This is a genomic window from Phragmitibacter flavus, from assembly GCF_005780165.1.
GTDB lineage: Bacteria > Verrucomicrobiota > Verrucomicrobiia > Verrucomicrobiales > Verrucomicrobiaceae > Phragmitibacter > Phragmitibacter flavus.
Window position 1 is genome coordinate 1 of sequence record NZ_VAUV01000028.1, and the last position, 48,679, is coordinate 48,679.

General features: G+C 56.0%; 37 protein-coding genes and 2 tRNA genes. 18 read left to right on the forward strand and 21 right to left on the reverse strand.

The window, feature by feature from the left end:
* Positions 1-244: 244 nt before the first annotated feature.
* On the reverse strand, positions 245-883 hold the full coding sequence (locus FEM03_RS23375; protein ID WP_138088751.1) for a 3-keto-disaccharide hydrolase: 639 nt from the start codon (positions 881-883) through the stop codon (positions 245-247).
* Between the two features lie 45 nt (positions 884-928).
* Positions 929-1,639, reverse strand: coding sequence for a class I SAM-dependent methyltransferase (locus FEM03_RS23380; RefSeq protein ID WP_138088753.1), 711 nt, complete (start codon positions 1,637-1,639; stop codon positions 929-931).
* Between FEM03_RS23380 and FEM03_RS23385 the strand changes: the two genes are divergently transcribed.
* From FEM03_RS23385 to FEM03_RS23415, 7 genes are all read left to right on the forward strand, one after another.
* Positions 1,620-2,186: a hypothetical protein gene (locus FEM03_RS23385; RefSeq protein ID WP_138088754.1), complete on the forward strand. Its 567-nt coding sequence runs from the start codon at positions 1,620-1,622 to the stop codon at positions 2,184-2,186. The genes FEM03_RS23380 and FEM03_RS23385 overlap by 20 nt on opposite strands.
* 82 nt (positions 2,187-2,268) lie before the next feature.
* Positions 2,269-3,501, forward strand: coding sequence for a TolC family protein (locus tag FEM03_RS23390; RefSeq protein WP_138088756.1), 1,233 nt, complete (start codon positions 2,269-2,271; stop codon positions 3,499-3,501).
* 11 nt (positions 3,502-3,512) lie between these two features.
* The gene (locus FEM03_RS23395) at positions 3,513-3,863 is read left to right on the forward strand and encodes a DUF3147 family protein (RefSeq protein ID WP_138088758.1); all 351 of its coding nucleotides are present in this window, start codon (positions 3,513-3,515) and stop codon (positions 3,861-3,863) included.
* Positions 3,864-3,873: 10 nt separating this feature from the next.
* Positions 3,874-5,007 carry an efflux RND transporter periplasmic adaptor subunit gene (locus tag FEM03_RS23400; RefSeq protein WP_138088760.1) on the forward strand — a complete coding sequence of 378 codons (1,134 nt, stop codon included), beginning with the start codon at positions 3,874-3,876 and terminating at the stop codon, positions 5,005-5,007.
* 229 nt (positions 5,008-5,236) lie between these two features.
* Positions 5,237-8,365: an efflux RND transporter permease subunit gene (locus tag FEM03_RS23405; RefSeq protein ID WP_138088762.1), complete on the forward strand. Its 3,129-nt coding sequence runs from the start codon at positions 5,237-5,239 to the stop codon at positions 8,363-8,365.
* A 59-nt stretch (positions 8,366-8,424) separates the two neighbouring features.
* Positions 8,425-8,919, forward strand: a complete 495-nt coding sequence (locus FEM03_RS23410; RefSeq protein WP_138088764.1) for a hypothetical protein — start codon at positions 8,425-8,427, stop codon at positions 8,917-8,919.
* 113 nt (positions 8,920-9,032) lie between these two features.
* On the forward strand, positions 9,033-10,850 hold the full coding sequence (locus FEM03_RS23415; RefSeq protein ID WP_138088765.1) for a tetratricopeptide repeat protein: 1,818 nt from the start codon (positions 9,033-9,035) through the stop codon (positions 10,848-10,850).
* A gap of 40 nt (positions 10,851-10,890) precedes the next feature.
* Here the strand turns inward: FEM03_RS23415 and hisH are convergent, their stop codons facing one another.
* The 7 genes from hisH to FEM03_RS23450 all read right to left on the reverse strand — a co-directional run bounded on the left by hisH (position 10,891) and on the right by FEM03_RS23450 (position 21,926).
* Complete coding sequence (gene hisH, locus FEM03_RS23420) at positions 10,891-11,556, reverse strand: imidazole glycerol phosphate synthase subunit HisH (RefSeq protein ID WP_240772887.1); 666 nt, start codon at positions 11,554-11,556, stop codon at positions 10,891-10,893.
* A 21-nt stretch (positions 11,557-11,577) separates the two neighbouring features.
* The gene (hisB, locus tag FEM03_RS23425) at positions 11,578-12,174 is read right to left on the reverse strand and encodes an imidazoleglycerol-phosphate dehydratase HisB (protein ID WP_138088766.1); all 597 of its coding nucleotides are present in this window, start codon (positions 12,172-12,174) and stop codon (positions 11,578-11,580) included.
* Positions 12,175-12,314: 140 nt separating this feature from the next.
* Positions 12,315-13,751: a PTPDL family protein gene (locus FEM03_RS23430; RefSeq protein WP_138088768.1), complete on the reverse strand. Its 1,437-nt coding sequence runs from the start codon at positions 13,749-13,751 to the stop codon at positions 12,315-12,317.
* Between the two features lie 87 nt (positions 13,752-13,838).
* Positions 13,839-15,968, reverse strand: coding sequence for a glycogen debranching protein GlgX (glgX, locus tag FEM03_RS23435; protein ID WP_138088770.1), 2,130 nt, complete (start codon positions 15,966-15,968; stop codon positions 13,839-13,841).
* A gap of 543 nt (positions 15,969-16,511) precedes the next feature.
* A complete protein-coding gene (gltB, locus tag FEM03_RS23440) occupies positions 16,512-21,107 on the reverse strand; it encodes a glutamate synthase large subunit (protein ID WP_138088772.1) in 4,596 nt (1,531 codons plus the stop codon).
* A 211-nt stretch (positions 21,108-21,318) separates the two neighbouring features.
* Positions 21,319-21,690 (reverse strand): PIN domain-containing protein, encoded by a 372-nt coding sequence (locus tag FEM03_RS23445; protein ID WP_166443100.1) that lies wholly within the window; start codon positions 21,688-21,690, stop codon positions 21,319-21,321.
* On the reverse strand, positions 21,687-21,926 hold the full coding sequence (locus FEM03_RS23450; protein WP_138088775.1) for a type II toxin-antitoxin system VapB family antitoxin: 240 nt from the start codon (positions 21,924-21,926) through the stop codon (positions 21,687-21,689). Before FEM03_RS23450 ends, FEM03_RS23445 begins: the two co-directional genes overlap by 4 nt.
* A gap of 331 nt (positions 21,927-22,257) precedes the next feature.
* On the opposite strand from FEM03_RS23450, the gene FEM03_RS23455 reads away from it, so the two are divergent.
* The 3 genes from FEM03_RS23455 (at position 22,258) to FEM03_RS23465 (ending at position 24,569) form a co-directional block, all read left to right on the forward strand.
* On the forward strand, positions 22,258-23,022 hold the full coding sequence (locus FEM03_RS23455) for a hypothetical protein (protein ID WP_138088777.1): 765 nt from the start codon (positions 22,258-22,260) through the stop codon (positions 23,020-23,022).
* A 226-nt stretch (positions 23,023-23,248) separates the two neighbouring features.
* Entirely contained in the window at positions 23,249-24,172 is a 924-nt protein-coding gene (locus tag FEM03_RS23460; protein WP_138088779.1) for a hypothetical protein, read from the forward strand.
* A 205-nt stretch (positions 24,173-24,377) separates the two neighbouring features.
* Positions 24,378-24,569, forward strand: coding sequence for a hypothetical protein (locus tag FEM03_RS23465; RefSeq protein WP_138088781.1), 192 nt, complete (start codon positions 24,378-24,380; stop codon positions 24,567-24,569).
* Positions 24,570-24,576: 7 nt separating this feature from the next.
* Here the strand turns inward: FEM03_RS23465 and FEM03_RS23470 are convergent, their stop codons facing one another.
* The 7 genes from FEM03_RS23470 to FEM03_RS23500 all read right to left on the reverse strand — a co-directional run bounded on the left by FEM03_RS23470 (position 24,577) and on the right by FEM03_RS23500 (position 32,718).
* Positions 24,577-25,239, reverse strand: a complete 663-nt coding sequence (locus FEM03_RS23470; RefSeq protein ID WP_138088783.1) for a hypothetical protein — start codon at positions 25,237-25,239, stop codon at positions 24,577-24,579.
* 115 nt (positions 25,240-25,354) lie between these two features.
* Positions 25,355-25,431, reverse strand: a tRNA-Asp gene (locus FEM03_RS23475).
* Positions 25,432-25,543: 112 nt separating this feature from the next.
* On the reverse strand, positions 25,544-26,392 hold the full coding sequence (locus FEM03_RS23480; RefSeq protein ID WP_240772888.1) for a 50S ribosomal protein L11 methyltransferase: 849 nt from the start codon (positions 26,390-26,392) through the stop codon (positions 25,544-25,546).
* 42 nt (positions 26,393-26,434) lie between these two features.
* Complete coding sequence (locus FEM03_RS23485) at positions 26,435-27,829, reverse strand: efflux transporter outer membrane subunit (protein WP_138088785.1); 1,395 nt, start codon at positions 27,827-27,829, stop codon at positions 26,435-26,437.
* Positions 27,829-30,963 carry an efflux RND transporter permease subunit gene (locus FEM03_RS23490; RefSeq protein ID WP_138088786.1) on the reverse strand — a complete coding sequence of 1,045 codons (3,135 nt, stop codon included), beginning with the start codon at positions 30,961-30,963 and terminating at the stop codon, positions 27,829-27,831. Before FEM03_RS23490 ends, FEM03_RS23485 begins: the two co-directional genes overlap by 1 nt.
* 30 nt (positions 30,964-30,993) lie before the next feature.
* Positions 30,994-32,070: an efflux RND transporter periplasmic adaptor subunit gene (locus FEM03_RS23495; RefSeq protein ID WP_166443101.1), complete on the reverse strand. Its 1,077-nt coding sequence runs from the start codon at positions 32,068-32,070 to the stop codon at positions 30,994-30,996.
* 21 nt (positions 32,071-32,091) lie between these two features.
* On the reverse strand, positions 32,092-32,718 hold the full coding sequence (locus FEM03_RS23500; protein WP_138088790.1) for a TetR/AcrR family transcriptional regulator: 627 nt from the start codon (positions 32,716-32,718) through the stop codon (positions 32,092-32,094).
* 99 nt (positions 32,719-32,817) lie between these two features.
* Here FEM03_RS23500 and FEM03_RS23505 point away from each other — a divergent pair, with 99 nt between their 5' ends.
* The 4 genes from FEM03_RS23505 to FEM03_RS23520 all read left to right on the forward strand — a co-directional run bounded on the left by FEM03_RS23505 (position 32,818) and on the right by FEM03_RS23520 (position 40,945).
* A complete protein-coding gene (locus tag FEM03_RS23505; RefSeq protein ID WP_138088792.1) occupies positions 32,818-33,867 on the forward strand; it encodes an ROK family protein in 1,050 nt (349 codons plus the stop codon).
* A 112-nt stretch (positions 33,868-33,979) separates the two neighbouring features.
* Complete coding sequence (locus FEM03_RS23510) at positions 33,980-35,515, forward strand: Ppx/GppA phosphatase family protein (RefSeq protein ID WP_138088794.1); 1,536 nt, start codon at positions 33,980-33,982, stop codon at positions 35,513-35,515.
* Between the two features lie 46 nt (positions 35,516-35,561).
* Positions 35,562-37,673: a polyphosphate kinase 1 gene (gene ppk1, locus FEM03_RS23515; protein ID WP_138088796.1), complete on the forward strand. Its 2,112-nt coding sequence runs from the start codon at positions 35,562-35,564 to the stop codon at positions 37,671-37,673.
* Positions 37,674-37,774: 101 nt separating this feature from the next.
* Positions 37,775-40,945 carry a beta strand repeat-containing protein gene (locus FEM03_RS23520; RefSeq protein ID WP_138088797.1) on the forward strand — a complete coding sequence of 1,057 codons (3,171 nt, stop codon included), beginning with the start codon at positions 37,775-37,777 and terminating at the stop codon, positions 40,943-40,945.
* 4 nt (positions 40,946-40,949) lie between these two features.
* Here the strand turns inward: FEM03_RS23520 and FEM03_RS23525 are convergent, their stop codons facing one another.
* Positions 40,950-41,372 (reverse strand): NINE protein, encoded by a 423-nt coding sequence (locus tag FEM03_RS23525; RefSeq protein ID WP_138088798.1) that lies wholly within the window; start codon positions 41,370-41,372, stop codon positions 40,950-40,952.
* 266 nt (positions 41,373-41,638) lie between these two features.
* On the opposite strand from FEM03_RS23525, the gene infC reads away from it, so the two are divergent.
* The 4 genes from infC to FEM03_RS23545 all read left to right on the forward strand — a co-directional run bounded on the left by infC (position 41,639) and on the right by FEM03_RS23545 (position 43,913).
* The gene (gene infC / locus FEM03_RS23530) at positions 41,639-42,433 is read left to right on the forward strand and encodes a translation initiation factor IF-3 (protein WP_138088800.1); all 795 of its coding nucleotides are present in this window, start codon (positions 41,639-41,641) and stop codon (positions 42,431-42,433) included.
* A gap of 43 nt (positions 42,434-42,476) precedes the next feature.
* Positions 42,477-43,166, forward strand: coding sequence for an HAD family hydrolase (locus FEM03_RS23535; protein ID WP_138088802.1), 690 nt, complete (start codon positions 42,477-42,479; stop codon positions 43,164-43,166).
* A 64-nt stretch (positions 43,167-43,230) separates the two neighbouring features.
* Positions 43,231-43,307: transfer RNA gene (locus FEM03_RS23540), tRNA-Met, on the forward strand.
* Positions 43,308-43,535: 228 nt separating this feature from the next.
* Positions 43,536-43,913: a hypothetical protein gene (locus FEM03_RS23545; RefSeq protein WP_138088804.1), complete on the forward strand. Its 378-nt coding sequence runs from the start codon at positions 43,536-43,538 to the stop codon at positions 43,911-43,913.
* Positions 43,914-44,289: 376 nt separating this feature from the next.
* Here the strand turns inward: FEM03_RS23545 and FEM03_RS23550 are convergent, their stop codons facing one another.
* From FEM03_RS23550 to FEM03_RS23565, 4 genes are all read right to left on the reverse strand, one after another.
* A complete protein-coding gene (locus tag FEM03_RS23550) occupies positions 44,290-45,324 on the reverse strand; it encodes an AAA family ATPase (protein WP_138088805.1) in 1,035 nt (344 codons plus the stop codon).
* The gene (locus tag FEM03_RS23555; RefSeq protein ID WP_206171125.1) at positions 45,321-46,292 is read right to left on the reverse strand and encodes a toprim domain-containing protein; all 972 of its coding nucleotides are present in this window, start codon (positions 46,290-46,292) and stop codon (positions 45,321-45,323) included. The genes FEM03_RS23550 and FEM03_RS23555 overlap by 4 nt, the downstream gene beginning before the upstream one ends.
* A gap of 105 nt (positions 46,293-46,397) precedes the next feature.
* Positions 46,398-46,739: a hypothetical protein gene (locus FEM03_RS23560; RefSeq protein ID WP_138088808.1), complete on the reverse strand. Its 342-nt coding sequence runs from the start codon at positions 46,737-46,739 to the stop codon at positions 46,398-46,400.
* A gap of 61 nt (positions 46,740-46,800) precedes the next feature.
* Positions 46,801-48,105 carry a tyrosine-type recombinase/integrase gene (locus FEM03_RS23565; RefSeq protein ID WP_138088810.1) on the reverse strand — a complete coding sequence of 435 codons (1,305 nt, stop codon included), beginning with the start codon at positions 48,103-48,105 and terminating at the stop codon, positions 46,801-46,803.
* Positions 48,106-48,679: the final 574 nt, after the last annotated feature.

The following is a 48,679-nucleotide window of genomic DNA, read 5'->3' on the forward strand; positions in this document are numbered from 1 at the left end:
TCAGGAAGAAAGTGCCGCAGCACCTCCCACTCATCCTCGACCAAAGTTCGCGGTTGCATCAGCCAACATAGCCAGCTCAATGCATACTTCAACCTTTAGGTATATGCTTATGGGCTGCAAGCCTGTGGGTGCGGCAGACATCCTGTCTGCCGGGATCGGGAACTTCAGCGCGGAGCGGTCACATAAACTTCCAGACTGTGCCGTCGAGCAGGCATCCTGCCTGCCCATCCAATCCAAACACAATTTACAGCTTCGTGATCCGAATATTGCGGAACCACACCTTGTCATTGTGATCCTGCAAAAGGATGTGCCCTTTGCCTGCGGCAAATCCCTCAATCCCCTTGAACTTGCTCGCTGCAATGTGCGCCTTCCAGTCTTCGCTCTGAGTGTCCGCCTCCGCCACCAGAACCCCATTCAAGAAATGCTGCACCTTGCCGCCCTTGGCCACCACCTTGCTCGTGTTCCATTCGCCCACAGCATTGATCGGCTTGTCTTTTGCAGCAGGCTTGATGTCATAAAAACCGCCCGTCTTGCGATTGCCTTCAATCCCCTTCGCGCCGTCGGGATGTTTGTCGTCATCAAGAATTTGATACTCCACCCCCAGCCAGCCTTTGCCCTTGATCTCCTCAAGCCAGTATTTCACGCCGCTGTTGCCTGCCTCTGAAATCTTCCAGTCCCACTCCAGCTCAAAATCGCTGTAGGTCTCTTTCGACTTCAAGTCCCCACCTTTGTCTTCCCGACTCAAAATCCCATCCTTCTCCACCCAACCAGCCCCCGGTGCTTCACCTTTCAAACTGGTGAAGTCTTTCAGCGTCAACGTAACTGGTTCGGCAGCATAAACGGCGGCACCAACAAAAAGGAAAGCAAGGGAGCGTAGCAACATGGTCTTGATTAGAAGACCAAAACAACGCCCGCGACCAGCAAAAACTTACGGCGCTTTTGCTTCAGCCCGGCTAAACCACATCATGTGTTGCCACGGCAATTCGTTAAACTCCTTCGTTAATTGATAGCCATTGGCCGTCAGTTCCTTCAAAATCTGCTCTTTGCTCATCTTGTGCTCCGGCTTGATCGGCACCGACTCATCCTCGGCACGATACTCCACCAACACCAAACTTCCCCCTGGTTTGAGCGCCCTGTGCAGCGCCTTCAACATGTGCTCCGGATGCGAAAATTCGTGATACACATCCACCATTAAAATCATATCAAAGGTGTCTGCAGGCAGCTTTGGATCATGGACCGCCCCGAGCACCGGCACAAAATTTTTCACCTCCAGCTTTTTCGCCCTTTCCTCCAGCATGTCCAGATAAGGCTCCTGAATTTCTACTCCATAAACCTTGCCTTCAGGTGCCACGGACATCGCCATCGGAAAAGTATGATACCCGTTCCCACAGCCCAAATCGCAAACCATCATCCCCGGTTTCAGCTCCAGTTTCTCACGCATCAACGTCGCCGCCTCTTCGCGATCGCGCTTGTGCCTGACCAACCAGCTCGCGCCGGTAAAATGCATCGTCTGCGCAACCGTCCTGCCCATGTAAACGTCCACCGGCGGCGGAATTTCCTCGGCAATGGCCACCATCGATCCCGCCAGGGCGAACCATCCCAACATCCAACTTGATCTCTTGAAAGTGAACCGGTGCATGGTTGACCATTACGCCACAGCCTCTGCAAAACCTCCACAAAAAACCTTTGAACAAAAACAACACCTGCCACGTCACACGAAACAGCCATTGACTTTGTCGCATCCTGCGCTGTCTTCAACTGCGGCCATGTCCACCTTCACCAAATCACTGTTTGCCAGCCTGACGATCGTTCTGATCATCGGCGCGCAGTTGTTTGGAATGAGTGCTGGTTTCATCTGTGAATGCCACGATGAACCATTGATCACTGCCGCCGCCCACTGCCATGGCGAGTCCCACTCTCACGCCGATTCCTGCGACAGTGAAGAAGATGCCCACAATCATCCAGTTACCGAGCACGAACCCAATGAGGCTGATCTTCAAGTCTCAACGATCGCCCATGCTCCCGCAGCACCGGTTCCCTTCGTTGCCATCTTGAGCGTCGATGCAATGAAGTTTATCTCGGCGCATCCGCCGATCCCTTCTTCCCCTCCCCTTCGATTTGACCGACCTCCGATTCCGCCCTCCAATGCGCAGTTGGTGACCCATTGCATGGTCATTTTGGTGTGATCCGCTTGGCGGCACGTTCCGCCTTTTCCATTCGATCACCCGCTCGCGACTCCGACCTGTCGCAGTCCATCCATGCTATCTCATGTCAATATTCCGCCTCACCCTCCTCTGCTCCCTTCTCGTCGGCTCCGCTTCCGCCGCCAACCTCAACCTGTCTCTGGGCGACATCCCCAGGCGCATCACTGACCACAACCCGGCACTCGCCGCGGCCCGACTCACCATCGACGAAGCCAAAGCCCGGGTGCTTGGTTCCGGCCGACTTTCCAATCCCGAACTAGGCCTCGGTTTCAATCACGACTCCCGCTTCCGAGAAGGCACCATCAGCACCTCCCTCTCGCAACGATTCCCACTCACTTCTCGACTTCGGTTAGAGAAAAACCTTTCTCAGAAACTCGTCGCCGCCGCCGAACTTGAAGTTCTAGACACCACCCGCAAAATGATCGCCGAAGCCCAGTCGCTGGCGGTGCAGCTTCTCTCGCTTGATCAACAACAAACCCTTCGCCAGCAACAACTCGAACTGGCCAAAGAACTCTCCCAGTTCGCCAGCGATCGAGCCAGCAAAGGCGAAATTTCTCCTCTCGATGCCGCACAGGCTCAAGTCGACAGCCAGCGCCTCATCCTCGAATCCCGCAAACTGTCAGCCAACCGCGTCAACCTCCTCGGACAGCTCAAGCCCACTCTCGGACTCGCCCCCACCGACACGCTCACCATCAGCGGCGATCTTCCTGCCGTCGTCTTGCCTGCGAAACGCGGCGGCCAGCAGCGCCCCGATTATCAGCTGCATCTGCTCCGCGAAGACGCTGCCCTCAAGGAAATCGACCTGGCCAGGTCAAAAAAATGGGAGGACATCGAAGCCGGACTTCTCTGGGAAGGTGAACGCGCTGAAGATGCCCCCGATGGACTCAGCCGCACTGGATTCATCGGATTCCAACTCAGCATTCCACTTCCCTTCTGGAATCGCAATCAAGGTGAAATTGCCGAAAAAAATGCCAGTGCCATCCGCTCCAAACTGGAAACCAAAGCTCTCAACTCCACCATCAATCACGAGCTAAGCGCCCTCCGTGACGAGATGCAGGCCTACGCTCATCTCGCCAAGGAGACCAAAGAACAACTCCTCCCACTCGTCATTGAACAAGCCGACCGCATCGACCAAGCCTATCAAACGGGTCAGACCGACCTCATCACGGTCCTTCAAGTTCGCGATCAGCGTCTCCAACTCGAAGTTGCCGTCCTCGAAGCCCAACGCGACTTCCACCTGGCCCGCATCCGTTACGAAGCCGCCTCCGCCCAACACGTTCCTGCTTCATCCAAGTAACCCGACTTCCCATGCTCTACCTCATCACCAAAGCCTTGCTCAGCGGTGCCATCATCGTGGCCATCTCCGAGATCGCCAAACGCAACAACTCCTTGGCGACCGTCATCCACTCCCTCCCCCTCACCTCCCTGCTCGCCTTCATCTGGATCTACAGCGAAACCAAAGACGCCGCCCTCATCGGCCGCCACGCCTACGGCACCTTCTGGTTCGTCCTTCCCACCCTGCCCATGTTCCTCGTCATGCCATGGCTAATCAGCAAACTCGGCGGCTTCTGGCCAGCGCTCGGCGTGGGCATCGTCATTACCGTCAGCCTCTACATCCTCACCATGCGACTGCTTGAAGTGGCCGGTGTAAAACTTTGATTTACTACTCATGAAACACTCTTTCATCCCATTGATTCTCATCTCCCTCCTGGCCTCCGCCAGCGGCCAGGAAACCGAGGACGGCCATGACCATGACGAGGACCATGATCACGCCTCTGCCAACATCGTTGTCCTCGACGAGATCGGCGTCAAAAACCTGCGCATCGAGACCGTCGAAGCCACCGAGACCGCCTTCGAACAAACCGTGTTCGCCCTCGGCCACATCGAAATCCTGCCCGGCAAAAAAGCCATCGTCAGCAGTCGCATTCCCGGTCGCGCCTACTCCGTGCTTGCCCTGCCCGATCAACAGGTTTCCCAAGGAGAGGAACTCATGTGGGTCGAAAGCCGCCAGCCTGGAGATCCCCCCCCCACCATCATGCTCGAGGCCCCCATGGACGGACTCATTGCCAAAGTGAACATCGCCATCGGTCAACCCATCGAACCCACCCAGGAACTCATCGAAATCGTCAACCTCGAAACCGTCGAAGCCGCCGCCCAGGTCCCCCAGCACCTCGCCGCTCAGCTCAAAGTTGGACAACCCGCCAAAATCCGCATTCAGGGCTTTCCCGAAAAAACCTTCGAAGCCACCCTCGCCCATCTCGGTGCCTACGCCGATGAAGAAACCGGCACCATCGAAGCCGCCTTCCACGTGCCCAATCCCGACCTCCTGCTCCGCCCCGGCATGCGTGCCGAGTTCAGCATCATCGTCAACAAGCGCGAAAACGTCATGACGGTCCCCCGCTCCGCCCTGCAAGGCGACGCCATCAGCCGGCACGTTTACGTCAAAGACTTCGACCTCCCCAACGCCTTCATCAAAACCCCTGTTGAAATCGGCGAAATGAATCAGGACGTCGTCGAAATTTTCAGCGGACTCTTCCCCGCCGATGAAGTCGTCTCGAGAGGTGCCTATCCCCTCGCATTTGCCGGAGGCGGCACCATGAGCCTGAAAGAAGCACTCGACGCTGCCCACGGTCATGAACACAACGAAGACGGCTCCGAAAAGACCGCCGATCAAACCGCCGCCGAAAGTGGCCATGACCACGGAGAATCCAACACCTTCACCCCCCTCACCCTCTTCTTTGCGGCCACCACCGCCATCTTGTTGGTCCTTCTGCTCATCTCCGCTGCCAGAACCACCAAATGAACCGCTCTTCACTCATCGCTCCGAAATTGGGGAGCACACGCATCTTGCGTGTCGTTCTCCGCATCTTGCGGAGAACCCAAACGTCTGCACGCTTTAAAACTTTGACGCCATCCACATATCTTCGGCGCACCACCCCCCCGTGTTTTAGGCAGGATGCCCAAAACGACACGCAAGATGCGTGTGCTCCCCTGATCACTACCGCCTCCCTTACCGCCTAAACCCACTTCTCATGCTCGACAAGCTCATCCATTGGTCCCTGCACCACCGCGCCCTCGTCATCGTCATCGCGCTGATCCTCCTGATCAGCGGCGCTCAAACGCTGCGTAATCTCCCCGTTGAAGTCCTTCCCGACCTCACCAAACCCACCGTCACCATCCTTACCGAAGCCCCCGGTCTCGCTCCTGAAGAAGTCGAAACCCTCGTCACCCAACCTATCGAAACCGCCCTCATGGGCATCGGCGGACTCAACCGTCTTCGCTCCACTTCCGACATCTCCCTCTCCCTCGTCTTCGCTGAATTCGACTGGGGTTCCGACATCTACCAAGCCCGTCAATTTGTCCAAGAACGTCTCCAGGGTGTGCGCGGTTCCCTGCCTCCCGGCGTTGAACCCTACCTTACCCCGGTCACCTCCCTCATGGGCGAAATCTTGCTCATCGGTTTGCGCAGCACCGACGCGAAACTCGACCCCATGGAAGTCCGCTCCTTGGCCGACTGGACCGTTCGCCGCCGACTCCAAACCATCCCGGGCATTGCCGAAGTCCTCAATCAGGGCGGAGGCGTCCGCCAAGCCCAAATTCAGCCCGATCCCCGCCGCATGCAGGCCCTCGGCATCACCCTTGACGAACTCAAAACTGCCGCCCAACAAGCCGCCAGCAACACCACCGGCGGCTTCCTCGGCAGCGGCTCCCAGGAAATCATGGTCCGCAATCTGGCCATGACCACCACTCTCACCGACCTGTCCGGCACCGTCATCAAATCCGTCAAACAACAACCCATCACCATCGCCGACGTCGCCACCGTTGTCTGGGCCGCCGAACCCATGCGCGGCGACGCCAGCGTCAACAGCACCCCCGGCGTCATCATGAGCGTCATCAAAGCCCCCGGCTTCGACACCCTCAAACTCACCGAACAAATCGAGGCCGCCATCGACCAACTCCGCCCAACGCTCCCCAAAGGCGTCGAAGCCACCGTCCTTTTCCGTCAGGGCGACTTCATCAACCGCTCCATCAGCAACCTCAGCGAAGCCATCCGCGATGGGGCCATCATGGTCACCATCGTCCTCTTCCTTTTTCTGCTCAATCTCCGCACCACCTTCATCACCCTGATGGCCATGCCCCTCAGCTTCGCCATCACCCTCATCACCTTCAAATGGTTCGGACTCAGCGTCAACAGCATGACCCTCGGCGGCCTTGCCGTCGCCATCGGCATGGTCGTCGATGACGCCATCGTCGACGTCGAAAACGTCTTCCGCCGGCTTAAAGAAAACGCCCTGCTTCCCACCCCGCGACCCAAGCTCGACGTCATCGCCTCTGCCTCCAGTGAAGTCCGTCACTCCATCCTCTACGCCACCATCCTCATCATCCTCGTCTTCCTCCCCCTGCTTGGACTCAGTGGCGTCGAAGGCCGACTCTTCAGCCCCATCGCCATCGCCACCATCGTCAGCATGGTCGCCTCGTTTGTCGTTTCCCTCACCGCCATCCCCGTTCTCTGCTCGCTGCTCATGCGCATCAAATCCGCGAAAACCGTCGAGCACAAAGACGGCTTCATCGTGCGGAGCTTAAAATCCCTCCTCAAAAACACCCTCCTGCGCATCAGCCTCACCCAACCCACCCTTGTCCTCGTCATCGCCGGTTTCATGCTCAGCGCCGCCCTCATGCTCTATCCATTGATGGGCAAGGACTTCCTCCCCGCCTTTCACGAAGAGACCGTCATCGTCACCACCGCCGCAGCACCAGGAACTTCTCTCCCCGAAATGCAGAGACTTTCTGACGCCATCGAATCACAACTAAAACTCGTCCCCGAAATCCATAACGTCGGTCGCCGCATCGGTCGCGCCGAACGCAGCGACCACGTTGTCCCGCTCTCCAATGTCGAGTTCGACATCGACTTCAAAAAAGACGTGAGCACCCGCAGCAACGCCGAAATTCTCGAAGACATCCGCATTCGCATTCGCACCGTCCCCGGCTCCTTCAGCATCCTTTCCGGACCCCTCGCCCACCGCATCAGCCACCTCCTCAGCGGCGTCACCGCCCCCGTCGCCATCAAAATCTTTGGTCCCGATCTCGACAAGCTCAGCCAACTCGGCACCCGAGTTCAATCCATCGCGAAAACCATCCCCGGACTTCAGGACGCCAAGCTCGACCAGCAAGCCTCCATCCCCCAGCTCCGCATCGAAATCGATCGCGAACGTGCCAGCGCCTACGGCATCACGCCCGGAGCCCTCAACGAATCCCTTTCCACCCTCCTCGGCGGTGACTCCATCGCCCAACTTCGCGAAGAACAACGCAGCATCGACCTCAGCATCCGCCTCCCCATCGAGTGGCGCGAAGACCCCACCAAACTCCGCGAACTCCCCATCCCCACCGCCGGCGGACGCCAAATCCCCCTCCACCTCATCGCCAACCTCCACGAAGCCAAAGGCCCCAACAACATCTCCCGCGAAAATACCCAGCGTCGCTTCATCGTCTCCATCTCCCCCACCGAGCGAGACGCCGGCGGTCTGGTCCGCGAGCTTCAACAAAAAGTCGCCGAACAACTCAACCTCCCCGCCGGGTATTTCATCAGCTACGAAGGCGAATTTCAGGCCGAACAAGCCGCCACCCTACGCATCCTCCTCCTCTTCAGCCTCGTCCTCGTCGTCATCGTCATGCTGCTCTGGAGCTACTTCCGCAGCCTCGTCCTCGCCCTGCAAGTTCTCGTCAACCTGCCCCTAGCGCTCATGGGCAGCCTCACCCTCACCTGGCTGCTCATCGACAACATCAACATCGCCACCCTCGTCGGTTTCATCGCCGTTGGCGGTGTCGCCGCCCGCAACGGCATCATGATGATCTCCCATTATCTCCACCTCATGAAGCACGAAGGCGAGACGTTCAGCCGAGAAATGATCGAACGCGGCACCCTCGAACGCGTCGTCCCCGTCACCATGACCGCCCTCTCCGCCGGTATTGCCCTCATTCCTTTCGTCCTCGCCGCCGGTGAACCGGGCAAGGAAATCCTCAACCCGGTAGCCGTCTGCATCGTCGGCGGCCTCGTCACCAGCACCCTCCTCGATTTCGCGGTCACCCCAGCCATCTTCAACCTCATCGGACGCAAAGCCGCGTTGCGCTCCATTGAACTAAATGCCCCCGCCGCTCATTAATCATGAATAACTCAGTGCCAACCTTGTCCAAACTAAATCAAACCAAACACACCCACCCTATGAAATCCACCATCCTCACCCTTGGCCTGCTTGTTGCCAGCCTCAGCTTCAGCAACGCGGCAGACAAAAAGCATGACCACGATCACGACCACGATCACAAACATGAGGCCGAAGTGGGTCCCACCGGTGGACGAATCCTGCACGAAGTTGATCCTCATGCCGAATTCTTCGTCAACAAGGACAAGAAAATTGAAATCCGCTTCCTCAACGACAAAGACAAAGTCGTCGCCCCCACCACCCAAGTTGTGACCGTCACCACCGGAACCCGCAAGAAGCCGGTCAAGTTGACTTTTGTCAAAGACGGCGAAAAACTCGTCTCTGAACAAACCATCCCCGACGGCAACAATAATCCGACGGTCGTGCAAATCCGCTCCAATGCCGAAGCCAAGGCCGTCACCGAAAAATTTAACCTCAATCTCGACAAGTGCCCCACCTCCGGCCATCCCGAATACGCCCTCGGCGACCACAGTCACGATCACGACCATAAGCACTAGTCTTACCTTCCAACACACCGCGACGAGTGGTCATCGTCGCGGTGCCAAGCCTATTGCAAGAAGCCACCGAGTCCGATACACTGAAGCTTCGATTACGCCCCCATTTTCCGCGAATGCTCAGCACCCAAGATCCACACCTCCAGCAAAAAAAACCGTTTCTGCTTTGGCGTCCCTTTGTCGCCTTCTGGCACTGGATGTTTCCGCCCACGCTGGCCGATCTTGACCGCCAGAGCAACACCGCCCGGGTCGTTGCCGGGTCCCTCATCATCGCCTTCAGCATCGGCCTCGTCGTCTTTGTCGTCATGAACGCCGGCAACTGGCACGGCCTTTACCAAAATCATCGCTCCGAATCTCTCGTCGAACGCTCCAAGGCCATGGAGGCTGAGAAAAAGTATGTCGACGCCCTCAACCTCGCCAACCAAGCCTTTCAGCTTTCGCCTGAGAATCCCAACGCCATCCGTTCCCTCGCCCGATTCGCCACCATGATGAAACGCAATGAAGCCCGTTTCCTCTGGGACAAGCTGCGTGACTCCGGCGAAATGACGCTTGACGACCAGATTCTTGAAATCCGCGCCATGTCCAACTTGCGTGAAGACAAGTCTGCCGCCGAAAGCATCCAACAGCTTCTCGCCAACAATGCCCCCACCCGGGAACTTGTGGAAGTGGCCGACCAGGTCATGTCCAACACCGGACAAAAAATGCAGCTCATTGAAGTGCTCAAGACCTATGTCGAGGCCCATCCCGACGACCTCCGCACCCAACTCGTGCTGTCCGTCCGCCAGATTCAATTTGGTGATGCATCAGACAAAACCATGGCCATTGAGCGTCTCTGGAAACTGGCGGAGAGCCAGGAGGAAACCGGGCTCAAAGCCATCGAGTTCCTCGACAACCTCAAACTGACCTCGAACTCCGACATCGAACGCCTCATCACCCTTCTCGAAAAACATCCCCTGGCCGAAGAAGAGCACCGCGTTGCCGCGCTCCGCCGACTCGCCAACCTCTACCCAGAGCGCAAATCACAAATCATCGACGACGCGATGAAGTCACGCGCCAACACCAAACGCGAAGATCTGGTGCCTCTGGCCCGTTGGATCACCATCGAATCTCAAAAGGAACACTCCTACGCCGAGAAACTACTCGACTTCCTACGTGAAGATCAGGTCATTGACTACATCCCGCTTCTGGAAAACTACCTGAACGCGCTGACCGTGCTCAACCGACACGACGCCCTCGAACGCCTCATCAAGGACCCGCGCACCCGCTTGACCCAAGCACAAAAATCTTTTTACCTCATGCATCTCGCCTATATCAAGGGCGTGCGAGAAGAAGCACTGAATGAAAAAATGGTCGACGCCCTGCTCGCCGCGCAAAATGAACGCCGCGCCGATCTGGTCATGAAAATTGCAGGCTATGCAGAAGTCCGTGGCCACCCGCTTGCCGCTGAACAGGCCTTTCGCGCCGCCACCACCTACAATCACCTTGAGCGCGACGCCTATGACGGCTTGCTGCGCCTCACCTACCAAAACGGCAACTCGAAAGGCTTCATGGATGCTTCAGGCGAAACCGCACGGCGCTGGCCCGACAACCAGTTCTTTCTGGAGCGGGTCACCTATGCTTCACTGCTCTCCGGCATTGAAATGGAAGGCGCCATCAAACAGGCACAAAAACTCATTGATGCTCGCCCCGATGATTCCCAGCGCAAACTCATCATGGCCCTGGCCCTCGCCCGCCAGATGGACCCCAAGAGCGCCACCCGCTATCTCGAACGCATCAACCTCAGCGATCTCTCACTCGGCCAGGGTGCCGTTCTGTGCGGCATCATGAAGGCCGCAGGCATCGACACCCAGGCCCGGAGTATTGCCAATCAGATCCCCGAAAAGTCCACCATGCTCCCTGAAGAACAACGCTTCTTGCAGCTCGCTCGAAACTGACGGTTCTAACCCGACTTGCCGAATGGCCGGTCGGCGTGGCTCAACTCTCGACCGCCATGGCGGGCAAACGCAACTCCAACGGCACCAGGCAATCCACTGCATTGCGCAGCAACCGCAGCCCCGCTTGCTGGCTCTTCTCCGGGTGAAACTGCACCGCCAACAAGTTTTCCGCTGCGATGCCACTGGCAAAAGGTGACATGTAATCCGTCTCACACGCCACCAGATTTCGATCCTCCGGCTGCGGATAAAACGAGTGCACAAAATAAAACGTCTCTCCCACCTCCATTCCCGCCCACGCCGGGTTCTCTGGGTTGGTAAACTTTACCCCGTTCCATCCCATGTGCGGAATCTTAAACCCCGCCTGCTTCGAAAACCGGCGCACCTGACCCCGAAAAACCCCCAATCCCTCAACTCCCGGACTTTCTTCGCTCCCCTCAAACAGCAACTGGTAACCCAGGCAAATCCCAAAATAAGGGCGCTTCTGCTCCAGCCAAACCTTCAATGGCACCCACAGATTGGCCGCCTGAAGCTGCTTCACCGAATCTCCAAAAGATCCCTGCCCAGGAAAAACCAGCAAATCAAGATTGGCAAATTGACCAGGACTGCGCACCAACTCAGCCTCATGTCCAATCGCAACAAAAGCATTGACCACACTGCGCAAGTTGCCCGCGCCATAGTCGAGGATCCCTATCTTGATGTCTGCCATGATCACTAATTCCAGAAAAAATTACAGCACGTTCTTGGTGCTTGGAACGCCCGTCACCCTTGGATCAATACGAGTCGCCTGATCCAATGCGCGCGCGATTCCCTTAAAAATTGCCTCCGCCATGTGGTGAGCATCTTTGCCATAACGAATCTCCACATGAACGTTCGCCATCAAGGCGTTGGCAAATCCGCGCACGAACTCTTCAACCAGTTGGAAATGAAAGGCCTGACCAATCGTGTCCACCCGCTCCGGCGCGATGAACACCACAAACGGTCTCCCGCTCAGATCGATCGCCACCTGCGCCAGGGTCTCATCCATCGGCAGCAACGAGGAGCCATAACGTGTGATGCCCTTCTTCGAACCCAGCGCCTCACGAAATGCCTGCCCCAGCACAATGCCGGTGTCTTCCACCGTGTGGTGATAGTCCACTTCGATGTCTCCAATCACCTTCACTTGAAGATCAAACAGTCCATGTTTGGAAAACAAGATCAGCATGTGGTCAAAGAATGCCACTCCGGTATCGATCTCTGATTTGCCTGACCCGTCGACATTCACTGAGATCGAGATGTCGGTCTCGGCGGTTTTACGATCAATCTTCGAGGTGCGGGAATCACTCATGGCAGCGTCATCCAATAACCCCCATCCCAGCGTTGCGTCAACCGCCGCCGGGACAAAGTGCAAAAAAATGCGGCACGCCCTAGTTGGCATGCCGCATTCAAAACGATCTGGAGAATTTGCAATGCTCCTACCGCATGAGATTACTCACCCTCTTTGGGCTTTTTCTTCCCAAGGACAAACGAAACGAGAAGGATGACAATCAAAACCGCACCGATGTAGGGGATGTAATCGGTCAGCGAACTGCCCCCATCCTCTTGCACCTGCATCTTTGGACCGGATTTTTCTCCATCCGCTTTGTCCGTCTTGCCCTCATCGCCAGTCTCTTCGTCAGTTTTTTTCTTGTCCTTCTTGTTCTGAGCCTCAAGCAGGGCCTTGGCCAGCGCATTTTGTTGGTCCGCCGCCTCGGGTTCACCTTCTTCACCCATCGATTGGGTGGTCTGCGCCACCACCTTCGCTTCGGCATCGCGCTTGCTGCGTTCCTTCAATTCTGTCTCGATTTCCCTCGCCTTTTTTTCGAGGCTCGATACCGCCGTTTTGTTGATGGGGTTGCTCTTCTTCAACTCATCCAGTTGCTGCTTGGCAAGCACCACTTTTTCGTCCGCCAGATTGCGAAGAACACTGGTCAAAGTCTCGTTCTCTTCCTTCAATGCAACCACGTCAAGAATGCCCAGAGTCGTGCGTTCCTTGAGCACTAAAGCCAGCAACGACTTCATCGAAGCCGCATCATATTTGTAAAAACTCGGCCATTTCACCTTGTTCTTCTTATCAGCCGCCGCCTGCGCTTTGAATGCCGCAATCTCGGAATCCACCGCAAACTTGGTGGCCTGCGCATCAGGTCCGGCAAGGGACTTCAGCCCGTTTGCCCGACGCTCGGAAAGAATCGGCTCCTCGGCGAGCATCGCATTCAGTTGCTTCGTAAAGCCATCAAGAATCTCAATCGCCTCTGAAACCGCATCCACATAAGACAGGGAAGCCGGATACTGGGTCTGCAAGTCATGGAACAAACGCATCGCCTCCAGATAACGGGTCTCCGTGTTCTCAGCAGCCTTTTGATTCATCGTGTAACGGATCCGGTAAGCCTCAATGTTGTAACCATCACGAAGCACGTCTTCCTTCGACAACCATTTGCCGTTCATTTTCAACTCACCCTCGCTCACACGCTCCTTCTCCTCGCTCAGCGATTCAATGATCTTTTCCGCCTCCTCCGCTTCCGGAGTGCCGGGATATTTGTTCACAAAACTCCGCACCTGATCCTGAATGATGCGCTCGTAGTCTGCGGCACTCAAAAGGTCTTTGGTCGGCAAAATTTCACTCAACTTGCGCTCTGCAAACTCGGCCTGTGAAGGCGTCAGACGAATCAACTCCTGGATGTCAGACTTGCTGACAACACGGGTGTCGCGTGTGTTGGGCGTCGGCCGGTATTCCATCGTGACGCTGGTGGCGTCTTCACTGATGACTTTCCCCTCGTAACGCTGACCAGATTTCAGCACCACCACATCGCCACGCACGGTGCTGCCACACAGCAAGGCGGTGAAAATGAACACGGTCGGGAAAAAGCAACGTCGCAATGGTTTCATGGGTGATGATATGGCTCTAATTAATTTTTGGATAGGAGCCGTTAGGATAAGGCGATTTTGCTTCGAGAGTAAAGCATTTTGCAATCGTTAGGGTGTCGAACCTGCGCTCTTCATCCGTAAACAGGCCACTCCACGCGCCGCAGAGACGATCGTATCCGTAACTGGGGACGGCTCTCCCGCGACAAACGACGGCTCCAGTGTCGTGTCAAAAACCAGCTCCCACACGTCTCCCTCGGGCAGTGGGAAAATGACATCTTCGGCACTTCCATTGAACAGCAGCATCATCGGAACCTCCCCGGCGGTCGTCGGACCATACAATCCTGCAAAAAATTGGGTCTGGGGATCATGCCATGATTCCTGGGTCATCGGCAACCCATGCAGATTGAACCAGGCAATGTCCCGCGACCCGGTCGCCGCATCCACCGCCCCAGAAAAATACTTGGCACGACGCAAAGCCGGGTGGCTGCGACGAAACGCCGCCATGTCCTTCATGAACGCCACCAACGACTCCGCATCCTTCGAAGGGCCCCAATCCATCCAACTGATCTCGTTGTCCTGGCAATACGCGTTGTTGTTGCCTTTCTGGGTCCGCCAGCGCTCGTCCCCAGCATTGATGAACGGCACACCAACCGAACACAACGTCGTCGCCAGCATGGCACGCGTCAGTTTCCTTCGCAGCGCATTGATCGCAACATCCTCCGTCTCACCTTCGATACCTGCATTCCAGGAATGATTGTTGTTGTCTCCGTCATTGTTGTTTTCCCCGTTCGCCGCGTTGTGCTTGCCGTTGTAGGTCCACAAATCCCGCAAGGTAAACCCATCGTGTGATGTGATAAAATTCACACTCGCCAACGGACCACGACCGCCCGGTCCAAAAATATCCTGACTTCCACACAGACGTTTGGCAAACGCCGCCGTGCTGTTCGCATCGCCACACCAGTATTTTCTCACGCTGTCCCGATACCGACCATTTAGCTCATGCCAGGGTTTGGGAAACCCTCCCACCTGATACCCGTCTGGACCAATATCCCAGGGCTCAGCAATCATCTTCACCTTGTTCAACACCGGGTCCTGACTGATCGCCAGGAAAAAGGCCGCATCCCGGTTAAACCGGTCCCCATTCCGCCCGAGAGTTGCCCCGAGATCAAACCGAAATCCATCCACATGCATCTCCTGCACCCAGTAACGCAGACTGTCCATGATCAGCCGCAAAGCAGGCGAAGACGCTGCATTCACCGTGTTCCCCGTGCCGGTGTAATTTACGGTGCGCCGATCCCCGTTCAACAGGTAGTAGCTCGGGTTGTCGATCCCGCGCAGGAAAATCAGCGGACCATTCTCATCCCCCTCCGCCGTGTGATTGTAAACCACATCAAGAATCACCTCAATCCCCTCCCGGTGCATATCGCGCACCATTGTTTTGAACTCATTCACCAATTCCTGCGGATCTTTTGCCATCGCATATTCCGGGTGCGGTGCGAAAAAGCCCATGCTGTTGTAACCCCAATAATTCGTCAAATCCTTCGCCAGCAAAAACCCGTCATCCAAATGCTGGTGGACCGGTAGCAATTGCACCGCCGTCACTCCAATTTCCTTCAGGTATTGCACCGAGGCCGGATGTGCCAATCCCGCATAGGTTCCGCGCAGCTCACTCGGAACATCAGGATGCGACTTGGTGAACCCACGCACGTGAAGCTCATAGATCATTGTCTCCTCCCACGGCCGGCCCGGAGGTTTCACCCCCTGCCAGTCGAAAGCATCATCCACCACCACCGACTTCATCGCGTTCCGACCGTGATTCTGCCAGTCCGGACCCTGCTTGGGACTCAAATTTTGCATCAACGGATCCCACTCGTGACTCCCCTGAATGGCTTTGGCATACGGGTCCACCAGCAGCTTGCGCGGATTAAACCACCAACCCCACTGCGGTTTCCACTCTCCGTGCACCCGAAAACCATACAGTGCCCCGACCCCAATTCCTGGCACCACCACCCGCCAGACATCGTTCATGTCCCTCACCATTTGAACCCGACCAATCTCTCTTGACGGCTTCGCTACATCATAGAGACACAGTTCCACCTGCTCAGCGTGTTTCGAGTAAACTCCAAAATGAATCCCTCCCTCCGACAGCAAAGTTGCTCCCAGCGGAAAGTGCGCCAGCGAAGAAACAGGTCCATGAACCACTGGCAAAACTGCAGGAGGGGTCTCGATGTTATTCATTTAATAGTAGATCGTAAAACTTTAGGAAAACACACTAATTCAAATAATCATGAATCGTTAACACTCAGGATATTAAAATTATTTTGCACTTCAGACTCATATTTAATTATATTAAGTAAAATATCCATTTTACATTTTCGCATTAAAAACACTATGAAACAGTTAACATTGCTTATTTGATTGATGCTTAAATAATTAACATATATTGATATTTAATTTTTTGAAGTGCATGTGATGCGTCGAAAATGGATATTGCCCATTGTAAAGCACGGTCCGTGCCCCATGGGAAGCATTCCAGATAATCGAGACAAATCGGCACACGAGGTGACCGGTAACGACCATTTACTCGGGAGGCAATTTGCCGACGACACGTCGGCGCTCCATGGAGTGCCGACGTGTCGTCGGCAAAACCTGCTGCTACTCCTCCCCACCCGTCCCCTCCCCAAAAACAAACGCACCGCCAATTTCACGGCGGCGCGCTCATCAAAGTTCGAAGTCGGGCTCAGAACAAATCCTGTCACGACTTCAATCAGAGTCAGAGGTTCAAACCACCACGGCCGTTGCCTCAGCATTGACTGGCGGGAGAGATTCAGGCTCGGGCTCAGGCGGAACCGCGACCGGCTCAACCTTGGGCGAGACTTTTACAAACAACGGCAGGAAGTGATCCCAGCGATCCAGGATGTCCTTCGCCCGCGCGCTCTCGGTGCGCTCGAGATGTTGATAGATCAGTTGTTGCACCGTCTTGATGTCTTCGGCCTCCGTCACCGGACTGCCCTTGATCATCTCAGGATTGTGCAACTGCGGGAACATCCCCTGCTCATCAAGCAGGTAGGCAACCCCACCGCTCATCCCGGCACCGAAGTTTCTGCCGAAACTGCCAAGAACGAGCACCAGGCCATTGGTCATGTATTCGCAACCGTGATCGCCAATCCCTTCCACCACCGCCGTAACCCCGGAGTTCCGAACGCAGAAGCGCTCACCAGCCCGACCTGCCGCAAATAAACGACCACTGGTCGCCCCATACAGACAGGTGTTCCCCATGATGGAGTTCTCCCAAGTCTTGTAAGCCGCAGGCAGGCTCGGAGACGGTTTGATGATGATCTCACCACCGCACAGACCTTTGCCCACATAGTCATTCGCTTCTCCAGTCAGCTCCATTTTCACGCCGCCGCACACAAAAGTGCCAAAGCTCTGTCCGGCGCTACCTTCCAGATTGATCTCAATCGCGTCATCAGGAAGGCCATGGTTGCCGTGATGGAAAGCGATCTCACCCGACAGTTTGGTGCCGATGTTGCGGTCGGTGTTTTTCACTTTCAGATGGATCGGCTTGACCTTGCGTTTGTCAGTGATCGCAAACTGCGCATGCTGCAAAATCTTGTCATCCAGCGGATGCTGGTCGACACGGTCGTTGCTGTTCACCATCGCAATACGCGGCGCATCAGCTCCCAGTTCCTGACCCACATCACGCAACACACGGCTCAAATCGAGCATGTTTGCCTTTTTGTGATCAGGCACCTCCCGCTGACGCAGGAACTCGGGACGCCCAATCAAATCGTTCATCTTCGAAACCCCGAGGGACGCCATGATCTGACGCACCTCTTCAGCCACCGAGTTGAAGAAATTCACCACATGCTCCGGCTTGCCCTTGAACTTGCTGCGGAATTTGGGATCGGTCGTCGCCACCCCCACTGGGCAGTTGTTCAAGTGGCACTGGCGAACATACACGCACCCCAGCGCGATCAGGGCAATGGTGCCGAAGTTGTATTCTTCAGCACCAAGAATCGCCGCCATGGCAATATCGCGACCATTGCGCAAACCACCATCGGTCCGCAAGGTGACTTTTTCACGCAATCCATTGAGCATCAACACCTGCTGAGTCTCCGCAAGTCCCAATTCCCAAGGAAGGCCCGCATGTTTGATGCTGCTCAGCGGACTCGCCCCCGTGCCGCCATCGTGACCGGAAACAAGAATGATGTCCGCATTCGCCTTGGCCACACCGGCCGCCACGGTGCCAACTCCGCTCTCCGCCACCAGCTTCACGCAAACTCGAGCGCGAGGATTGACCTCCTTCAAGTCGTTGATGAGCTGCGCCAAATCTTCGATCGAATAAATGTCGTGGTGCGGCGGTGGGCTGATCAGCGTGACCCCAGGCTGCGTGTTGCGCAACCGGGCAATCAAACCATTCACCTTCATCGCCGGCAACTGACCACCTTCACCAGGCTTTGCGCCCTGGGCCATCTTGATCTCAAGCTCCCAAGCATTGGCGAGGTATTCCGCAGTCACGCCGAAACGACCGCTGGCCACCTGCTTGATTTTGCTCATCGCCCAATCACCGTTTTCATACGGTTTGAAGCGTTTTGGATCTTCGCCGCCTTCGCCTGAATCCGATTTGCCGCCGATGCTGTTCATGGCAATGGCCAGCGCCTCGTGCGCCTCAGGAGAAATCGCCCCAAGGGACATCGCCGCCGTGGTGAAACGACTGCGAATCTCTTCAATCGACTCCACTTCATCAATAGGAATCGGACCGTCTTCGCCGGGCACAAACTCCATCAAATCCTTCAACGCCACCGGCTTGTTCTGCAGCTGGGCATTGACATAAGCCTCGTAATCTTCCGACTTCCCGGATTTTACGAAGGTATGAAAATTTTTGATCACCGGTCCGGTCACTGCATGCATTTCGCCATCGCGACGCGGGCGGAAAAAGCCCGGATCCAACAGTTCAATGGCTCCGCTCTCCGGCACCGCATTGGCATAAGCCGCGCTGTGACGGGCAAGGCTTTCCTCAGCCACCTCACTAAAGCCAATCCCGCTGATCTGCGAAGGCGTGCCGGTAAAGCACTTGTCAATAAGCTCCTTACCGAGTCCGACCGCTTCGAAAATCTGTGCGCCGGTGTAGCTGCTCAACACGCTGATGCCCATCTTGGACATGATCTTGAGGACTCCTTTTTCCATCGCCTTGCGATAGTTGTAGATGCCTTTGGCAAAATCAAAACCTTCAGGGAATACTGGCTTACGGGCCGTTTTGTCCTTCTCGATCACCTCCTGAATGGTCTCCGTCGCCAGATAAGGACAGATCGCCGAAGCGCCGTATCCAAACAAAGCCGCCATCTGGTGCGTATCGCGAGCCTCGCCGCTCTCCACCACAATGCCCAAACGCATGCGCAGTTGCTGACGTCCGAGGTGGTGATGCACCGCTCCCGTCGCGATCAATGCCGGCACCGGCACATTGGCGTGATCCGTGTTGCGATCACTCAAAATCAGAATGCGCACATCGTCCTTCACCGCCTGTTCCGCTTCCGCGCAAAGACGATCCACGGCTTTCCTCAGCCCTGCCGCCCCTTCACTCACCGGCCAGGTGATGTCGAGAACCCGATGAGGGAAATCCGTCAGGCTTTTCAGCTCGGACAATTCATTTTCAAAAAGGAACGGCGATTCCAAATGCACCACATGGGCATGTTCAGCCGTCTCCGCCAACAAATTCCGCTTCCAACCCAGCACCACGTCAAGCGACATCACACCGCGTTCACGAATGGGGTCAATCGGCGGGTTCGTCACCTGCGCGAACAACTGCTTGAAGTAAGATGAAAGAACTTTGGGCTGTTTCGACAACACCGAAAGCGCCGCATCATCGCCCATCGAATAAATCGCTTCTTCCCCTTTGGAAAGCATCGGCACAAAAGCCATGTCGATCTCTTCCTTGTTCCAACCGAACGTCACCTGTTTCTGACTGAGGCTGAGGATATCCAACTCCTCCTTCGGAGCTTGAGGAACTTCTACCGAAAGCTCAACCCGGTTGTTTTTCACCCAGTCGCCATAAGGCTGACGCGACACCAGCTGGGCCACGATCTCGTCGTTGTAATGAATCACCCCTTTGAGCGTGTCCACACTCAACAACTCACCCGGTGACAAACGACCTTTTTTGACGATTTTCGCGTCGTCCAAAGTCACAATGCCCACTTCGGAACCCAGCACGAAAATGCCGTCTTCCGTCAGTTTGTAACGCGATGGACGCAGACCATTCCGATCCAGTCCCGCAGCAATCGTGCGACCATCGGTAAACACCAATCCAGCCGGACCATCCCAAGGCTCGCTGAAGCACGAATGGAACTCATGGTAAGCCTTCGCCTCATCGCTCGTCGTTGGATCGATCCCATAAGCCGGTGGCACCAAAATTGACATCGCTTCCGTCACATGCCGACCCGACAACACCAGCAACTCCAGCGCCGCATCAAGGCTCGCCGAGTCACTCTGCTTGGAATTGCACAGGTCCTTGAGCAAATGCTCATCGCCATCCCACCAAGGATGCTCGAAATCTGACGCCCGCGAAGCCATCCAGTTGCGGTTGCCGCGCACGGTGTTGATCTCACCATTGTGGGCCAGCATGCGGAACGGATGCGACAGCGCCCAGGTCGGGAACGTGTTGGTGGAGAAGCGCTGGTGAAACACCGCAATCGCCGTCTCGTAGTTCTCGTCCTGAAGGTCCAGATAAAATTTCTCCAACGCATTCGCCACCAGCAACGCCTTGTAAATGATGGTCCGATGCGACATCGACGGAATGTAAAAATCCGCGAGTCCCTGCTGACGTGCGCGAATCTCGATCTCACGGCGCGCCAGGAATAGCGAACGCTCATACGACGCATCATCCACGTCATCTGGACGCTCCATCAGCAAATGCATGATAAAGGGCATCGTGTCCTGCGCGGAATCGCCAAGCTCTTTCGGGTTCACCGGCACCTTGCGCCAGCCGATCACGCGAATGTCACGACGATCCACCGCCGCCTCAGCCACCAGCTGAATGCGCAAGCGATCCGTCTCATCCTGCGGCAGGAAAAACACGCCAACCGCCAGGTCCATTGGATGCTCCAGCTTGGCACCAAATTTTTCCAGATCCGCCTCAAACAACGCATGCGGAATCTGCGTCAAAATCCCTGCACCATCGCCCGTTTTGCGGTCGGCAAACATCGCACCGCGATGAACCACGCGACAAACTCCAGTCAGTGCATAATCAAGAATTTTACGGCTACGCTTGCCTTCCACCTGCGCTACAAAGCCCACGCCACAGGCGTCTCGCTCCATCTCCATCAGGTGGAGAGAGCCTTCGTTTGGAATCGGTTTGTCGTAGTAAGGATGTTTGGTCATGAGTGAGTGAGGGGCATGAGCGAACCGCATCTGCCGATGGCGGCCCGTAAACTAGTCAGGAAAGGATTCCTTGGCAAGCGGGAGATGAAGCAGGGAGCGTGCCGTTGTGGGGTTTTCACCACATCTCCAATGCAGCAGGCTCGGAATGCATCATGAGAAGCCACCCATATCAAAGTTCCGGCGACGCATCCACCCATCGCAGTATGGGCACTCAAATATCCAGTTGCAGAAGCTTTTCGAAATGTTTATCCCGGTGCATCAAAACGGCTCCATGACGCTTCGCGCAGGCCACGATCAGGACATCCGCCAGAGGACAATTCAGTCCCTTTCGTCTGGCCGCCCGCCTCAGCTCGGCAGTAATGCGCCAGGTCTCCACATCGATTTCCAGCCATCCGCAGCATTCCCGCAGATTAGTCAAAACCGCCTCTTCACGCTTGCTGCGAACACCGCTCCACAACTCCACCCACACCACCGAACACAACACCGCCCGTTGGCTCCACAAAGCCTCACCTACTTCTGGATGCCTGGCATCGCCTTCCCTGAAAAAATCAATCCAAGTGGAACTGTCAATCAGCACCTTCATGGCTTGCCCGCCCATCGTTTCGCCATGCGCTCCTCATACTCCAAATCCGCAGCCTCGATCTCGTCGTTTGTGGGAAAGTCAGGAAACGTTCCCGCCGCAGCCAGCAAAGCCTCCACCTTTTGCGCACGGTTAAACTGCTCCAACGCCTTCACCACAGCCTCACGCTTCGTCTTTGCCCCGGTAAATCGCATGGCATCTGCCAACGCCTGATCAGGAATATCAATCGTCGTCTTCATGGAATCCTAATACACGAAAAATTGGAATCCCACAACGCCCAAATTGCAGATTCTGCCCCTCCCCATGAATCGATCCAATCACGAAATCTCATCAGCACGACACCCAGACCCAGTTACATGACTCCCGTCTCAGATCAACCACACCAGACGAACATCTGAGCCATTTTTGGTGTATTTCTCCATTCTTGTCGTCATAAATCCTTCATTTTGAAGGACCAGTCTGACGGAACGGACGGACTCGAACCCGCATCCCGAGTCCCTTAGAAGCAAACCCCAACTCCAACATAAGGAAAAACCTTGAATTCAACTTCTTTTTTGCTCCACTCAGTCAATGGAGATTATTTTAGCGTGCTGTGAGCCCCTCGGAATTTGGTTTAAATTCCTCGATGATCATTTTGGGGAAATACTCGCCGCATTTTTTGCCGTTTTGGTGGGTCTGTTTTCAATCTTCCCGGAATTAGTCAGGAGAGCCATACTACCGATCGCGATAGATGTAGAGTGGCACAATCGGAATCCATATTTGAGCTTGCATAGCACCTTCGATCTTCTTGAGGAGAAAAGGCAACACACACTTAAAACGATATCCACGAGCGAACATGACGCAGCGTGGCTGCGGCTTGAGGTAAAAAATTTATCGGCGAGGGAGGCCGAGAAGGTAGAGCTGATTATCGATTACTTCGAAAAAAGGGACGCTTGCGGCTGGTCACCTCACAAGCACTTCATTCAAATCGCTTTGAGTCCAACCCATTGCGCTGGTGCGGAATTGCCTAGGATTGCGCCCAAAACTTCTCATTTCTGGAATTTTGCTATGTGGAATGAAAAAACAATCGATCCCAAGCACGGCAACGCCGAAGATCCGATTTGCTATGCACTAACCATTCCGTCGCACAAAGGCAGCATAATGAAAAGTGGCGAATACCGCTTTCGACTTCGTGTGATTGGGGTTGGTGGATTGATGCACGAATCGCGATGGAAATTCTCGTTTAAAACTGACGAGGTTAAATCTTTAGAGGGTTTCTTTGTTCCCAATCTCAGTCTTGAAAGGATGGGCGTGCCAACGCGATCTAGGCAAACGAGGTGGATTTTAGGTGCTTAGCACCGACAATATCCAGTTTTAAATGTGAGGCAAGTAAACTCACTGCGGGAACAACAACGCGACACAAATTAGCAGCACGGCGACCGCGATCGGGACGCGGTCGTTGACGAGGGAATGATGGCCAGTATGAAGGCGATCCCGATTAGAACGGTGAAGATGGAGAGTGTTATGACTCTGAATCGGACGGACTCGATATTGAGGAGGTTCGTAGCTTGGCATCGGAAAAATGATTTTACCGAAAAAACCTAGCTTTGACGCCATACTTCGGGAAGATGGCCCTATGAGCAAAAATAAGACCCTAACGCAGGTTCGCGGTTTTTTAGAGTTAAACATCTGGTGGCTTTCGGCAGTGCTCGTGTTTTTGGTTTTAATCGCACACGCATTCCAGATCAGCGCGGTGAAGGTGGACGGAATTACGATTGCGTTGTTGGTGATGTTACCCGTGTGTCCGTTTGTCGGACCGCTCTTGAAGGCTATCCGCAAACTTAGTATCGCGGGATTCGAGGCGGAAATTGCCACCACCGAAGTCGAAGAAGCCTCCGAAGAGGTCGCAGCTGCATCACCTCAACCACATGAATCTCCAATTGAGAACACCCGGATGCCACCTTTCAACGATGTTCTGCGTAATTTGGTGAGATCTGACCACATTTTGGCTCTCGCGAAACTTCGGATCGAGCTGGAGTCGAAGGTTCGGCGACTCCACCAACCAGACGATCCGGCTAATCCTGCGTTTGTTCAACTAAACGAACCTCTTTCAATGATTGTCCGCAGGCTGAGAAATGAAGATTTAATTTCAGATCAGGTGTTTTCCGCGACCTTAAAAGTGATCAACTTGTGCAATCGCGCGATTCATGGCGAAGCGATAAAAAAAGATGATGCAGCATCTGTTGTGGATTCAGGAATAGAGTTGCTAGGAGCATTTGATCGATTGATTCTGGAATTCACAAGCCCAGAACCTGTTAGCTCTGAGGAAATATCACATTCGGAAGTGGATGTCGCGAACACTGCTGAGTATGAGGTCGTGACAATCGTGCCGGTTTTGCCAAATGCTCGTCGCAACACGTATCGGCTAACGCAAGAACAAATGGATTACTTTCTTCGTGGATACGAAGAGTATGCTGAATTCGTTATAAGCGTGAAGAAGCTCTGATCATGCCAAAGTGAGTTAAATCGTCGCCATGATCACCTTCCGCCACAGGTTAAAGCAAGTGCGGTTGCAGAAGCGGGGCATTGAAGGGTTTGAATTTGGATTCCCTTGGGACAAGTGAAACGAACGTGGTCGCAGTAGCATTCCCGTGGCCAGCTAGGTCAAGGAGCTGCAGGATCTTGGCATTGGGCGCGAGGGCGTTCTCGAAGTGCCACGCAAGGTCACCCGTGGTGGTCAAACCACCATTGAACCCGGCATCAGCTACGTTCCACCGGCGAACCTGAGCAAGTCCCAACGCGCCCTAATAATGCTGCGCGAATCCACCGGCTTGAACGTGAGACTGGCACCGTCTGGGGGTGTCCAAAAAGCCATCACGAAAGAAGAGTTCTTCAAGAAATGAAACAAAATTAGCTCTCCACCCAATCCCCTGCCTCGGATTTATCTTTGGAACGAAATAGCGTTTTAAGGAGGACTGAAATAGATCCCGCGGCCAAAGCGACCAAAAATGTGGCGATGCCGCTTAATATCCAAGCTTGTTGAGAATATAAACGCTCCAAGTCTCTCTGCGAAGCAGATTTGATTTCGCCGATTTGGGTGTTCACACCTTCTAAATCTTTCCGCATCAGCGGTAAGGTGAGGGATTTTTCGGGACTCTCCAAAAGTGCGTTTTCAAGGGAAGTCAGCCTAGTATTCAGATCTAGGAGATTCATTTCAAAAGCCTGTTGTCTCTCGCTCAATTCTGATTCCGGCGATGGTTTGGGCGCGTTCTCGATCTGAGAAACGATTTTGTTAATCCGATTGTGTAACTCCGTCTCGCTTTGTTTTAAATTGTCCAATCTTACGTTTAATTCTTCAACCTGATTGCGACGTTGGGATTCACGATTTTGAGCCGTCCTCGAAAGCAAAAGAATTGTCCCGAAAGCCGCAGCCAGGGTGCCGAGTGCAAAGGTTGAAGCGTATACGAGGAGACGTTGTCTCGATCTCCGTTGATCATAGAGCATTCTCCTGCGGAGACGTTCTGAATCGTGCTTTAACATGCCCTCCATATCATCTGCTTCGAATGGATCCATGTCTTGAATTGTTGCTAAAAGGTTTTGGGAAATGCTTCCCCGTGCGCTGGCGGGTTATTAGCAACTTCATTAGCAAGTTTGCTTTTTTTACCTTCTCTACGTAGGTAAAAGGGTCTGGCGGAACGGACGGGACTCGAACCCGCAACCTCTGCCGTGACAGGGCAGCGCTCTAACCAATTGAGCTACCGCTCCAGACCGGTTGTTCCTCCTCGTTACCGGGGAGGGCAATGATGCTAATATAGATTAAAGAACGTGCAAATGGAAATGGCAGTTTTTTTCATTTTTCCGCCCCCTCCCCTCTTCCTCATTTGAGTCGACCGCGTGCCGTCACCCATTTGCCTTTGGTCACCACTTCCTCAAACACCAGCCCCGCCTCCTCACCCGCCGCCAGACATCCTGCCGCCTGCGACTTCAAAATGCCCGAAACCACCACCATGCCGTCCTTGCGCACTGCCTTCGCAATCTTTGGAAAAACCTTCTCCAGGATGTCATGAAAAATGTTCGCCATCACACAATCCACTTTTTTGCCCGGCTTCCATTTAAAGACATCCATCTCCTCCAGCACCACCTTCTTTGTCTTGTTGCGCTTCAAATTTTTCGCCGCCGCCCGCAATGCCATCGCGTCAAAATCACAGCCCCACGCCGAACCCGCTCCCAACTTCTCCGCCGCAATCGCCAACACCCCACTGCCAGTCCCCAAATCAATCATCGACCACTCCGTCCCCGCACGCGACTTGGCAAAATCCACCAACATCCGCAATGCCGTGGCCGTCGTCGCATGATGCCCCGTTCCAAATGCCAGCTCCGGGGGAATGCTGATCACTTCCCGACCCGGATTCGACTGTTTGATTTCCACCAACTCCGCCGCCTTGTCCGTTCCCACCAACAGCAGCGCCTTGCCAATCTTCACTGGCTCGGGCAGTTCCGATCCCATCGCCGCCCAATTCTGCGCCTTCAACTCCCTGACCGATCCGCCAAACTCCTTAAAAATCTTCTGCGCCTCCGACTTCTTCTCACAATACACCTCCAGCCGGATCGTCTTCTTCCCTGGCAACCGCGTCATCACCGCCCGCTGCTCGCCCGCGAACATTTCTTCCCACACATCCATCCATTTTAACGACGACAATTTCGACCACACAAACATGCGGGTCATTTAAGGCAAAACGCTTCACTAAAAAAGTTAAAAACGACGCAACTACCAACTCCCTCCCAACGCCTTGATCAACCTCACCGTTGAAATCAACCGCTGCGCCTTCACCTGCGCGGCCTGACGACTCACACTCAAATTCGTCCGCTCCACATCGAGCAACTCCAAATAACCCAACGCCCCACTGTCATAACGTTGACGCGTCAACACCATCGCCCTTTCCGAAGCCGCCACCGCCTCATCCATCGCCGCTGACTGCTCCCCACGAAAACGGATCTGCGACAGCGACGTCTCCACATCCTGAATCGCCCCCAACACCGCCTGCCGGTAAACCGCCACCGCCTCGGCATGCAATCCCCGCGCCCGCTGCACCCGGGCCTTGATCACCAGCATCCCCGTCACCGGCACACTCACACTCGGCCCAATCGACCAAACCTTGCTGTCCGCCGTGAACAAACTCTGCGTGTCCTTGCTCAAAAATCCGCCGCTGCCCGTCAAACTGATCTTCGGAAAATACCCCGCCACCTCCACGCCGATGTCCGCGTTCCTCGCCGCCACCTGACGTTCCGCCCCCCCCACATCTGGACGCCGCTCCAGCAAACTCGCCGGAAGACCCGCCGGGATCAACGGAGGCGACGACAAACTTGCTCTCGACTTCACCTCAAAATTGCTCGCCGACTGACCACACAACAACGCCAGCACCCCCACCGCCTCCGCCCGCAGGCGCCGCACATCCGCCATCTCGGCTTTGCTCGTCGCCACCTCACTCTGCGCCCGCGCATAATCCGCCTCCGGAATCGCCCCCGCATCAAACCGTTGCTTCAACACTCCAATGCTCTGCTCCCGCGTCTCCAACACCTTCCTCAATGTCGCCATCTCCATGTCATAACTGCGCACCAAAAAATACTGCATCGCCACGTCCCCGTTCAGCGTCAGCAACACCCCATGATAATCCGCCATCACCACCTCTGCATCCGCTCTCGACGACTCGATGCTCCTTCTCACCCGCCCCCAAAAATCCAATTCATACGCCAGCTCGATCGGCACATTGAAAGTGTTGATTCTTGAAGACGGGATCGCCACTGGAACCGGCGAAGGCAGATTCCCCGATGTCCGTTCCCGCTGCGCCGCCGCATTCAAATTCACATCCGGCGACAACGCCAAACCCGCCGCCTTCGTCACCGACCGCGCCTGATCCACCCTCGCCACCGCCGCCCTAAGATCATTGTTGTTCGCCACCGCCAAAGCCTGCAGCCGGTTCAACTCTGCATCCCCAAAAACCCTCCACCACTCACCGCGCGGTTGATCATCCTTCGGCTCCGCCACCTGCCACTTCCACTTTGCCGGAGTGATGTCGGCAATGTCCGGTTTCACATAATTCGGTCCCACCTTGCAGGCCGAAACCCCAAGCACCAACATCAAAGCCAAAGGACAACGCCACATCACGAAATAGAAGTAGTAGACAATTTCAAACCCGACACCTCGCTGTCCTCACCATCATCGACCTTGCGTCGACGCGTGAACCAGCCCGCCACATCATCAAACAACGAATAAAACACCGGCGTCGCCAGTAACGTCAGCAACAACGACATCGTCTGCCCCCCAATAATCACCCCCGCCGTCGCGGTGTTCATCGACGCTCCAATCCCCTTCGAAAGCACCAACGGGATCATCCCCGCCACAAACGACAGCGTCGTCATCAAAATCGGCCGCAACCGATCCTTGTTTGCCTGCAAAATCGCGTCCAACCGGTTCATCCCCTGCCTTCGCAATTGCAGCGTGTGATCAATCTGAAGAATCCCATTTTTCTTCACCATGCCGAACAACACAATGATCCCCAACATCGAAAAGATGTTCAGCGATTCGTTAAAGATGATCAGCGACAGAATCGCAAACGGGAACGTCAACGGCAGCGACAGCATGATGGTGAACGGATGAATCCACGACTCAAACTGCGCCGCGAGCACCAGATACATGAACAAAAACGACATCGCAAAAGCCGTCATGAACGCCGACATGGTCCGCTCCAGTTCCTTCGAGCGACCAATCGGCTCACTCAGATAATTCGCCGGCAACCCCTGCTTCTTCACCGCCGCCGCAATCTGCGCCAACACCTCCGCCTCACCCACCCCGGGCGCATTGTTTGCTGTGATCGTGATTTGCCGACGCCGTCCATTGCGATTGATCTGCGCCGGACCCGTGCGCTCCTCCATCTGCACCAGATTGCTTAACGGCACCGGACCCGACTGCGCACTCGGCACATACAACAATCCCAACGCCTCCTGACTGTTTCGATACCGGTCTTCCGCCCGCAAATGAATGTCATACTGCTCGCCACCATCGTTAAAAGTCGACACATCATCGCCGCCCACCAGCAACCGCAACGATGTCGATAAGTCCGCAATATTTACCCCCATCTGACCCGCCTTGCTGCGATCCACCACCGCCGTCAACTCCGGCTTTCCGGTGATCAACGTCGTGTCCACATCACGAATGCCAGGAATTTTCTTCACTTCAGGCATCGCCGCCTCCACCGTCTTTGTCAGCACCTCCAAATCGGGACCCGCAATCATGTATTGCACGTTCGCCGCTGACTGACCCGAGTTAAACGCCGGCACCAGCAACACCGTCATCCGCCACTCCGGCGGATACTTCGGCACAATCTCCCGACGCACCAGATCCATGATCTCCTCCTGCGACGCCTCACGCTGCGAAGGATCGCTCAAGCGCACATAAATCCCCGCCTTGTTCGGCGTGCGCTGGTCATTGTCACCAATCGTCATCAGCGTGTATTGCACCCCCGACACCGTGCGAAGATCCCGCGCCACCCGTTCCGCAATCAAATCCGTCGCCTCAAGACTTGTGCCCTCCGGCGTGCGCAGACTCACCTCAAACTCCGCATCCTCCGTCTCCGGCAGCAGCCCTTTCTGCACAATCCCCATCATCGGCACCACGCTCGCCAAGGTCGCCACACAAGCCAGCACCACCACCCACCGATGCCGCATCGAAAAACGCAGCATCACCATGTAAACCGACTCCAGCGGGTGATAAAAAATGTTCACCAGCTTCGCCATCCACCGCTCCACAAAATTGGGCTTGGTGATTTTTAACATCCGCGCACTCAACATCGGCGCCAGCGTGAAACTCACCAACAACGACACCGCAATCGCAAACGACATCGTCAATCCAAAACTCCCCAAAAACCGTCCCACAATCCCGCTCAAAAACGCCACCGGCAAAAACACCGCCAGCAGCGACAACGTCGTCGCCATCACCGCCATGCCAATGTCCCGCGTGCCCTCAACCGCCGCCGTGAACGAGTCCTGCTTCTTCTCCTCAATGTGCTTAAAAATGTTCTCCACCACAATGATCGCATCATCAATCACGATCCCCACCGCCAAAGCCAGCGCGATCAAACTGATCTGATTCAACGACACATCCGCCACCCACATCACCCCGAAACTCGCAATGATCGACGTCGGAATGGACAGCGCCGAAATCAACGTCGCCCGCCCGTTCCCCAAAAAGAACAACACAATGATCGCCGCAAACGCCGCCCCCAAAATCAAATGCTCCTGCACCGCATGCGTGCTAGTGCGAATCACCAAAGAATTATCCCGCACCACCTCCACCTGATACCCCTCCGGGAGCAATCTCCTCGCATCATCCAGCCGCTCCTTCACCGCATCCACCACCGCGATCGTGTTCTCGCCCGACTGCTTCCTGATCGACAAAACCACCGTCGGCACCCCATCCCGACGCGCCACCGTGGCCGCCTCTTCCTCGCCATCCACCACCCGCGCCACATCCATCAACCTCACCAGTCCCCCACCCGCCTCACGCACCACCAACTGCTCCAACTCCGCCACGCTCGACACCTTGCCCGTCACTCGCAAACCCGTTTCCTGCGCCCCACCCTTCACCATCCCCGCCGGAATCTGCACATTCTGACGCTGCAACGCCGCCTGCACATCCATCGCCGTCAGCCCATAAGCCCGCAGCCGCACCGGATCCATCAACACATTGATCTGCCGCTTCCTTCCCCCCAGCAACGTCACTTGTCCGACTCCGTTCACACTCTCCAACTGCCGCCGCAAAACCTTGTCCGCATACTCCGTGATGTCCCGAGCCGGACGATCTGCAATCAACGCCACCGTCAAAATCGGCGACGCATCCGGATCCAGTTTCTCCACCCTTGGCGTGTCCGCCGAATCCGGCAAATCGTTGATGATCCGGTTGACCCGATCCCGCACCTCCTGCGCCGCCACATCAATGTCTTTCTCCAACAGAAACGCGATCATCACCTGCGACACCCCTTCCGTCGAGACCGAGTTCAACTCATCAATCCCACTGATCGTATTCACCGCTTCTTCGATCTTGTCCGTTATCTCCGTTTCGATCTCCTCCGGCGTCGCTCCCGGCAACGACGTCGTCACCACCACGCCGGGGAAATCCACCTTGGGAAAACGATCCACCGGCAATCGCGAAAACCCCAGCACCCCAACCACCACAAACACCAGCACCAGCACCGTGGCAAACACGGGCCTCTTCACAGAAATTTCGGCAAGCCACTGCATGATGTTAAAAATGAAATTCGCTAACTCAACTCACTGCACCGCCGCCATTTTGATCTTCGCCCCATCCACCGCATCCGCACTTGGATCGACCACCACCACCGCATCCTTCACCAATCCAGCGCGCACCTCCGTCCACCCATCCTGTTCCTCACCCAGATCCACCATCCGCGCCTCAATCCGATCCTTCTCCACCACCATCACCCTGGTCGCCCCCGCCTCATGCCGCACCGCCGTCAACGGCACCGCCAAACGCTTCGCCGTGCCCATCGCCAATCGCCCTTCCGCAAACATCCCTTGCCTCAACCTTCCATCCTCATTCGGCACCTCCGCCTCCACCAAAAGATCCCGCGTCACATCACGCACCACCGCCCCCACATAAACCACTCTTCCTGAAAACGTCTGCCCCGCAAAAGCCGGAACTTCAAACGTCACCAACTGCCCAACCTGCACCCCGCCCACCGCCGTTTCCGGCACCTGCAACAGCAATCGCAAACTTCCCACGCTCACCAACTGCGCCACCTCCGTGCTCGCCTGCACAAACTCACCCGGGCTCACCCGACGCTCCGCCACCACGCCATCAAACGGAGCGCGGATCTCCAGGTCCTGCAAATTTTTCTCCGCCGTCTCGACTCTCGCCACCGCCATCGCATCATCCGCCCTGGCCGACTCCAAATCCGCACTCAACTTCTGAAAATCCGCATCGGCAATCGCCTTTGATTTCGCCAGCGGCTCGTTCCTTTTCCACTCCGCCTCCGCCAAACTGAATCTCGCCCGGGCCTGTGCCGCCTGCGCTTCTGCTTCACGCAACGAAAGCTTCCCCGCCCGATCATCCAGTTTCACCAGCAAATCCCCCTTCTTCACCACCGCCCCACGTTCCACCTCCGCCACCATCACCTTGCCCGAAGCATCCGCCGCCACCTTCGCATCCACTCGACTGCGCAACTCCCCAATCACCCGCATATAAACCGGCATCTCCTTCTCCTCCACCTCCGCCGTTTTCACTTCCACCTCCTGCACTTTCTCATCAACCAATGCCACCTCCGGCTCCGGCTTTTTTCCGCAGCTCACCAACACCATGGCAATGCCCAACCAAGCAAGACGTCTCATAATAATCATCATGTCGCTCCTCTAAAATTTCAGATCAGCCTCTCCCACCGGTGCCAGTCCATGCGCAAAAACATCCACACACACCGCCACAAACTGCGAAGCCGTATAGCCCTCGTGACAATTTCCCGTGATCCGCAACATCCCCCCAAACAACATCGAAGTAAACGCATCCGCCGCCACCCCCAGGTCCACCCCATCACGCACCTGCCCCGCCTTGCGCGCCGTCTCCAAATGATGAATGAACCGCGCCCTCACCGGCCTCACCGCATCGCGAATAATCTTCTGCGCATGCTCCTCATGCCTCCGCCCCTCCCCAATCATCGTCCGCATAAACGCTTCATCCCGCTCCATCTTCTCGTAAAACCCTTCCGCAAACCGACGCAGATTGCGCCGCAAATCCCCCGTCCATTCCCGCTCCTCGCCCAAATTTTCCGATGCATGCGCCTCCACCACCTGCTGCATCACCGCCGTCAAAAGCCCTTCCTTGTTCGTAAAATGTCTGAACAACGTCACCTCATTCACCCCCGCCTCCTCCGCAATCACCCTCGTCGTCGCCCTGTGTAACCCATCCCGTGCAAAAACCTTCATTGCCGCCGCCAAGAGCTTGTCGCGAGCCGCAGGCGAATCACTTTTTTTAGTGGTGAGCATTTCGCATGTAAGCACTTACTTGCACAAATGTAAAGAATGAAATCATCCCCCGTCTAATTTGTCACTTGCATCCCTCCCGCTGCCTGTGAGAAAGGCCATATGGCCAAAAAGGTTTCCTCCAAGAAGAAAAGCAAAAAGACCGTCATCAAAAAGGTCTTGCTGCCAAGTGCCCCGGTCGACCACAGCGCCACCCCATTCTGGATCGGATTCGATCTCGGCGGCACCAAAATGATGGCCTGCGTGCTTGACGAAAACTACAACGTCCTCGGCACCGCCCGCAAATCCAGCCAGGGCACCCAAGGCGCCGCCAAAGGCATCAAACGCATCCTCACCACCATGACCGACGCCATGCTCGAAGCTGGCGTCAATCCTGCCAACCTCCAGGGTGCCGCCGTCGCTTGTCCCGGCACCGTCAATCCCCAACGCGGCATCCTCATCACCGCCCCCAATCTCGGCTGGCGCAACATCACCCTCGGCCCTTCCCTCCAGCGCGTCCTCAAAAAACCCGTCATCCTCCTAAACGACGTCGACGCCGGCACCTTCGGCGAATACACCCTCGGAGCCGGCAAAGGTGCCCGCTCCTTGCTCGGCATCTTCCCCGGCACCGGCCTCGGCGCAGGATTTGTCTACGACGGCAAACTCATCCACGGCAAAGCCACTTCCTGCATGGAACTCGGCATGGTCTACCTCCCCGGCACCCATCTCAATTCCGCCATCCCCGGAGCCGTGCTGTTCGAAGACCTCACCAGCCGACTCGGCCTCGCCGCCGCTGGAGGCATCGAATGCATCCGCGGCAACGCCCCCATCCTCGACGCCAAAACCGGAGCCTCCATGCGCGAGATGAAAAGCAAAGCCCTCACTGCGTCCTGCAAAGCCGCCGAACCCGGCATCGTCCCCGTGCTCGAAAACTCCCTCAATTACCTCGGCATGGGCGTCGCCATGGTCATCAACCTTTTCGCCCCTGATCAGATTACCCTCGGCGGCGGACTCGTCGAAGAAATGCCCAAAACCTATCTCGACGGCCTCAAGCAATACACCGAACGCTACGCCGTCCCCGAACTCTTCAAAGGCATCAAATTTTCCGTCGCCCAACTCGGCGGCAACGCCGTCGCCATCGGTGCCGTCGCCTGGCTCCGCAAAAGCCAGTAATCAATGTTGGAAGTGCGAAGTCGGAAATCGGAATTAGCAACTCCCCACTTCTGACCTCCCACTTCCGACCTCCGACTTTTCGCCTTCATCCCTCATCCCTTATTCTTTCAACGTGTCCACCGACCCATCAAAGCCCGAATCACTCGCCCTGATCCATATCGGTGCCACCTCCATCACCCTGCTCATCGGTGAACTCAACGACGAGGGACAATTCGCCACCCTCGACCACCTCGAACGTCCCCTTCCTCTCGCGCGCGACATCTTCCGCTCCGGCGTCATCACCCGACCCGTCATCGAACAGGCCGCCGCCATTCTTCACGACTTCCAACTCTCCCTCGCCGAATACACTGTCCCCACCACTTCCGTTCGCTGCTTCACCACCAACATCCTCGCCGAAGCCAGCAACCACGAAATCTTCCTCAACCGCATGCAGATCGCCAGCGGTTTTGTCGTTCGCATCATTGATGACGGCGACATGACCCATCTCATCTACCAAACCACCCTTCGCCTCCTTAAGTCCAATCCCGAAATCGCCAACGCCAACACCCTCATCTCGCACATCGGCCCCGGCAACACCCGCGCCCTCTACTTCCACAAAGGCCGCATCGCCACCTACAGCAGCTACCGGCTCGGCATCTTCCGCACCACCGAAGCCGTCGCCGACACCAGCTCCGTCCAACAACTCGCCTACATCGAAGAACAAATCCGCGGCGTCGTCGACCACCTCGCCACCGACTACTCCAAAGCCGAAATCGACTACCACGTTGCCGTCGGAGCCGAGATCCAGTCCGTCGCTGCCCACATCTCCCCTCCGGTCCAGGGTGCCTCCTTCATCACCCTCAAACAGCTCGAGAAATTCACCGAGAAACTCGCGCTCATGTCAGCCGACGAAATGGTGCGCCGACTCCACCTTAACTACACCGGTTCTGAAGGCCTCGTCGCCGCCCTCCAGACCAACCTCGCCCTCGCCCGACGCTTCAACGACAAAGTCCTCGTCGTTCCCGAAGGTGACTTCCACAGCGACCTTATCCACAACCTCCTCGACTCCCGCACCCAGACCAAAACCTTCCAGGAGGAGATTCTCCAAGCTGCCCGCGAAGTCGGTAAAAAATTCCACACCGACCGCAAGCACGGTGAACACGTCGCCAAATTCTCGCAGGAACTCTTCGCCCAGTTGCAGGACCTTCACGGCCTCAACTCCAAACACGAACTCCTCCTCCGCATCGCCGCCATCCTGCATGAGATCGGCATGTTTGTCAGCGCCCGCGAACACCACAAACACTCGCTCTATCTCATCCTCCACACCGAAATCTTCGGCCTCAGCGCCAGCGACCGCACCATCATCGCCCTCCTCGCCCGCTACCACCGTCGTTATAACCCCGACGCCAATCACCCCCACTACGCCGACCTCACCCGCGACGAACGCCTCATTGTCTTCAAGCTTGCCGCCATCCTGCGCGTCGCCGACTGCCTTGACCGCAGTCACTCCCAGCGCATCAAAAACGTCAAGTTCTCCCGCGAACGCGACACCCTCTACATCGACACCACCGACGTCGAGGACACCACCGTCGAGCAACTCGCCATCAACTCCAAGTGTGACCTCTTCCACGAAGTCTACGGCTACGAACCCCTCCTGAGAAACGCCTAAGCCTAACCCACTTTTCACTTTTCTCTTTTCCCTTTTCACTTTCCCCATGTCTCCCGAAAACTACATCAACCGCGAACTCAGCTGGCTCTCCTTCAACGAACGCGTCCTCGAAGAAGCCACCCGCGAAACACTGCCCGTCCTCGAACGCGTCAAATTCCTCGCCATCACCGCCGCCAACCTTGACGAATTTTACATGGTCCGCGTCGGCGGCCTGCAGTTTCTCAAAGACACCGGCAAACGCGTCAAAGACACCTCCGGCTTAACCCCCAGCCAGCAACTCACCGCCATCCGCGAGCGCACGCTCCAGTTCATCGACAAACAATACACCCTGCTCAATCAGGACCTCCTCCCTGCCCTGCGCAACAACGGCATCCATCGCGTCCTTCCCAACGAACTTACTCCCGCCCAGCGCACCTACCTGCAAGATTACTTCAACGAACAAATCTCCCCCGTCCTCTCGCCCATCGCCATCGAACCCGACGAGCCACCCATCGTCCTGCCCGCCCTTCTGCTCATCCTGATGAGCGAAATCCACAGCCAAACCGTCGATAAAAAACCCCTCATCCGACGCGCCATCTTCATCCTCCCCACCAGCCTCCCAAGGCACATCGCCCTGCCTTCCACCGAATCCGGCACCCACGCCTACATCAACATCGAAGACGTCGTCGAACTCTACCTCCACACCTACTTCCCCAAAGAACGCGTCGTCGGGACCGCCCGCTTCCGCATCAGCCGCAACTCCGACATCACCCTCGACGACCAAAGCGCCCTCGACATCGCCGCCGAGATGGAAGACATCCTCGACGCCCGCAAAACCAGCGGCACCATCCGACTCGAAATCGAACAGGAAACCGACGTCACGCCCTCCCTCGTCAAAGCCATCCAGCAGCTCTGCCAGACCACCCCCGCCCACACCTATCTCATCCCCGGCGAGCTCGACCTCCGCGCCTACTTCTCCATCGCTGGCATCTCTGGATTCGAAAAACTCAAAACCGAAACCTGGCCCACCGCCGAGATCATCCACGATTCCCACGAAACCACTATTTTTGACACCATCCGCGGAGGCGACCTGCTCCTTCACCATCCCTACGAATCGTTCGAGCCGGTCATGCAGCTTCTCGAACAGGCTGCCGCCGATCCCAACGTGATCGCCATCAAACAAATCCTCTACCGCACCGCCAAAAACAGCCGCATCATCAGCGCCCTCGTCAAGGCAGCCCAGGCCGGCAAACACGTCACCGTTCTCGTCGAACTACGCGCCCGCTTCGACGAAGCCCGCAACCTTGAACGCGCCGAAGACCTTCTCAACGCCGGAGCCCAGATCATCTACGGCGTTCGTGGACTCAAAACCCACGCCAAAATCACCCTCATCATGCGTCGCGAAGCCGGCCGTATGATGCGCTATTGCCACTTCGGCACCGGCAACTACAACGAGGCCACGTCCAAACTCTACACCGACATCTCCTACCTCACCTGCCGCCCTCAATACGGTGCCGATGCCTCCGCCTTCTTCAACACCGTCACTGGCCGGTCTCGCTTCGTCCACTTCAACAAGATCAGCATGGCCCCCTTCGGCCTGCGCGAACGTCTTGTCGAACTCATCGAAAGCGAAGCCGAACGCGCCCGCCACGGCGAAACGGCCAGCATGATGCTGAAGATGAATTCCCTTGAAGATCCCCAGATGATCGACGCCCTCTACGCCGCCAGCAAAGCCGGCGTCAAGATCCTCCTCAGCGTCCGTGGCATCTGCTGTCTGCGTCCCGGCGTCAAAGGCCTCAGCGAAAACATCCGCGTCATCAGCATCATCGACCGCTACCTCGAACACGCCCGCATCTTTTGGTTCAGCCAAGGCAGCCATCCCGTGGTCCTCATCGCCAGCGCCGACTTCATGAACCGCAACCTCAGCAAACGCGTCGAGCTTCTTACCCCCATCGAAGATCCCGAAGCCAAGGAAACGCTGCACACCATCCTCAAAACCCAGTTCAACGACAACACCCAGGCCCGCGAACTCAACAAGGACGGCACCTACACCCTCATCAAACCGCCCGCGAAAACCAAAGCCTTTCGGTCCCAGGAATATTTCGCCAAACAAGCCGTTCGCCGTCACCGCCCCCGCGCCCAATCCCCCGACATCCTCGTCCCTCACCTTCCCAAATAATATTAAACGAACTGCAGAGTTGCACTTCACCTTAAGGACCATTTCTCCTACTCCGCAAAAAAAGGTTGAGCCAACCCCTCGCTCTCCCTTAACATGCTCAAATGAACCGTTTCCATACGTTCATCTTTAGCCTCTGCCTCCTCCTGAACTCTCCCGCCCCCGCCGCCACCCTCTACTGGGACACGGCAGAAGGCACCGGAATTCAAGGAGGCAATGCCAACTGGAACAACACCGACACCGCCTGGAATCCCCTCGCCGACGGCACCGACCCCCGCATCGCCTGGACCAGCGACGACGACGCCAACTTCACGACCGGCACCAGCATCGTCACCCTCACCGAAGCAATCACCGCCCGCTCCCTCACTCAAACCGGCAGCGCCACCACCACCATCAGCGGAGCCAGTCCCCTCAACCTCACCACCGCCACCGGCATCAACAACACCAGCAGCGGCACCCTCACCATCGACAGCAACCTCACCCTCGACACCCCCGCCACCCTCTTCACCGGCACCGGACGCATCGTCATCAACGGCAGCATCGGCGAAACCATCCCCGGCAGCGGCCTCCAAAAAACCGGCACCAACACCCTCGAACTCGCCAACGCCAACACCTTCACCGGCGACATTAATGTCTCCAATGGCACCATCCTCGTCCAAAACAACGGAGCCCTCGGACTCGGCGCAGGCACCACCACCGCCACCAACGGCGGCACCATCGCCCTCCAACACGGCGTCACTGTCACCGGCGAGACGATCACCCTCACCGGCTCCGGCTACACCGGCGGCAACAACTTCGCTGGTGCCCTTCAATCGACTGGCACCGGCACCGGCACCTCCACCTGGGCGGGCAACGTCAACCTCAACGGCACTGCCCGCGTCGGGGCCAACGGACCCGACAGCACCCTCGTCATCGACGGAAAAATCAGCGGCAATGGCACCCTCGAAATCGGATCTCTCCCCGGAGCCACCGGCGGCGGCACCACCGTCCTCGCCGGTGCCCACGGTCACGACTTCACCGGCAGCATCAACATCGTCCGCGGCACCCTCCGATTCCAGGGCGCCAACAACGTCCTGCCAGCCACCACCGCCCTCATCCTCAACTCCGCCGGCAACGACAAGTCCACCGTCGACCTCAACGGCACCCAACAAACCGTCGCCCGCCTCGCCGCTGGTGCCAGTGCGGCCGACCGCCAAAGCGTCTCCCTGATCACCAACACCAGTGCCACCCGATCCACCTTGATCACCAATCAAACCGGCGACGGCGAATTCTACGGCACCCTCACCGGCAATCTCAACTTCACCAAACTTGGCAATGGTGCCCTCCACTTTTACGGACCCAACACCAGCATCATCGACGGCGACCTGCTCATCGAAAACCGCGCCACCATTGGCACTTTTGAACCGGTCGTCCCCGCCGGTCCCACCACCCTCAGCGCCCATTCGGTCAGCCTCAAAAACACCAACATCAACACCGATCTCTACATCCGCGGCAACTCCGCCGCTGGAAGCCACACCCTCACCGTCCGCGAAGGAGGACTCACCCTTGAGAACTACAGCATCTTTCTGAACGCCGGGGATGTCGCTGGTGGCCGACTCCTCCTGCAAGGCAACCTCACCACCATCGCCAGCGCCAACGGCGCCCAAATCCTCGACAATACCGCCAACCTGAATCCGGTCCGCGGCTACGTCGACCTTGGCGGCGCCACCCGCACTTTCACCATTGCCGACGGAAGCGCCACCAACGATCTCAACATCACCGCCGCCATCACCAATGGCGGAATCATCAAAGCCGGAACCGGCCTCCTGCGTCTCGCCGGCAACAGCACCTACGACGGCACCACCAGCATCAACACCGGCATCGTCATCGCCGCTTCCAATCAGGCCCTCGGCAGCAGCACCGGAGGAACCAGCGTCGCCAGTGGAGCCAGGCTCCTGCTCGGCGATGGCGTCATCATCACCGGCGAAACCCTCAATCTCTCCGGCAACGGCGGCGACTTCTTTGGTTCGCTGCAAGCCGCCGCCAACGCCACCGCCGAATGGGCAGGCAACATCATCCTCAATACCGAAGCCCGCATCGGTTCCGCCAACACCGCCAGCCACCTCAAAATCAGCGGATCCATCCAAAACGGCACCATCAACACCCTCGTCATCGCTGGCAACGGCACCCATACCCTTTCTGGTGTCAGCACCTACACCGGCCAGACTCAGATCCTGCGCGGGATCGTGAAGCTCGATGCAGGCAACAACCGACTCCCCACCGGCACCTTGCTCAATGTCGACTCTGGCGCCGCGGTCGAAGACGCCATCTTCGATCTCAACGGCTATCAACAATCCGTTGCAGGATTGCTCCGCAGCGGTTCGGGCTCGAGCACTGGCGGAAGTTTCGTGCGCAACACCAACACCACCCAGGACGGCACCCTCGAAATCACCGCAGGCGGCCAGACCTACAACGGCATCCTCCAGGGAGGCGGCAGCCTCGGCCAGCTCAACCTCACCAAATCCGGCGCTGGCACCCAAACCCTCGCCGCCGCCAACACCTACACCGGCAAAACCACAGTCTCCGGCGGCACCCTCGCCCTCAGCGCCACCGGCTCCATCAACGATTCCGCATGGATTCAGATCAACACCGGAGCCACCCTCAGCGTCGCCACCACCCAGACCTATTCCAAGCAAGTCATCACCGGTGGCGGAACCATCTCTGGCAACCTGATCGTCAACGGCACCAGCCTTCTCAAACCCGGCGCCACCACCAATCCCTCCCTTGCCAGCATAACCGATGCAGGCGACCTCACCGGCACCCTTACGGTCAACGGCAATCTGAACCTGCTCGCCACCGCCAGCGCCACCACCCCGCGCGCCATTTTTCAACTCGGCGGCACCAACAGTCATACCAACACCCCGACCATCGCCTCGACTGTCACCGCTTTCAGCACCGCCACCGCCGACAGCCTCTATGACAGCATCGACATCAACGGCACCCTCGGTCTCGAAGCAGGGTCCATCCTTGAGGTCGAACTTCTCAGCGGCTACACCCCACAGTTCGGCGACGTCTTTAACCTGCTCGACTGGAACAGCCCCAACTTCAACATCAACAGCCTCGGCTCTTTCACCACTGCCGACCTCATCCTTCCCACCTTGGACAACGGCTGGTTCTTCGCCACCGACCAGTTCATCGGCCACGGCATCGTCTACGTCGTCCCAGAGCCAGGTCGCGCCCTGCTCTTCTTTGCCGCCCTCATTCCGCTGGCCCTGCAACGCCGCCGGCGATGGTGATCCCTCACTGCAAACGCATCCGCGACTCACCGCGATTGCGCTCATCCACCTGCTGGTTCAGCGTGCAGAAATCCACCAGCCAGCCAATCAAAAACACACCGCCAGTCAGGAGCCAGATCAATCCTGTTCCCCACTTGCCCATGTAAAAGCGGTGCACCCCAAATACCCCCAGAAAGGTCTGCAAAATCCACGCCACCGAGTAGTCCACCGGCCCCGTCGCAAACTTCGCATCCGCTTTGCGATCCATCCCCGGAATCAAAAACACATCAATGAGCCACCCAACCCCCAGCAATCCCAAAGTCAGAAACCAGATCACCCCCGTCACCGGTTTGCCAAAATAGAATCGGTGTGCACCCGTGAATCCGAAAATCCAAAGCAAATACCCGATCGTGACACTGTGCGATTTCGAAACAGGATTGGTGTTCATGAAGTTAAAAAACGGACATCACTACATACGACACCCAAACCCGGATGCCGACAAAAACCGCAACCATTTTTTAGGTTGCACATCGGTAGTTAATGGGTGATTCTGGCAGTGGTCTGCGGCAGGAGGTTTCATGCCTTGCCAGATCGAGGTTTTTTAAGCATGTTGTCAAGTTCATCCCGTCTCCCCCTCTCATGTCTGTCAGCAGGCGTGCCCTTGGTGGACGACCGTGGTCGTTAAGCCTTTTATGCGGCGACCCATGACAAAATGTGAAATATTTGGAGCCCCTTACGGGTATCCTATCTTCAAACTCAAACATCAACTTAATCCACCGGAGGTGCGTCATTAACCCTAGCTTCAATCGTCCCAAACCAGGCTTCCGAGGAGGCCGCTATGCAGATCAAACCCGTGTCAACGACCGTATCCGTGCACCCAAAGTGCGCGTCATCGACGGTGTGAGCGGAGCACAAATTGGCGTTTTACCGACCGGACAGGCCCTGCGCATGGCCAAAGAACGTGGACTTGATCTGGTGGAGATCTCTGCCGCCGCCGACCCTCCCGTTTGCAAGATTGTCGACTACGGCAAATTCAAATACGAGCAGGAAAAGAAGAAGAAGGAAGCAGCCAAAGCCTCGAAAGGCGGCAAGCTCAAGGAGCTCAAATTTCGCGTGGGTATCGATCCTCACGATTACCTCATCAAACTTGCTCACGCCGAAGACTTCCTTGGCGACGGTAACAAGGTGCGTATCCAGCTGCAGTTCAAAGGCCGTCAAATGGCTCACCAAGAAATTGGTTTTGAACTCGCCAAACGCATTCGGGATGACTTGAGCACCATGGGCAATGTTGACCAGGACCCTAAAATGGCCGGTCGTAACATCAACATGCAGCTCACTCCCCTACCTGAGCGTCAGCGCGTTCGCAAACTCGCCAACTTCAGACACGGCAAGTTCATCAACCCCGAGGAAGAAGACAACGAACACGAGCATCACGACGAAGCCCACGAAGCTCCCCACCAGGAAGCTGAGGCTCCTTCAGCGGTCGTTGAAGGTGAAAACGCCGCCTAAGGTGAGGCTCAAATAAAACCCTCGCCAATCCAGTCGAACTACCATGAAGCAACGACTTCTGCTGTTCGACATCGACGGCACCCTGCTCGACAGCGGAGGTGCCGGAGCTGGTGCCCTTCTCGACGCCGCCGAAGAGATTCTTGAGGTCTCCCGCGAAGATCTTCCCCCACTCGACCTTGCGGGTGCCACCGACGGAGCCGTGATCCGACAGTTGTTCAGCGACGCCCGGCGCGAACTCACGCTTGCGAAGATCACCGCGTTCTGGGAGGTCTATCTCAAGGCCTTGGAACTCCGCTTGCAGAGCAATCCTCATGGTCGACTCCATGTCGGCGTCACGGAACTGCTCGACGTCATCCAGAACGACACCCGATTCAGCTCCGGACTCCTCACCGGCAACATCCGCCGTGGCGCCACCATCAAACTCGAGCGCTTCGGCATTGCCTCCCGCTTTCTTGATGGCGGATTTGGCGACGACGGCGAGATCCGCAATCATCTCGCCCCCATCGCTCTAAGCCGCATGGAACTGGCCACCCAACGCCGATTCGCCCCCGATGAGATCATCATCATTGGCGACACCCCCAAAGACATTGCCTGCGCCACCGCCCTCAATGCCCGCTGCCTTGCCGTCGCCACCGGCATCTTCGATTCGACTTCGCTTCACGCCCACACCCCCTGGCAGGTTCACGAAAATCTCTCCGACACTTGCGAAATCATCCGCCTCCTCGCGGCCTGAACCACCTCGAACAAAGAAGTTAAGATATCAGTTGCAACCACCATTCAATGCACTAGTATCTCAGTGCGGGGTGGAGCAGCCCGGTAGCTCGTCAGGCTCATAACCTGAAGGCCGCAGGTTCAAATCCTGCCTCCGCAACCAATTTCACACCCTGTAACTCAATGAATTACAGGGTTTTTTATTTAATGATCGTGTTAATTAGAAACGCGAAAAACAGCATGAAAAAGCAGGTTTATGCGGCTTCTATTGCACTCCTTCTCACACTCCTAGATTTATAGGGTCTGCGAAATCCTTCAGTGGGGACCTCCATAGTATATGACATTTCGACTTCCGGACTTGATACAGCGTCGATACTTGCTCCAATCCCTTATGTTTAAATTGCTGCTAATCCTACTCGCCTGCCTGCCACTCACATCATGCGGCGGGTTCAAGTATGCCGTCCAAAATTATCGAGGTGTGAAGGTGCAAAAACACCATGGGCCAGATTTTGAGATTCGGGTTTTCGACAAGCCTGAGGAAAACCGAATGATGGTGACGCCTACGGTGGGGAGAGCCGCTAAAGAGGGCTATATTTCGGGGGCGACACTTGGGCTTGCCAGCATTGAAAACACCAAGGCAGGCTATCAAAAACAAGCGCAAGACTTTCTTGATCACAACGAGAGGAAAATGGAAATCTACAAGGGCGATCTTGTGGTGAAGCCTCAGTGGGAATTTTGGTATCGTGCAAAGGGCAAGACCATTGAGTAATCAGCTTGCTGTTGGCTAGCCTCCATATTGATGGCTTCTCACGTCCAACACCGCTAAAGGGATCGATGATGGATCACGGGGGGGTAGGGGGTCAAATCACAAAGTCTGTCGGATTGAAGAGCGCCGCCAAGTCAAATTTCTCTCTCTCTGAGTTTTTTGGGGGTGGGGATACCTAGCACTGCATCGGCATGCGAGAACCAGATTTTTGATCCAGTCTAGTTTCCACCAATGCATATTTCTGTTTCCGCCCCATTTCTGAAAATGTCCCTTCGTTTCCAGAAATCCGTCTTTCTTTCCACCTCGTTTCCAAGCTCGTTTCCATCTGTGTGTTTCGTTTCCGTGTTCCCCTCCTAACGTGGACAAATGGAAACGAAGCTCATTCATACGGGGAATCAATCGCTTTGTAGTCCCTTCCACTTTTCTGAATCAGTCCCCTGTCCATCAGCTTTTTGGCCCACTTGCTAACGGTGCCAGCGGAGACAGCCAGCAACTCTGCAAGCTCACTGGCGCTGACCACCCCCTCACGGATATGCCCCAACAAGGCGTCAGGGCCGTTATGGACGGTGCATGTGACCGCTATGGTGTCCCCTTGATCCGACAACGTCCATTTCAATGGAGGCGCTTCGTTGGGTCGACAGTTGCGGCATTTTGAGAAGCTTGTAGCAAACGATTTATTTGCTGCGCCGTCTTCACTGGCATCTTGCAGTTTAATAATCCAATGCGCCATGTCCTCACGACGGGAAGCGCCGCGCATCTCGCCATTTCGCCCGGCATGATGAACAATCATCGTCGTAATGTGACGATGCCGCAAAGCGAGCAACCAATCACGAATAGCGTCGAACGCATCGTTATCGTTTTCCTTCATACCAGTTTGGCTGGTGGAAAGGTTGTCGATCACAAAAAACGATCCATCAGGAAGCAAGTTGCCAAGTGCAGCTTGATGCGAAGGGTCCGCAATGTTCACGCTCGGCAGTTCGTGATCAAACAGCAACTCGTTGGATAGCAGGTGGAAGCTTTCGCCAGTGATACCAATTTTGCAAAACCGTTCTTGGAGGTCCGGCAAGTTCATCTCTGCATCGAAGTAACAAACAGGGCGGGCGGCGTTGCCAGCAGTCCATTCGCCAAGCTGACAATTTTCGGCGATGGCGTTGCCTATGAACATGGCCAGCCAGCTTTTGCCTGCACCTCGCGGCGCAAACAAAAAGCCAAGATCACCTTCCCGCATCCACTCACCCAAAAGCTTTAGACGCTCAGGCAACGGTAAAAACTGAAAGGCTTTCGCGGAGACGAGGGCAGGGGAAAAATCAGGTGGGGCATTGACCGTCGCAACCGTTTGTATCGTAGCAAGTGTTCCCCTACTGTTGGCACGCTGGCGGATTTCGCTGGTGATGTCGGGAAGTGAAGTAGTCATTCAAAAAGGGCGTTAAGGGTAGCGGCGTGGCTGGAAGCATCGGCGAGCAGAGGGCCAAGGTCTTTGCAGGATGAGGGCAAGGCGCGGATGTCAACCTTGCAACCGGCGCTTTCAAGGTCCGTAATCCAAGATGCGGCGGCATCGAGTCCCGCCTTATCGCAGTCGGGAACAATGCGCACGGATCGGTTGTTGAGTTGTTTGACCAGGCCGGGCGCTCGGCTGAAACGGGAAGATGCGGAGGTAGCCGCGAGGATTGTCCAACCATGAGGCGGCAATACGATCAGATAAGCGGCGAGTGCTTCCAGCAAGGCAATCGCTCCCTCTACTAGTAGAACCTTCACGCTTGGCCCGCCCAGCCATTTCTGGCCTATGAACGCGCCCTCACTACCGGGAAGGTTTTTGGCTTTGACTTGCTTGCCGTCTGCAAGTGTGAATGGTAAACCGTCGAAGCGCCGGGCTTGAGCGAAGGTTCCTTCATGAATGATGAAGCAGGAATGGCCGTCTATCTTGGCCCCCCGAAGGACGCCGCTTCTATGGGCCAGCCATACACTGTCTGCTGGCAGATTGCGCAATCTGGCAACGGCTTCAACAGCAGAATTTTGCAAGGTCAAAAATGCAGGCCAGCCGTGGCGGAGTCGTGCCTTCCGCTCGCTATCGTTTTCAAAGTTGGCCGCAACCATCGGTCGGGGTGACTGAATAGGCTGGGATTGGAGCAAATACCCAGTCGGGCGTGTGGAGTTAGCGGCACTGCGTAGTTTCTGGCGAAGTTCAGATTCGCTCCAGGGGGGGACACAATGGGTTTGATTCCACTGAAACAGCAACGGCAAAGCGTCTTCTTGGGAAAATGCAAAGCCTTTGATGAGTGTGCAGGCGGCATCAAAAAGGGAGTCGCTACCTTTACTCCCCTGAAGGGAGGGCGGCAACTTTTCCAAGTAATTGCCAGCGCGTTCTAACATGAATTTGTTCATAGATACTCGTGGGGTGAGATGGTGAAATCTCCCTTGACCAAAGGACAGATATAGTATGGCCTTGAGTCATACCGCATCCGCCTCTTTGGTCGTAGGCGGTTTGCGTTATCGGACATCAACTGCTTGAATCTCAAACCGACGTTCCAGCGCCGCACGAACCTTTGCGGGTTCAAGGAAAACACGCTTGCCAATTTTGACACTGGGAAAATACCGCCGTTGCTTCCAATCGGCGAACGTCCGAAAACTTGGGCGCGTCTCACGATCTGGAAAGACCATTTCCAGGCATGTTTGTATGCCAACTAGAATAGGCTCATTGTTGGCGTTTAGGATGTCGTTTTTGTTTTTTTGTTTTTCGTCTACCATAAGGCCCCAACCATGGAGTGCGGCTGATGGCACTGAAAGGCGGGCAAATGAAAACTCGCTCAACTCAGAAAACGGGGGCGGCATATAGCCACGGGGTTGGCTGCCTGCACCTGCCTATTTGTCAAGCTGGACAATCGCCAACTGGTCAAACTGCTTTTAGGTAGGAGACGCGCTGATCTGCGTTGCTGAGTGGCTTGCTAATGATTGCGCGGCGGGTTTGCAAATCAGGAACAATGGCGAAAAACTCCACTCCCTCAGCTTGGGTATGCGTGTTGAGATAGTGTTGTTTGACGATGCTTTCCGAGTTCCCCGCCTGCAATGCGGCATCACCTATGCTTCGATTTTTGGCGACGTGGTAGGAAATGAATGAATGGCGTGGTTCATCATGGGTGATGGCAAAATGCTTCCTTACAAGCTTGCCAACGCGGCCTTGATTCGGCGGCATCACATCGCCAGTGAAAACTTTGAGCCATTCTACAAGGCTTGGAGAAATAGTGACTTGACGTTGATCCCCAGTTTTTGAAACGCTAGCCGGGATGGTGATCACTCCAGTCTTGAGGTTAATAAGCTCCCCTTCGCGGCCAGCCATCCGCTCAAGTTCGGCGGGGCGGATTCCGGCGAAATAGAGTAATGCATAGTGACGAACCATGCGCCCCCCTTTCCATCGCATGAGGGCTGAAAAGATGCGGACAACCCTCGTCGGCGCGGTTGTCGCAGGTATGGGTTCACGTTGTTCTGCAACTTGCTTGGCGGTGAAAACTCTAACCTTTTCGACGGGGTTCGTGAAAGTATAGGGTCGATTGCTTGCAAGATCAGGCTCCCTCGCCCATGCAAAAAAGTGATTCAGGTCGTTGCGGTAATTGTTCCAGGTCTTGCGGGTGGCAGGACCAGCGCCATTTTTGGCTTGGAGCGACTTCAGGAACGCCTGAATTTTCGCCGGGCTAATCGAATGAACTTTGTCGTTGTCGACGGCGTTGGTGAATTGATTGAGGACACTACGCTTTTGAAACAGCGTGCGGGGGCGGATGCCTGACCGCTCGCAATCATCAAGGTAGAAGCCTACAGCATCACGCAACGAAATGGTGTGTTCTGGTGGGCGGTGGTTTTCGAGGAAATAGGAGATAGCCTGTTCAAGGGTGTAGGTGCCAGCGAGGCGTTCGAATGCATTCGCGGCTTGTCGGTGCTGTTCTTCTGTGAGTGGCGAAAGAACCAGCATCTGAGCAGTCCCCTTGTTCTCCATCTCTACCCGTTTGGAAGCTGCAAAAGTTTCGGCATCACGGCGTTTTTTGAACTGTCGACGCTTCCACTTGCCATCCTGTCTCCAGCCCTGAACGCGGTAGGTGAGGTATGAGGAGCCATCACCTGAGAACCGCTGAATCTCCTGAATGGTGATGCCATTGGAGGAGGTCTTTGGGGCGGTGGTCCGAGTGCGTTGCTTGTGTCTACCCATGCCTGCCTAATAGGGCATCCGAGCGCATATTTCAAGCATGTATTGCACCCCTAGTGTTACTCCTACTTTTCTACCACCGTTAAATCAACCATGCAACTCAGGCTCATAACCTGAAGGCCGCAGGTTCAAATCCTGCCTCCGCAACCAATTTCATACCCTGTAACTTAGTGAGTTACAGGGTTTTTTATTTTGTAGTCGTGTTGAACTACGACGCGAAAATCCGCACACAAAAAAGCCTGTTTGCGCGGCTTCGATTGCACTGCATGCTGCACTTCTAAATTTGTAGATTTTTTCTTCCGAAATCATGGGACGGGACCGTGAAAACGAATGCCACTTTGGCATTCTGACTTGATGCAGCATCGATCCTCGCCCCAGTCCCTTTTTTTAAATTGCTTCCAAGCCTACCCACCTGTCTCCCACTCATTATCCGGCGGGTTCCAATATGGCTGAGGTGAGCTAGATTTCTGGACCATCCACTCCAGAATACCATCCAAATGACATCGAAGCCACGCAAACGATACACCGCCGAATTTAAAGCACAGGCCGTTGAACTCATCAACACCGGCAGGCCAGT

Bases quoted from the DNA above. Each gene is read 5' to 3' on its own strand.
- FEM03_RS23375 (WP_138088751.1), bottom strand. From the start codon at position 883: ATGTTGCTACGCTCCCTTGCTTTCCTTTTTGTTGGTGCCGCCGTTTAT.
- FEM03_RS23380 (WP_138088753.1), bottom strand. From the start codon at position 1,639: ATGCACCGGTTCACTTTCAAGAGATCAAGTTGGATGTTGGGATGGTTC.
- FEM03_RS23390 (WP_138088756.1), top strand. From the start codon at position 2,269: ATGTCAATATTCCGCCTCACCCTCCTCTGCTCCCTTCTCGTCGGCTCC.
- FEM03_RS23395 (WP_138088758.1), top strand. From the start codon at position 3,513: ATGCTCTACCTCATCACCAAAGCCTTGCTCAGCGGTGCCATCATCGTG.
- FEM03_RS23400 (WP_138088760.1), top strand. From the start codon at position 3,874: ATGAAACACTCTTTCATCCCATTGATTCTCATCTCCCTCCTGGCCTCC.
- FEM03_RS23405 (WP_138088762.1), top strand. From the start codon at position 5,237: ATGCTCGACAAGCTCATCCATTGGTCCCTGCACCACCGCGCCCTCGTC.
- FEM03_RS23410 (WP_138088764.1), top strand. From the start codon at position 8,425: ATGAAATCCACCATCCTCACCCTTGGCCTGCTTGTTGCCAGCCTCAGC.
- FEM03_RS23415 (WP_138088765.1), top strand. From the start codon at position 9,033: ATGCTCAGCACCCAAGATCCACACCTCCAGCAAAAAAAACCGTTTCTG.
- hisH (WP_240772887.1), bottom strand. From the start codon at position 11,556: ATGGCAGACATCAAGATAGGGATCCTCGACTATGGCGCGGGCAACTTG.
- hisB (WP_138088766.1), bottom strand. From the start codon at position 12,174: ATGAGTGATTCCCGCACCTCGAAGATTGATCGTAAAACCGCCGAGACC.
- FEM03_RS23430 (WP_138088768.1), bottom strand. From the start codon at position 13,751: ATGAAACCATTGCGACGTTGCTTTTTCCCGACCGTGTTCATTTTCACC.
- glgX (WP_138088770.1), bottom strand. From the start codon at position 15,968: ATGAATAACATCGAGACCCCTCCTGCAGTTTTGCCAGTGGTTCATGGA.
- gltB (WP_138088772.1), bottom strand. From the start codon at position 21,107: ATGACCAAACATCCTTACTACGACAAACCGATTCCAAACGAAGGCTCT.
- FEM03_RS23445 (WP_166443100.1), bottom strand. From the start codon at position 21,690: ATGAAGGTGCTGATTGACAGTTCCACTTGGATTGATTTTTTCAGGGAA.
- FEM03_RS23450 (WP_138088775.1), bottom strand. From the start codon at position 21,926: ATGAAGACGACGATTGATATTCCTGATCAGGCGTTGGCAGATGCCATG.
- FEM03_RS23455 (WP_138088777.1), top strand. From the start codon at position 22,258: ATGGAGATTATTTTAGCGTGCTGTGAGCCCCTCGGAATTTGGTTTAAA.
- FEM03_RS23460 (WP_138088779.1), top strand. From the start codon at position 23,249: ATGATTTTACCGAAAAAACCTAGCTTTGACGCCATACTTCGGGAAGAT.
- FEM03_RS23470 (WP_138088783.1), bottom strand. From the start codon at position 25,239: ATGGATCCATTCGAAGCAGATGATATGGAGGGCATGTTAAAGCACGAT.
- FEM03_RS23480 (WP_240772888.1), bottom strand. From the start codon at position 26,392: ATGACCCGCATGTTTGTGTGGTCGAAATTGTCGTCGTTAAAATGGATG.
- FEM03_RS23485 (WP_138088785.1), bottom strand. From the start codon at position 27,829: ATGTGGCGTTGTCCTTTGGCTTTGATGTTGGTGCTTGGGGTTTCGGCC.
- FEM03_RS23490 (WP_138088786.1), bottom strand. From the start codon at position 30,963: ATGCAGTGGCTTGCCGAAATTTCTGTGAAGAGGCCCGTGTTTGCCACG.
- FEM03_RS23495 (WP_166443101.1), bottom strand. From the start codon at position 32,070: ATGAGACGTCTTGCTTGGTTGGGCATTGCCATGGTGTTGGTGAGCTGC.
- FEM03_RS23500 (WP_138088790.1), bottom strand. From the start codon at position 32,718: ATGCTCACCACTAAAAAAAGTGATTCGCCTGCGGCTCGCGACAAGCTC.
- FEM03_RS23505 (WP_138088792.1), top strand. From the start codon at position 32,818: ATGGCCAAAAAGGTTTCCTCCAAGAAGAAAAGCAAAAAGACCGTCATC.
- ppk1 (WP_138088796.1), top strand. From the start codon at position 35,562: ATGTCTCCCGAAAACTACATCAACCGCGAACTCAGCTGGCTCTCCTTC.
- FEM03_RS23520 (WP_138088797.1), top strand. From the start codon at position 37,775: ATGAACCGTTTCCATACGTTCATCTTTAGCCTCTGCCTCCTCCTGAAC.
- FEM03_RS23525 (WP_138088798.1), bottom strand. From the start codon at position 41,372: ATGAACACCAATCCTGTTTCGAAATCGCACAGTGTCACGATCGGGTAT.
- FEM03_RS23535 (WP_138088802.1), top strand. From the start codon at position 42,477: ATGAAGCAACGACTTCTGCTGTTCGACATCGACGGCACCCTGCTCGAC.
- FEM03_RS23545 (WP_138088804.1), top strand. From the start codon at position 43,536: ATGTTTAAATTGCTGCTAATCCTACTCGCCTGCCTGCCACTCACATCA.
- FEM03_RS23550 (WP_138088805.1), bottom strand. From the start codon at position 45,324: ATGACTACTTCACTTCCCGACATCACCAGCGAAATCCGCCAGCGTGCC.
- FEM03_RS23555 (WP_206171125.1), bottom strand. From the start codon at position 46,292: ATGAACAAATTCATGTTAGAACGCGCTGGCAATTACTTGGAAAAGTTG.
- FEM03_RS23560 (WP_138088808.1), bottom strand. From the start codon at position 46,739: ATGCCGCCCCCGTTTTCTGAGTTGAGCGAGTTTTCATTTGCCCGCCTT.
- FEM03_RS23565 (WP_138088810.1), bottom strand. From the start codon at position 48,105: ATGGGTAGACACAAGCAACGCACTCGGACCACCGCCCCAAAGACCTCC.